48 protein-coding genes and 1 tRNA gene (2 of these 49 cut by a window edge) are annotated in these 55529 nt (G+C 70.8%); 21 read left to right on the plus strand and 28 right to left on the minus strand.

The genetic code is table 11. The annotated features are described in order from the left end of the window. The 6 genes from lgt to AB0R04_RS06010 all read left to right on the plus strand — a co-directional run. Positions 1-343: the 3' end of a prolipoprotein diacylglyceryl transferase gene (gene lgt / locus AB0R04_RS05985; RefSeq protein WP_363368548.1), read on the plus strand. It extends 749 nt beyond the left edge of the window; 343 of the gene's 1092 nt are visible here — the last part of the coding sequence; its start codon lies off the left edge, out of view; it ends in the stop codon at positions 341-343. Between the two features lie 160 nt (positions 344-503). Next, on the plus strand, positions 504-1226 hold the full coding sequence (locus tag AB0R04_RS05990; protein WP_363368765.1) for a VIT1/CCC1 transporter family protein: 723 nt from the start codon (positions 504-506) through the stop codon (positions 1224-1226). 439 nt (positions 1227-1665) lie between these two features. Further along, positions 1666-6267 (plus strand): glutamate synthase large subunit, encoded by a 4602-nt coding sequence (gltB, locus tag AB0R04_RS05995; protein WP_363368767.1) that lies wholly within the window; start codon positions 1666-1668, stop codon positions 6265-6267. Further along, on the plus strand, positions 6260-7720 hold the full coding sequence (locus tag AB0R04_RS06000) for a glutamate synthase subunit beta (protein WP_363368550.1): 1461 nt from the start codon (positions 6260-6262) through the stop codon (positions 7718-7720). Before gltB ends, AB0R04_RS06000 begins: the two co-directional genes overlap by 8 nt. 354 nt (positions 7721-8074) lie before the next feature. Then, positions 8075-8941, plus strand: a complete 867-nt coding sequence (locus AB0R04_RS06005) for a helix-turn-helix transcriptional regulator (RefSeq protein WP_363368552.1) — start codon at positions 8075-8077, stop codon at positions 8939-8941. Between the two features lie 84 nt (positions 8942-9025). Continuing rightward, complete coding sequence (locus tag AB0R04_RS06010; RefSeq protein ID WP_063347158.1) at positions 9026-10483, plus strand: aldehyde dehydrogenase family protein; 1458 nt, start codon at positions 9026-9028, stop codon at positions 10481-10483. 101 nt (positions 10484-10584) lie between these two features. Here AB0R04_RS06010 and AB0R04_RS06015 read toward each other — a convergent pair whose 3' ends face one another. From AB0R04_RS06015 to AB0R04_RS06035, 5 genes are all read right to left on the minus strand, one after another. After that, a complete protein-coding gene (locus AB0R04_RS06015) occupies positions 10585-13737 on the minus strand; it encodes a discoidin domain-containing protein (RefSeq protein ID WP_363368555.1) in 3153 nt (1050 codons plus the stop codon). Positions 13738-14048: 311 nt separating this feature from the next. Further along, on the minus strand, positions 14049-15881 hold the full coding sequence (locus AB0R04_RS06020) for a 5'-nucleotidase C-terminal domain-containing protein (RefSeq protein ID WP_363368557.1): 1833 nt from the start codon (positions 15879-15881) through the stop codon (positions 14049-14051). 272 nt (positions 15882-16153) lie between these two features. Then, entirely contained in the window at positions 16154-16690 is a 537-nt protein-coding gene (locus AB0R04_RS06025) for a hypothetical protein (RefSeq protein ID WP_363368559.1), read from the minus strand. Continuing rightward, positions 16677-18308: a VWA domain-containing protein gene (locus AB0R04_RS06030; protein WP_363368561.1), complete on the minus strand. Its 1632-nt coding sequence runs from the start codon at positions 18306-18308 to the stop codon at positions 16677-16679. Before AB0R04_RS06030 ends, AB0R04_RS06025 begins: the two co-directional genes overlap by 14 nt. Before the next feature lie 8 nt (positions 18309-18316). Further along, complete coding sequence (locus AB0R04_RS06035; RefSeq protein ID WP_363368563.1) at positions 18317-19393, minus strand: hypothetical protein; 1077 nt, start codon at positions 19391-19393, stop codon at positions 18317-18319. Positions 19394-19674: 281 nt separating this feature from the next. Here AB0R04_RS06035 and pyk point away from each other — a divergent pair, with 281 nt between their 5' ends. Both pyk and AB0R04_RS06045 read left to right on the plus strand, forming a co-directional pair. Beyond that, a complete protein-coding gene (gene pyk / locus AB0R04_RS06040) occupies positions 19675-21105 on the plus strand; it encodes a pyruvate kinase (RefSeq protein ID WP_063347153.1) in 1431 nt (476 codons plus the stop codon). 57 nt (positions 21106-21162) lie between these two features. Then, complete coding sequence (locus tag AB0R04_RS06045) at positions 21163-21297, plus strand: hypothetical protein (RefSeq protein ID WP_363368565.1); 135 nt, start codon at positions 21163-21165, stop codon at positions 21295-21297. Between the two features lie 15 nt (positions 21298-21312). Here AB0R04_RS06045 and AB0R04_RS06050 read toward each other — a convergent pair whose 3' ends face one another. From AB0R04_RS06050 to AB0R04_RS06060, 3 genes are all read right to left on the minus strand, one after another. Further along, a complete protein-coding gene (locus AB0R04_RS06050) occupies positions 21313-22086 on the minus strand; it encodes a transcriptional regulator (protein WP_363368567.1) in 774 nt (257 codons plus the stop codon). A gap of 7 nt (positions 22087-22093) precedes the next feature. Then, the gene (locus AB0R04_RS06055; protein ID WP_363368569.1) at positions 22094-22885 is read right to left on the minus strand and encodes a helix-turn-helix domain-containing protein; all 792 of its coding nucleotides are present in this window, start codon (positions 22883-22885) and stop codon (positions 22094-22096) included. Positions 22886-23007: 122 nt separating this feature from the next. Then, positions 23008-23080: transfer RNA gene (locus AB0R04_RS06060), tRNA-Leu, on the minus strand. Between the two features lie 98 nt (positions 23081-23178). Between AB0R04_RS06060 and AB0R04_RS06065 the strand changes: the two genes are divergently transcribed. Then, a complete protein-coding gene (locus tag AB0R04_RS06065; RefSeq protein WP_063347151.1) occupies positions 23179-23835 on the plus strand; it encodes a response regulator in 657 nt (218 codons plus the stop codon). 82 nt (positions 23836-23917) lie between these two features. Here the strand turns inward: AB0R04_RS06065 and AB0R04_RS06070 are convergent, their stop codons facing one another. The 6 genes from AB0R04_RS06070 to AB0R04_RS06095 all read right to left on the minus strand — a co-directional run bounded on the left by AB0R04_RS06070 (position 23918) and on the right by AB0R04_RS06095 (position 30807). Beyond that, positions 23918-24634: an ABC transporter ATP-binding protein gene (locus AB0R04_RS06070; protein WP_063347150.1), complete on the minus strand. Its 717-nt coding sequence runs from the start codon at positions 24632-24634 to the stop codon at positions 23918-23920. Beyond that, a complete protein-coding gene (locus AB0R04_RS06075) occupies positions 24631-25452 on the minus strand; it encodes an ABC transporter ATP-binding protein (RefSeq protein ID WP_063351037.1) in 822 nt (273 codons plus the stop codon). Before AB0R04_RS06075 ends, AB0R04_RS06070 begins: the two co-directional genes overlap by 4 nt. An 8-nt stretch (positions 25453-25460) precedes the next feature. Continuing rightward, positions 25461-27389, minus strand: a complete 1929-nt coding sequence (locus AB0R04_RS06080) for a branched-chain amino acid ABC transporter permease (RefSeq protein WP_363368769.1) — start codon at positions 27387-27389, stop codon at positions 25461-25463. 5 nt (positions 27390-27394) lie between these two features. Continuing rightward, on the minus strand, positions 27395-28324 hold the full coding sequence (locus AB0R04_RS06085) for a branched-chain amino acid ABC transporter permease (RefSeq protein ID WP_063347149.1): 930 nt from the start codon (positions 28322-28324) through the stop codon (positions 27395-27397). A gap of 188 nt (positions 28325-28512) precedes the next feature. Further along, a complete protein-coding gene (locus AB0R04_RS06090; protein ID WP_063347148.1) occupies positions 28513-29751 on the minus strand; it encodes a branched-chain amino acid ABC transporter substrate-binding protein in 1239 nt (412 codons plus the stop codon). Between the two features lie 591 nt (positions 29752-30342). Beyond that, on the minus strand, positions 30343-30807 hold the full coding sequence (locus AB0R04_RS06095; protein ID WP_363368771.1) for a hotdog fold thioesterase: 465 nt from the start codon (positions 30805-30807) through the stop codon (positions 30343-30345). Positions 30808-31121: 314 nt separating this feature from the next. Here AB0R04_RS06095 and polA point away from each other — a divergent pair, with 314 nt between their 5' ends. Both polA and AB0R04_RS06105 read left to right on the plus strand, forming a co-directional pair. Beyond that, the gene (gene polA, locus AB0R04_RS06100) at positions 31122-33809 is read left to right on the plus strand and encodes a DNA polymerase I (protein ID WP_363368773.1); all 2688 of its coding nucleotides are present in this window, start codon (positions 31122-31124) and stop codon (positions 33807-33809) included. A gap of 150 nt (positions 33810-33959) precedes the next feature. Beyond that, positions 33960-34505: a GNAT family N-acetyltransferase gene (locus AB0R04_RS06105; RefSeq protein WP_363368775.1), complete on the plus strand. Its 546-nt coding sequence runs from the start codon at positions 33960-33962 to the stop codon at positions 34503-34505. Between the two features lie 86 nt (positions 34506-34591). On the opposite strand, the gene AB0R04_RS06110 is transcribed toward AB0R04_RS06105, so the two are convergent. Further along, positions 34592-35236 carry a TetR/AcrR family transcriptional regulator gene (locus AB0R04_RS06110; protein WP_363368572.1) on the minus strand — a complete coding sequence of 215 codons (645 nt, stop codon included), beginning with the start codon at positions 35234-35236 and terminating at the stop codon, positions 34592-34594. A gap of 70 nt (positions 35237-35306) precedes the next feature. On the opposite strand from AB0R04_RS06110, the gene AB0R04_RS06115 reads away from it, so the two are divergent. Next, positions 35307-35969: a class I SAM-dependent methyltransferase gene (locus tag AB0R04_RS06115; protein WP_363368574.1), complete on the plus strand. Its 663-nt coding sequence runs from the start codon at positions 35307-35309 to the stop codon at positions 35967-35969. 18 nt (positions 35970-35987) lie between these two features. On the opposite strand, the gene AB0R04_RS06120 is transcribed toward AB0R04_RS06115, so the two are convergent. Together AB0R04_RS06120 and AB0R04_RS06125 are read right to left on the minus strand one after the other, a co-directional pair. Beyond that, positions 35988-36374 carry a hypothetical protein gene (locus tag AB0R04_RS06120; RefSeq protein ID WP_363368576.1) on the minus strand — a complete coding sequence of 129 codons (387 nt, stop codon included), beginning with the start codon at positions 36372-36374 and terminating at the stop codon, positions 35988-35990. Next, positions 36371-36862 carry a DUF6228 family protein gene (locus AB0R04_RS06125; protein WP_363368578.1) on the minus strand — a complete coding sequence of 164 codons (492 nt, stop codon included), beginning with the start codon at positions 36860-36862 and terminating at the stop codon, positions 36371-36373. The genes AB0R04_RS06120 and AB0R04_RS06125 overlap by 4 nt, the downstream gene beginning before the upstream one ends. 175 nt (positions 36863-37037) lie before the next feature. Here AB0R04_RS06125 and AB0R04_RS06130 point away from each other — a divergent pair, with 175 nt between their 5' ends. Beyond that, positions 37038-37439: a hypothetical protein gene (locus AB0R04_RS06130; RefSeq protein WP_363368580.1), complete on the plus strand. Its 402-nt coding sequence runs from the start codon at positions 37038-37040 to the stop codon at positions 37437-37439. 75 nt (positions 37440-37514) lie between these two features. Here the strand turns inward: AB0R04_RS06130 and AB0R04_RS06135 are convergent, their stop codons facing one another. Continuing rightward, on the minus strand, positions 37515-38366 hold the full coding sequence (locus tag AB0R04_RS06135) for an alpha/beta hydrolase (protein ID WP_363368582.1): 852 nt from the start codon (positions 38364-38366) through the stop codon (positions 37515-37517). 288 nt (positions 38367-38654) lie between these two features. Here AB0R04_RS06135 and AB0R04_RS06140 point away from each other — a divergent pair, with 288 nt between their 5' ends. Next, positions 38655-39068 (plus strand): GNAT family N-acetyltransferase, encoded by a 414-nt coding sequence (locus AB0R04_RS06140; protein WP_363368584.1) that lies wholly within the window; start codon positions 38655-38657, stop codon positions 39066-39068. Between the two features lie 139 nt (positions 39069-39207). On the opposite strand, the gene AB0R04_RS06145 is transcribed toward AB0R04_RS06140, so the two are convergent. The 5 genes from AB0R04_RS06145 to AB0R04_RS06165 all read right to left on the minus strand — a co-directional run bounded on the left by AB0R04_RS06145 (position 39208) and on the right by AB0R04_RS06165 (position 43162). Then, the gene (locus tag AB0R04_RS06145) at positions 39208-39759 is read right to left on the minus strand and encodes a GNAT family protein (RefSeq protein ID WP_363368586.1); all 552 of its coding nucleotides are present in this window, start codon (positions 39757-39759) and stop codon (positions 39208-39210) included. After that, positions 39759-40391, minus strand: coding sequence for a lasso peptide biosynthesis B2 protein (locus AB0R04_RS06150; protein ID WP_363368588.1), 633 nt, complete (start codon positions 40389-40391; stop codon positions 39759-39761). The genes AB0R04_RS06145 and AB0R04_RS06150 overlap by 1 nt, the downstream gene beginning before the upstream one ends. After that, complete coding sequence (locus AB0R04_RS06155) at positions 40388-42088, minus strand: albusnodin/ikarugamycin family macrolactam cyclase (RefSeq protein ID WP_363368591.1); 1701 nt, start codon at positions 42086-42088, stop codon at positions 40388-40390. The genes AB0R04_RS06150 and AB0R04_RS06155 overlap by 4 nt, the downstream gene beginning before the upstream one ends. A gap of 71 nt (positions 42089-42159) precedes the next feature. Continuing rightward, positions 42160-42291 carry an albusnodin family lasso peptide gene (locus tag AB0R04_RS06160; protein ID WP_363368594.1) on the minus strand — a complete coding sequence of 44 codons (132 nt, stop codon included), beginning with the start codon at positions 42289-42291 and terminating at the stop codon, positions 42160-42162. A gap of 178 nt (positions 42292-42469) precedes the next feature. Further along, complete coding sequence (locus AB0R04_RS06165; RefSeq protein WP_363368596.1) at positions 42470-43162, minus strand: haloacid dehalogenase-like hydrolase; 693 nt, start codon at positions 43160-43162, stop codon at positions 42470-42472. 96 nt (positions 43163-43258) lie between these two features. On the opposite strand from AB0R04_RS06165, the gene AB0R04_RS06170 reads away from it, so the two are divergent. Together AB0R04_RS06170 and AB0R04_RS06175 are read left to right on the plus strand one after the other, a co-directional pair. Further along, positions 43259-44029: an XRE family transcriptional regulator gene (locus AB0R04_RS06170; protein ID WP_363368598.1), complete on the plus strand. Its 771-nt coding sequence runs from the start codon at positions 43259-43261 to the stop codon at positions 44027-44029. Further along, the gene (locus tag AB0R04_RS06175) at positions 44016-44483 is read left to right on the plus strand and encodes an NUDIX domain-containing protein (RefSeq protein ID WP_363368600.1); all 468 of its coding nucleotides are present in this window, start codon (positions 44016-44018) and stop codon (positions 44481-44483) included. The genes AB0R04_RS06170 and AB0R04_RS06175 overlap by 14 nt, the downstream gene beginning before the upstream one ends. On the opposite strand, the gene AB0R04_RS06180 is transcribed toward AB0R04_RS06175, so the two are convergent. The 3 genes from AB0R04_RS06180 to AB0R04_RS06190 form a co-directional block, all read right to left on the minus strand. Beyond that, positions 44471-45034 (minus strand): HD domain-containing protein, encoded by a 564-nt coding sequence (locus AB0R04_RS06180; RefSeq protein WP_363368602.1) that lies wholly within the window; start codon positions 45032-45034, stop codon positions 44471-44473. The genes AB0R04_RS06175 and AB0R04_RS06180 overlap by 13 nt on opposite strands. Positions 45035-45259: 225 nt before the next feature. Then, positions 45260-45814, minus strand: coding sequence for a hypothetical protein (locus AB0R04_RS06185; protein ID WP_363368604.1), 555 nt, complete (start codon positions 45812-45814; stop codon positions 45260-45262). Positions 45815-45827: 13 nt separating this feature from the next. Further along, positions 45828-46280 carry an ATP-binding protein gene (locus AB0R04_RS06190; protein ID WP_363368606.1) on the minus strand — a complete coding sequence of 151 codons (453 nt, stop codon included), beginning with the start codon at positions 46278-46280 and terminating at the stop codon, positions 45828-45830. A gap of 111 nt (positions 46281-46391) precedes the next feature. On the opposite strand from AB0R04_RS06190, the gene AB0R04_RS06195 reads away from it, so the two are divergent. From AB0R04_RS06195 to AB0R04_RS06205, 3 genes are all read left to right on the plus strand, one after another. Continuing rightward, on the plus strand, positions 46392-47396 hold the full coding sequence (locus AB0R04_RS06195; RefSeq protein ID WP_363368608.1) for a Scr1 family TA system antitoxin-like transcriptional regulator: 1005 nt from the start codon (positions 46392-46394) through the stop codon (positions 47394-47396). Further along, positions 47356-47493: a DUF397 domain-containing protein gene (locus tag AB0R04_RS06200; RefSeq protein WP_363368609.1), complete on the plus strand. Its 138-nt coding sequence runs from the start codon at positions 47356-47358 to the stop codon at positions 47491-47493. The genes AB0R04_RS06195 and AB0R04_RS06200 overlap by 41 nt, the downstream gene beginning before the upstream one ends. A 131-nt stretch (positions 47494-47624) precedes the next feature. Next, positions 47625-47852 carry a hypothetical protein gene (locus AB0R04_RS06205; RefSeq protein ID WP_363368611.1) on the plus strand — a complete coding sequence of 76 codons (228 nt, stop codon included), beginning with the start codon at positions 47625-47627 and terminating at the stop codon, positions 47850-47852. A 110-nt stretch (positions 47853-47962) separates the two neighbouring features. Here the strand turns inward: AB0R04_RS06205 and hrpB are convergent, their stop codons facing one another. After that, positions 47963-50494 carry an ATP-dependent helicase HrpB gene (gene hrpB / locus AB0R04_RS06210; RefSeq protein ID WP_363368613.1) on the minus strand — a complete coding sequence of 844 codons (2532 nt, stop codon included), beginning with the start codon at positions 50492-50494 and terminating at the stop codon, positions 47963-47965. A gap of 40 nt (positions 50495-50534) precedes the next feature. Beyond that, complete coding sequence (locus AB0R04_RS06215) at positions 50535-51389, minus strand: class I SAM-dependent methyltransferase (protein WP_363368615.1); 855 nt, start codon at positions 51387-51389, stop codon at positions 50535-50537. 415 nt (positions 51390-51804) lie between these two features. Between AB0R04_RS06215 and rpsA the strand changes: the two genes are divergently transcribed. Both rpsA and AB0R04_RS06225 read left to right on the plus strand, forming a co-directional pair. Further along, complete coding sequence (gene rpsA / locus AB0R04_RS06220) at positions 51805-53295, plus strand: 30S ribosomal protein S1 (protein ID WP_063347134.1); 1491 nt, start codon at positions 51805-51807, stop codon at positions 53293-53295. Positions 53296-53542: 247 nt separating this feature from the next. Beyond that, a protein-coding gene (locus tag AB0R04_RS06225; RefSeq protein ID WP_363368617.1) for an MMPL family transporter crosses the window boundary here: on the plus strand, positions 53543-55529 show its 5' portion. 275 nt of this gene lie beyond the right edge of the window; only the first 1987 of its 2262 coding nucleotides appear in the window; it begins with the start codon at positions 53543-53545; its stop codon lies off the right edge, out of view.

Raw genomic sequence — 55529 nt, forward strand, 5'->3', positions numbered from 1 at the left:
CGGTGCCGTGGTCTACCTGGTGGTCGTCGGCAAGAAGCGGCCCGGCCGGGAGGACCCGGCGAGCATCGACCCGCTGGCCGACGAGGAGGGCGAGGCGCAGGGCCCGTCCGACAAGGCGGCGGCGTCCGAGAAGGCCGAGAAGGTGGGCAAGGCCGAGAAGGCCGAGAAGGCGGGCAAGGCCGCTTCGGCGGAGAAGGCCGCCGGGAAGCCCGCGCCGTCCGAGAAGGTCGCCGGGGCCGGTGAGACCGCCGAACTGTCCCAGTCCGCGGACGAAAAGGCGGACGCGGAGGCAGCCCCCGAAGCCGTCGAGAGCGCCGACAAGAATGCCAAGAACCTGACCTGACCTGGGAGTTCCCCCTGCTTCGGCCGCCCGCGCGATGCTCGCGCAGGGCGGCCGAAGCGCTGTTCGGACAGCCTTACTTTGCTGGAAATGCCCAGGTCAGACGGTCTACGGTCGGGGCAGACGAATCGAACGGAGGGGAACTGCCGTGAGCGCGACCACCCTGGAGCCCGAGGCCGGGCACCACCCCCGCATACCCGCTGCCGGGCACCACCGGGACGTGAACGGAGGCTGGCTGCGGCCCGCCGTGTTCGGGGCGATGGACGGCCTGGTCTCCAACTTCGCGTTGATGACCGGCGTGGTCGGCGGCTCGGCGTCCAGCGGCACGGTGGTGCTGACCGGGCTCGCCGGGCTGGTGGCCGGCGCCTGCTCGATGGCGGCGGGGGAGTACACCTCGGTGGCCTCGCAGGCCGAGCTGGTGCAGGCCGAGATCGAGGCCGAGCGGCTGGAGCTGAGCCGCAACCCGCACGGCGAGCTGGCCGAGCTGGCACAGCTGTACATCACCCGCGGGGTGGAGCCGGACCTCGCCCACGAGGTGGCCCGGCAGCTGTCCGCCAATCCGGACCAGGCCCTGGAGATCCACGCCCGGGAGGAGCTGGGCATCGACCCGAACGACCTGCCGTCACCGTGGGTGGCCGCCGGGTCGTCCTTCGTCTGCTTCGCGGTGGGCGCGCTGCTGCCGCTGCTGCCGTACCTGCTGGGGGCGACCTCGCTGGTGCCGGCGCTGCTGCTGTCGGTGGTGGGGCTGTTCCTGTGCGGTGCGGTGGTGGCCCGGGTGACGGCGCGCAGCTGGTGGTTCAGCGGGCTGCGGCAGCTGGTGCTGGGCGGGGCGGCGGCCGGGGTGACGTACCTGCTGGGGTGGCTGATCGGCGGGCACGTCGGCTAGTGCTCTCTTTCGGTCGGGGTGTGTGACGACCCGGAGGAGTGCATGACTATGCTGGCCAGTGCGTGACGTTCCACACACGGCTGCCGGGCGGTGCCTGGCCTAGTCTCACCATCCGGGCTTCGGGGCCGAGGATTCGCATCCGTGGGTGAGCCCCCGGGATCGATTCGCAGGCGTCCTTGATCGTCCCGTGTGGCGATCGGGTTTCGCCCCTGTTTCAGGCGGCCGACCGCCGGGCACAATCGAGGGGACGCGCATTGTGGCGCGTCCTCTCATTCCCCCCTTGACCTGCGGATCAGTCCGCCATGTGGACGAGATATTCCACTTCCCGGGATCTTGGGCATCATGTAACTTGCACGAAATCGCATCAGGGCCAACGTCGTCCCTCCTTGCACCACACAGCCGAAAGACGACGACGGGAGAGCCGATGCTGCCTGCATCCATGCACTCCGCCAACGAGCCCCAGGCCGGCGCCGCCCGCCAGCCGTACGCGCTCGTTCCGGATGCGCGACCTACCGCTCAGGGCCTGTACGACCCGCGAAACGAGCACGACGCCTGCGGCGTCGGTTTCGTCGCCACGCTGACCGGCATCGCCGACCACACCATCGTCGAACAGGCGCTGACCGTCCTGCGCAACCTGGAGCACCGCGGCGCCACCGGCGCCGAGCCGGACTCCGGTGACGGCGCCGGCATCCTCACCCAGATCCCGGACGCCTTCCTGCGCGGCAAGGTCGACTTCGAGCTCCCCGCCGCCGGCTCCTACGCGGTCGGCATCGCCTTCCTGCCCGACGAGGACGCCGCCGACGCGGACGCCGTCGCGCGGATCGAGGCCATCGCGGCCGAGGAGGACGTGACCGTCCTCGGCTGGCGCGACGTCCCCGTCACCCCGGATCTGCTCGGCGCCACCGCCCGCAGCGTCATGCCGCGCTTCCGCCAGCTCTTCCTCGCCAAGGAGGGCCTGGCCGGGATCGAGCTCGACCGGACCGCCTTCGTCGTCCGCAAGCGCTCCGAGCGCGAGGTCGGGGTCTACTTCCCGTCGCTGTCCGCGCGCACCGTCGTCTACAAGGGCATGCTGACCACCGGCCAGCTGGAGCCCTTCTTCCCCGACCTGTCGGACCGCTCCTACACCTCCGCCGTCGGCCTGGTGCACTCGCGCTTCTCCACCAACACCTTCCCGAGCTGGCCGCTCGCCCACCCGTACCGGTTCGTCGCCCACAACGGCGAGATCAACACGGTCAAGGGCAACCGCAACTGGATGAGCGCCCGCGAGTCCCAGCTCGCCACCGACCTCATCCCCGCCAACCGCAACGGCCGGGGCCTGGAGCGGATCTTCCCGGTCTGCACCCCGGACCACTCCGACTCCGCCTCCTTCGACGAGGTCCTGGAGCTGCTCCACCTCGGCGGCCGCTCGCTGCCGCACTCGGTGCTGATGATGATCCCGGAGGCGTGGGAGAACCACGCCACCATGGACCCGGCCCGCCGCGCCTTCTACCAGTACCACTCCAACCTGATGGAGCCCTGGGACGGCCCGGCCTGCGTCACCTTCACCGACGGCAACCAGATCGGCGCCGTGCTCGACCGCAACGGCCTGCGCCCGGCCCGCTACTGGATCACCGAGGACGGCCTCGTCGTCCTCTCCTCCGAGGTCGGCGTGCTCGACATCGAGCAGGAGAAGGTCGTCAAGAAGGGCCGCCTGCAGCCCGGCCGGATGTTCCTCGTCGACACCGCCGAGGGCCGCATCGTCGGGGACGAGGAGATCAAGTCCTCCCTCGCCGCCGAGCACCCCTACGCGGAGTGGGTCGGCGCCGGGCAGATCCAGCTCGCCAAGCTGCCCGAGCGCGAGCACATCTTCCACACCCACGCCTCGGTCACCCGCCGCCAGCAGACCTTCGGCTACACCGAGGAGGAGCTGCGGGTCATCCTCGCGCCGATGGCCAAGACCGGCGGCGAGGCGCTCGGCTCGATGGGCACCGACTCGCCGATCGCCGCGCTCAGCGAGAAGCCGCGCCTGCTGTTCGACTACTTCGTCCAGCTCTTCGCGCAGGTCACCAACCCGCCGCTGGACGCCATCCGCGAGGAGCTCGTCACCTCGCTGCTCAGCAACCTCGGCCCCGAGGGCAACCTGCTGGCCGCCGAGGCCGCCGCCTGCCGCTCGGTCGGCATCACCTTCCCGGTGATCGACAACGACGAGCTGGCCAAGCTCGTCCACATCAACCACGACGGCGACCAGCCCGGCCTCAAGGCCGTCACGCTCTCCGGCCTCTACAAGGTCGCCGCCGGCGGCGAGGGCCTGGCCGCCCGGCTGGCCGAGATCGCCGCCGAGGCCGACGCCGCGATCGCCGACGGCGCCCGGATCGTCGTGCTCTCCGACCGGCACTCCGACGCCGAGCACGCCCCGATCCCCTCGCTGCTGCTCACCTCCGCGATCCACCACCACCTCATCCGCACCAAGCAGCGCACCCAGGTGTCGCTGCTGGTCGAGGCCGGCGACGTCCGCGAGGTGCACCACGTCGCGCTGCTGATCGGCTACGGCGCCGGCGCGGTCAACCCGTACCTGGCCATGGAGTCCGTCGAGGACCTCGTCGCCCAGAAGGTCTTCATCCAGGGCGTCGAGGCCGAGAAGGCCATCAAGAACCTGATCAAGGCGCTCGGCAAGGGCGTGCTCAAGGTCATGTCCAAGATGGGCATCTCGACCGTCGCCTCCTACCGCGGTGCCCAGGTCTTCGAGGCCATCGGCCTCTCCCAGGAGCTGGTCGACGGCTACTTCGCCGGCACCACCACCAAGCTCGGCGGCATCGGCCTGGAGGAGATCGCCAAGGAGACCGCCGCCCGCCACGCCAAGGCCTACCCGGCCTCCGGCATCCCGGCCGCGCACCGCGCGCTGGAGATCGGCGGCGAGTACCAGTGGCGCCGCGAGGGCGAGCCGCACCTGTTCGACCCGGACACCGTCTTCCGGCTCCAGCACTCCACCCGCAACCGCCGGTACGACATCTTCAAGCAGTACACGGACCGGGTGAACGAGCAGTCCACCCGCCTGATGACGCTGCGCGGCCTGTTCCAGCTGGACGCCCTCGGCCGGACCCCGATCCCGGTCGAGGAGGTCGAGTCCGTCTCCGAGATCGTCAAGCGCTTCTCCACCGGCGCCATGTCGTACGGCTCCATCTCCCTGGAGGCGCACGAGACCCTCGCCATCGCGATGAACCGCCTCGGCGGCAAGTCCAACACCGGCGAGGGCGGCGAGGACCCGGACCGCCTGTACGACCCCGAGCGCCGCTCGGCCATCAAGCAGGTCGCCTCCGGCCGCTTCGGCGTCACCTCCGAGTACCTGGTCAACGCCGACGACATCCAGATCAAGATGGCCCAGGGCGCCAAGCCCGGCGAGGGCGGCCAGCTGCCCGGCCACAAGGTCTACCCGTGGGTCGCCAAGACCCGGCACTCCACCCCGGGTGTCGGCCTGATCTCGCCGCCGCCGCACCACGACATCTACTCGATCGAGGACCTGGCGCAGCTCATCCACGACCTCAAGAACGCCAACCCGGCCGCCCGCATCCACGTGAAGCTGGTGTCCGAGGTCGGCGTCGGCACGGTCGCCGCGGGCGTCTCCAAGGCGCACGCCGACGTGGTGCTGGTCTCCGGGCACGACGGCGGCACCGGCGCCTCCCCGCTGACCTCGCTGAAGCACGCGGGCGGCCCCTGGGAGCTCGGCCTCGCCGAGACCCAGCAGACCCTGCTGCTCAACGGCCTGCGCGACCGCATCGTCGTGCAGACCGACGGCCAGCTCAAGACCGGCCGCGACGTCGTCATCGCCGCGCTGCTCGGCGCCGAGGAGTTCGGCTTCGCCACCGCGCCGCTGGTCGTCTCCGGCTGCATCATGATGCGCGTCTGCCACCTGGACACCTGCCCGGTCGGCGTCGCCACCCAGAACCCGGTGCTGCGCGAGCGCTTCTCCGGCAAGCCCGAGTTCGTGGTCAACTTCTTCGAGTTCATCGCCGAGGAGGTCCGGGAGATCCTCGCCGAGCTGGGCTTCCGCACGATCGAGGAGGCCGTCGGCCACGCCGAGCACATCGACGCGGCCGCCGCCATCGACCACTGGAAGGCCGCCGGGCTCGACCTGGCCCCGCTCTTCCACGTCCCGCAGCTGCCCGAGGGCGCGGCCCGCCACCGCACCACCTCCCAGGACCACGCGCTCGACAAGGCCCTGGACAACCAGCTGATCACGCTCGCCGAGGACGCCCTGGAGCGCGGCGAGACCGTCCGCATCCAGCTGCCGATCCGCAACGTCAACCGCACCGTCGGCACCATGCTCGGCCACGAGGTGACCAAGCGCTACCGCGGCGAGGGCCTGCCCGAGGGCACCATCGACGTCACCTTCACCGGCTCCGCCGGGCAGTCCTTCGGCGCCTTCGTGCCGCGCGGCGTGACCCTGCGGCTGGAGGGCGACGCCAACGACTACGTCGGCAAGGGCCTCTCCGGCGGCGTCGTGATCGTCCGCCCGGCCCGCGACGCCGCGGCCATCGGCAACGACGCGCAGAACCACGTCATCGCCGGCAACACCATCGGCTACGGCGCCACCTCCGGCCGGATCCACCTGCGCGGCAAGGCCGGCGAGCGCTTCGCCGTCCGCAACTCCGGCGCCACCCTGGTCGTCGAGGGCGTGGGCGACCACGGCCTGGAGTACATGACCGGCGGCCGGGTCGTCATCCTCGGCGAGACCGGGCGCAACCTGGCGGCCGGCATGTCCGGCGGCATCGCCTACGTCCTGGACCTGCGCCCCGCGAACGTCAACGACGGCCTGGTGGGCATCGAGGCCCCCTCCGCCGCCGACCGCGACTGGCTGCGCGAGACCGTGCAGCAGCACTACGAGGAGACCGGCTCCACCGTCGCCGCCGAACTCCTGGCCGACTGGGGCAGCGGGGTCTCCCGCTTCTCCACGATCATGCCGACCGACTACAAGGCAGTGCTCGCCGCCAAGGACGCCGCTGAGCGCGACGGCCTCTCCGAGGCCGAGACCACTCGCAAGATGATGGAGGCGGCTAATGGCTGACCCCAAGGGCTTCCTGACCACGCCCAAGCAGCTGGCCGAGCGGCGCCCCGTCGACGTGCGCCTGCGGGACTGGAACGAGGTCTACGTCGAGCGCAGCCTCCTGCCGATCATCACCGAGCAGGCCGGCCGCTGCATGGACTGCGGCATCCCGTTCTGCCACAACGGCTGCCCGCTCGGGAACCTCATCCCCGAGTGGAACGACCTCGCCTACCGGGACGACTTCGTCGGCGCGATCGAGCGGCTGCACGCGACCAACAACTTTCCGGAGTTCACCGGCCGCCTCTGCCCGGCGCCCTGCGAGTCGGCCTGCGTGCTCGGCATCAACCAGGACGCGGTGACCATCAAGAACGTCGAGGTCACCATCATCGACAAGGCCTGGGACCGCGGCGGCGTCACGCCGCAGGTCCCGGAGCGGCTGTCCGGCAAGACCGTCGCCGTCGTCGGCTCCGGCCCGGCCGGCCTGGCCGTCGCCCAGCAGCTCACCCGGGCCGGGCACACCGTCGTCGTGTACGAGCGCGCCGACCGCGTCGGCGGCCTGCTGCGCTACGGCATCCCCGAGTTCAAGATGGAGAAGCGCCACATCAACCGCCGCGTCGAGCAGATGCGCGCGGAGGGCACCCGCTTCCGCACCGGCGTGCACGTCGGCGAGGACATCACCGGCCAGCAGCTGCGCGAGCGCTTCGACGCCGTCGTCGTCGCCGCCGGCGCCACCACCGCGCGCGACCTGGCGGTGCCCGGGCGCGAGCTCAAGGGCGTCCACCAGGCCATGGAGTACCTGCCGCTGGCCAACAAGGTGCAGGAGGGCGACTTCGTCGAGTCGCCGATCAGCGCCAAGGGCAAGCACGTCGTCGTCATCGGCGGCGGCGACACCGGCGCCGACTGCGTCGGCACCGCCCACCGCCAGGGCGCGGCCTCCGTCACCCAGCTGGAGATCATGCCGCGGCCCTCCGAGGAGCGCCCCGGCCACCAGCCCTGGCCGACCATGCCGATGACCTACAAGGTCACCTCCGCGCACGAGGAGGGCGGCGAGCGGATCTACTCCGTGAACACCACCCACTTCACCGGCGACGAGGACGGCAACGTCCAGGAGCTGCACCTCGTCGAGGTCGAGTTCAGGGACGGCCGCTTCGAGCCCGTCCCCGGCACCGAGCGGGCCGTCCCGGCGCAGCTCGTCACCCTGGCCATGGGCTTCACCGGCACCGACGTCCGCAACGGCCTGGTCGAGCAGCTCGGCGTGGACCTGGACGCGCGCGGTAACATTGGCCGCGACGGCCGGTTCGCCACCAATGTCGATGGCGTGTACGTCTGCGGAGACGCCGGCCGCGGTCAGTCGCTGATCGTCTGGGCCATCGCGGAAGGCCGCTCGGCCGCAGCCGCGGTGGACAAGTACCTCGGTGGCAAGACCCCACTGCCGGCCCCGATCCGTCCCACCGACCGCCCGCTGGTCGTCTGACGGGCCGACCGGCCCCCCCGAACCCCCGGTGCCGCATCGCCGGGAGCTCAACCCGCTGCCCCCGCCAGAGTCGCCGGGCCAACGCGGTCTCCTGGCGCCTGCCCTCTTCCCCGACCAGTTGGAGGGCGGGCGCCGTCGCGTTCCCCCGGGGGTCCGCCGCCCTACCTTGAAGATGGCAGGCCCGTCAAGAGTCGTGTCAACTCTCAGACATTTCCCAGGACTTGGGTCTACCGTAGGCCCGTTCCGGACGCCGCGCGGGAGGGCCTGACCGGACGGACTGTTGTTCGTCGGTGCCAGGTGGCAGACTGCCGCCGACGGCCGGGGGGCTGCTGCGCGAGTGCGGAGGTTGACGCGATGAGCACGACTCAGACAAGCGGAGGCGCCACGGTACGGCGCCTGCTGCTCGGCACCCAGCTGCGCAAGCTCCGTGAGGCCAGGGGGGTCAGCCGCGAGGAGGCCGGCTACTCGATCCGCGCCTCCGAATCCAAGATCAGCCGGATGGAACTCGGCCGGGTCGGCTTCAAGGAACGCGACGTCGCCGACCTGCTCACCCTCTACGGCGTCGAGGCCGAGCAGGAGCGCGCCACCGTCCTCGGACTCGTCCGGGACGCCAACGCCACCTCCTGGTGGCACGAGTACGGCGACGTGCTGCCCGCCTGGTTCCAGAACTACGTCGGCCTGGAAGAGGCCGTCGCCGAGATCCGCAGCTACGAGGTCCAGTTCGTCCACGGGCTGCTCCAGACCGCCGACTACGCCCGCGCCGTCATCGCCGCCGGCGGCCACGTCACCGACCCCGGCGAGATCGAACGCCGCGTCGAGGTCCGGCTCAAACGCCAGGCCCTGCTCACCGCCGAGAGCGGCCCCCGCCTGCTCGCGATCCTCGACGAGGCCGCGCTGCGCCGCCCCTGGGGCGGCCCCGAGCTGATGCGCAACCAGATCGACCGGCTGCTCGAACTCGGCGAACTGCCCAACGTCCGGCTCCGGGTGCTGCCGCTGGGCTGCGCCGGACTGAGCGCCGAGAGCGGCGCCTTCACCGTGCTCGGCTTCGCCGAACCCGAACTCGCCGACGTCGTCTACGTCGAACAGTTCACCACCGCGCTCTACCTCGACAAGCCGGCCGAGGTCGCCGAGTACCGCCACGCCATGGAAGGACTGCTCGCCGACAGCCTCGACCCCGAACAGACCCGGCAGCTCCTGTACTCCGTACGCCAAGAGCTGTAAGACGTCAGTACGATGATGCCCAATCAGACCGGGCCGTAGCGGCTCGCCCGCCGACGTTCCCCGAATCGGCACGAGAGGGATCAGATGTCGTACTTCTCCGAGTTGGCGCTGCAGTACATCGACGGCGAATGGTGCAGCGGCAGCGGCTCCTGGGACATCGTCGACGTCGACCCCTACACCGGCGACAAGCTCGCCACCATCACCGTCGCCACCATCGCCGAGGTCGACCGGGCCTACCGGGCCGCCGAACGGACCCAGAAGCAGTGGGCCGCCACCACCCCCTACGCCCGCCGGCTCGTCTTCGAACGCGTGCTGCGCCTGATCGAGGAGCGCGAGGAGGAGATCACCCGCGCCATCATGGCCGAACTCGGCGGCACCGCGCTCAAGGCCGCCTTCGAACTCTCCCTGGTCAAGGACATGCTGCGGGACTGCCTGCGGGTGGCCCTCGGCCTGGAGGGCCGGCTGCTGCCCTCGATCACGGAGGGCCAGGAGAACCGCCTCTACCGGCTGCCGGTCGGCGTCGTCGGCGTGATCAGCCCGTTCAACTTCCCGCTGTACCTCTCGATCAAGGCCGTCGCCCCCGCCCTCGCGCTCGGCAACGGCGTGGTGCTCAAGCCGCACCAGGAGACCCCGATCGTCGGCGGCACCCTGATCGCCCGGCTCTTCGAGGAGGCGGGCCTGCCGGCCGGGCTGTTCAACGTCGTGGTCACCGACATCGCCGAGATCGGCGACGCCTTCATCGAGCACCCCGTGCCCAAGGTCATCGCCTTCACCGGCTCCGACCGGATCGGCCGGCACGTCGCCACCGTCGCCGCCGCCAACTTCAAGCGGACCGTGCTCGAACTCGGCGGCAACAGCGCGCTGATCGTGCTCGACGACGCCGACCTCGACTACGCCGTGGACGCCGCCGTGTTCAGCCGCTTCGCCCACCAGGGCCAGGTCTGCATGGCCGCCAACCGCGTCCTCGTCGACCGCTCCGTCGAGGCCGAGTTCACCGCCAAGTTCGTCGCGAAGATCTCCTCGCTCACCGTCGGCGACCCCAAGGACCCGGCCACCCAGATCGGCCCGCTGATCAACCCCGTCCAGGCCGACACCATTACCGCCCAGGTCGACCAGGCCATCGCCGCCGGCGCCACCGCACTGCTGCGCGGCACCACCGTCGGCAGCCTGATGGAGCCCGTCGTCCTCACCGGCCTGGCCGAGGACGCGCCGATCCTCCAGCGCGAACTCTTCGGTCCGGTCGTGCTCGTGGTGCCCTTCGACGGCGAGGACGAGGCCGTCCGGCTCGCCAACGACAGCCCCTTCGGGCTCAGCGGCGCGGTGCACACCGGCGACGTCGAGCGCGGCGTCCGGGTCGCGCACCGGATCGAGACCGGCATGATCCACGTCAACGGCGGGACCATCGCCGACGAGCCGGCGGTGCCGTTCGGCGGGGAGAAGAACTCCGGCATCGGGCGGCTCAACGGGGAGTCCACGGTGGACGCGTTCACCACCGTGAAGTGGATCTCCGTCCAGCACGGGCGCACGGCCTTCCCGTTCTGAGCGTTCTTGCTCTGCTTTGGCGCTGCCGTTTTTGGCGGTGCCGCTTTTGACAGCGCGAGGCCCCCGGCGGATGCCGCCGGGGGCCCGAGAGCGGTCCGGGGTCAGCTCACGCCGAGTTCACCGAGCTGAAGGTAGTAGTCGCCGAACTGGTCGGCGCTCAGCCGGGTGCCGGTGACCTTCACGTACCGGGCCGTGGTCGGAGCGAAGGTGAGGACCTGCGGCGCCGCGCCGGGGCGCGGCGTGCCCGTCCGGGTGGCGACGGTCGACCAGGTGGAGCCGTCCGCCGAGACCTGGACGGTGTAGTCCACCGGGAAGCCCAGGCCGGTGTTGGCGCCGTCATTGCGCGGGGTCAGGCTCACCCGGCTGATCAGGCTGGGGCCCTGGAGGTCCACGGTGACCCACTCGTTCGCACCGGGCCCGGTGGAACGGGCGCTGCTCCAGCCCATCGAGTAGTCGAGGGTGGAGTTCGCGACGCCGTCGTTGACCGCGGCCGGCCGCCAGCTGTAGGGGCCCGCCGAACTCGACGCCAGGACCGGCCGGTTGACCGCCAGCTCGCCGCCCGCCGCCTCGACCTCGGCGAACTGCATCCGGTACTGGCCGTTCGGGTCGGTGCCGAGCCTGGTCCCCGTCACCCGGACGTAGCGCACGTCGGCGGGCTGGAACGGGAAGGTCTGGACGGAGGCGTCCGACGGCTTCGGGTAGTTCTTGCGGTCGGCGACGGTCGACCAGGTGGCGCCGTCCGCGGAGACCTGGATGGTGAAGTCCACCGGGAAGCCCTTGCCGGCGGCCGCACCGTCGGCGCGCGGGTGGAGGTCCACCCGGCTGATCCGCCTGGTCGAGCCGAGGTCCAGCTGCGCCCACTCGCTGTGGTCCGCGTTCACGCCGGCGTTGCTGCTCCAGCCGTTGGTGCCGGTGGCCAGGCCCCGGCGCCCGTCGGTCAGCGCGGCCGTGCTCCAGCCGTCGCCCTCGTACGTGCTGGAGGTGACGACGGCGGCGTTCTCCGCCGGGTCGGTGCCCGGGTTGAGCCGCACGTGCTCGAAGCGGGCGGACGCCCCGCCGGTGGCGAGGCCGAAGCCTCCGACCGGGTAGCCCTGGTCGGTCACGGTGAGCAGTTGGACGACCCCGGCGTACACCTTGATCGTGCCGCCCTGGGCGGACACCCGCAGGCTGACCGTCTGGCCCGGGGTGTAGCCCGGCACCTTGGCCGACGCCAGCGGGACGCCGCTGCGGTTGACGAACACCTCGCCGGTGTTGCGCAGCGCGACCAGGTACCCGGTCTGCGACTCGGTCGGGTTCTGGTTGCGGACCACCATGCCCGCCCAGTTGGTGTCGCCGCCGTCGGGCCTGACACCGGTGATCCGGACGTCGACGGAGGCCGAGACGTCCTGGTACGCGCGCCCGGTCAGCCCCGCGACCACGTCCCAGCCGGAGTTGGCGTCACTCTGCACGTACCCGCCGTCCCCGGCCGCCGACCAGGAGCCGCGGGCGGTGCGCCAGGAGGCGTCCTTGTCCGCGCCGAAGTCGTCGCCGAACGGGAAGGCCGCGTCCGGGGCGGGGGAGGCGAGCGCGTCGAGGATCTGCCGGTGCCGCTGGTCGGCCGCCGCGCCGGAGGTGGAGAAGTTGGTGGTGCCACTGATCAGCGAGCCGATGAGCGCGCGGGCCAGCACCGGCTTGGTGGCGGAGAGCTGGTGCAGCAGCTCGTAGTCCTGGATGCCGGCGAGCAGGGCCTCGCTGCGGACGCTGTCGTAGACGCCGTAGGTGGCCTTGTTCGGACGGACGAGGTAGAAGTCGCCGTCCATCCCGCCGTTGAAGGTGTCGAGGGGGGCGTAGTTGTTGTTCGGGTCGGTCCAGATGTTCCAGCCCCAGTGCAGGAAGCCGTTGCCGCCGGCGGACGCCACCATCCACGGCGTCAGCCGGGAGTCGGACAGCGGGTAGCTGATGTAGCGGTTGAGGTGCTTGTCGGTGGGGTTGTTGCAGTAGTAGAGCCAGAAGTCCTTCCCGGAGAGGCGGAGGTTCTGGTAGTACGCCATGTTCTCGTCGTACTGCGGCCCGCCGATGGAGGTCACCGTGCTGAGCGAGCCGTCGATGCCGGGGACCGGGCTCTGGCGGGACTCGTTGCTCAGCCCGGCCGGGAACGCGCGCTTGTAGTGGTCGTAGAGCCACACCGCGCTCCGGGTCTGCACGTCGTCGGCGGGGTTGGGCTCGTCGACGGCGCTCATGTAGAAGACGTCGCTCCAGCGCCGCCCCGGGGCACAGGTCGGCCCCGCGTCCAGGCACTTGGTGTCGAGGTGGTCCTTCAACGCCTTGAACACCGTGTCCAGGTACGTGCCGGCCGCGTCCGAACCGGCCTGCTGGAACACCTTCTGGACACCGCCCCGGCCGTCCGGGACGAGGGTCTCCAGGTTGCTGCTGCCCTCCAGCAGGGTGGGGGTGTAGATGTACTGCAGGGCGCCGGCGTCCTGGAAGGTCTGCAGGAAGCGGTCGAAGTTCTTCCAGCTGAAGGTCAGCTTGCCGTTGGCGTCCGACGTGGTGTCCGGGATGGACAGGGCCTGGAAGTCGGCGTAGACCACGTTGTTGCGGTGCTTGGCGTGGTCGGCGGCGAAGTTGGTGATGACCTTCCACCAGTCCTCGTCGAAGGCCTTGACCGGCGCGCCCGAGCCGTCGCTCTTGGTGTACTGCGCGGGGATCGAGGCCTCGGTCCAGTTGTAGTCCCAGCCGACCGAGGTGAACCAGTTGTTCATCCGGAACGTCGACCGGTTGGCCGGCGGCACCGCCGCGTCGTACACCGTCACCGAGACCGGGACGTCCACCGCGCCGGCCGAACTCTGTACGGTGGCCCGCCCGGTGTAGACGCCGGGGGCCTGCCCGGTCGGCACCGCGACGCTGTAGTAGTACGGCTGGGTGGTGTTGGCGGCGAGGCTGTACGGGGTGTTCTCGACCAGCGCGTCGTAGTAGCTCGTCCCGCCGTCCGGGGGCTCCTGGTGGTCGTTGCCCGCCCAGCCGGTCTTCTTGTCGACGTTCGGGTGGTTGTACTCCCGGTTCACGGTGATCCGCGAGGCCGGGATGGTGGCCCCGCCCGGACCGGCCAGGTCGCCGGGGACCAGCTGGAGGCCGGTCAGCTGGGCGCCGGAGCGCACCGCGATCTGGGCCGCCTGGGTCTCGTTGCGGGCGGCGAACAGGTCGACCCGCGGGGTGGCGCGGCCGGGGACGGCCGAGGACGAGAAGACGTGGTCGTAGCCGCTCTCCACCCACACGGACGGTGCCGTGGCCGCGGATGCCGACCCTGGTGACAGGGGAGCCAGCAGGGCGCCGAGCAGGGAGGGTATGAGAACCCTTGCAGTTTTTTTGCCCACCATGTCCCTTTCCGAATGTTATGCAATCGACATGTCGTGAAACTTCGTTGAAGGATAGTCAGGTCACGGAGCGACTGAGTAGACCCGGTGTGACGGCGGAGTGACGGGCCCGGACGCGACGAAAGGGGCCCGGACATGACGAAGGAGCCCCGGCCGCGGCTGCGGCGCGGGGCTCCTCGGTTCGGTCGGGTGTGGCTGAGGGGCCGGGCGGGCTAGAACACCGGCTGGCCGGCGCGCACCAGGCGCCAGGAGTCGGTGAAGAAGTCGGCCGGGTCGATGACGCCCTTGGCCTTCACCCAGGCGATCATCGTGTTGCGGATCTCGTCCGAGTTCGACCAGACCAGCTTGGCCTGCGCCACGTGCGGGAAGTTGCCGCCGCCGTTGGCACGGTAGTTGTTGACCGCCAGGACGAACTGCGCGGCCGGGTCGATCGGCTTGCCCTGGAACGACAGGTTGACGATCCGCCGGCCCTTCGGCTGCGCGATGTCGATGTCGTAGCTCAGCCCGTACAGCGAGTCGTAGTTGTAGTCCGGCGTGGTCTCCGCACCGGTCAGCGCGTCCTTGTCGACCGGCGCGCCCGGGGCCAGCTGGTTGTAGTACTTGGCCGAGAACTCCAGGTAGTCCTTCAGCTGCGCACCCGTCAGGACGCGCGCCTCCAGGGTGTTCTCGTAGATGTACAGGCCCGCCGCGTCGCGCAGCTTCACCTGGCCCGCCGGGATCAGCGCCGTCCGGTTGAACGGCGCCGCCTGCGCCAGCACCGGCAGGTTGGCGTACTGCCCGCCCGCCAGCGCCGCCTTCACCGCGTCCGCCTGCACCCGGCCGATCAGGTCGATGATCGGGGTCGCCCGGAACCGCGCCTCGGCGATCGACAGATCCGTCTTGCAGGTGCCGATCTGCTGGTTGACGTACGCCACGACCTTCTTGTGCTGCTCGGTCAGCGCGTCCACGATCTCCGGGTTCTCCGGCACGGTGTTGGAGTTCAGCACCCGCGAGGACGCCGAGAGGACCTTCCACGCGCCGTCGGCGAACTCGACGTCGAAGTCGAAGCAGCTCAGGCGCTGGCCCCAGCACAGCGGCTCGGAGAGCACCACGGTCTTACCGGTCTTCTTGTTGACGATCAGCCGCTGCGCCACCTCCTTGTGGGTGTGGCCCACCAGCACCGCGTCGATGCCCGGAACGGTCTCGGCCATCTCACCGGAGGCGTCCTCGGGCCAGGGCAGCTGGTCGCCGTAGGTGGTCGGCTCGTCGATGCCGGAGTGGGCGGAGACGACGATGACGTCCGCGCCCGCGGCCTTCATCCGGGGCACGTACTTGGCGGCCGTCTCGACGATGCCCGGGAAGACCATCTTGCCGGTGACGTTGGCCTTGTCCCAGATCGCGATGCCCGGGTTGGTGAGGCCGAGGATGCCGACCTTCAGCGGGGTGTCCTCGTCCAGCCACACCTCCTTGATCACGTACGGCTTGAAGGCCGGCTTCTCGTTCTTCGCGTGCAGCGCGTTGGCGCCCAGCAGCGGGAACTCCAGCTGGTCCTCGAAGGCCTTCAGGGTGGGGATGCCGTAGTTGAACTCGTGGTTGCCGAGCGCGGCGGCGTCGTAGCCCATGAGGTTCATGGCGACGGCCATCGGGTGGTCGGGCACGTTGTCGCCGTCGGTGGCGATCGGCTCGATCCGGGCGTAGTAGTAGGTCAGCTGGGTGCCCTGGATGATGTCGCCGGAGTCGATCAGCAGGCAGCGGTCCCAGCCCTTCTCCTCGCGGACCTGGTTGGCCAGGGTGGAGATCTTGGCGAGGCCGACGTCGTTGTGCGCCTTGTCGGCGTACACGGCGTCGGTGAAGTAGTCCCAGTTGAGCACCCGGCCGTGCAGGTCGGTGGTGCCCATGACGGTGAAGGCCTGCTTGCGGCCCTTGCGCTTGCCCTTGGCGGCCGCCGGAGCCGGCTCGGCGGCCACGGCGGCGGGGGCGGCGGCGACGACTGCTCCGCCGGTCAGGGCGGCGCCGGCGGCGGTGGCGGCGGACCGGGTGACGAAGTCACGGCGGTTCAGGGGCATGGACGACTCTCCCGGGTGGGGACTGACGGGCCGATGGGCCGTCAACTGGTGTTCGGGTGGCGTGCCGACGCGCATCGACGCGCGTAGAAGGACGCGCGTAGAAGTGTGCCGTGCGGGCCTGGCCGGTGAATAGCCCTCCGACGTTTCCAGCAGGTGAGATCTTGGCGACTCGTTCGTGACGGGGGTGCGCGGAGGGTGGGGTGGTAAGGGGCCCCGGGGCAGGACCCTCGGGGTCCTGCCGGGTCCTGCCTGGGCTTCCTCAGGCAGGACCGTCAGGTCAGGTCGGCGACCAGTCGGCGCACCTCGCGGCCGAGCTCCGCCTCCGGGTCCGGCGCGTCCGGCCCCGCCCACGGCCGCCAGGTCAGCGCCCGCAGGTAGCCGGCCACCGCCACCGGCAGCCGGTGCCGCACGATCTCCTCGGGCACCGGCCCCGGCTCCGTCGCGCGCAGCGCCGTCAACAGGCCCGCCACACCGGCCGAATCCGGCAGCGGCACCGTGGCCAGGTAGTCGGACAGCGCCGCGAGCTCGGGATCGGGCTCCGGAGTGGGCTCCGGTTCCGGCCTGGGCGTCGCCGGCAGCGGCGGCACCAGCGGATCGACGGGCAGGACGACGGGCGGCTCCGTCCGCGGGCCCGGCGTCAGCAGCGCGCCCGCCCCGTACAGCCCCGCCACCACCGCCGGCCACCACGCCCCGCCCAGCCCGGCGAAGTGCAGCCCCAGCCCCACCGCGCCGCCCCCGCAGCCGACCAGGTTCCGGGCCGACTCCAGGTACCGCAGCACCCGCCGGCCGGCCCCGTCACTGGTAGCCACGAATCTCCTCGAACACCCCGTCCAGCGAACCCGACCCGTCGAACAGCTTGCCGCCGCTCACGTCCGCGATCCCCTGCAACTGGCCCACCGCCGCCTCCCCGAACTTGATCGGGAACACCGGGATCGACTTCTGCCCGGACGGCAGCCCGTCGTGGAAATGCTTGAAGTCCCCGTCCGAAGCCCCCTCGTTGCTCTCCCCGTCGGTCATCAGCACGATCGACGTGAACCGGTCGTCCCCCGCCGCCGACTGCTGCCGGTCGATCACCCGGTACGCCTCCTCCAGTGAGTCGTACAGCGCCGTACCCCCCGACGCCGCCAGCGACTGCACGTCCGCGTTGATCGACGCCAGCTCCGCCTCCGGGCCCGGCTTGCTCCCCGAGGCCGGCACCGCGTGCGTCCTCGCCCACTTCACCTTCGACGCGAAGGAGATCAGCGTCACCTCCTCGCGGTCCCGGAACCGGCGCACCGCCCGGGTGTCGTCCGCCCCCGTCAACCGGCCCAGCGCCGACTTCAGCGCCGAGATCCGCGAACCCTCCATCGACCCCGAGGTGTCCAGCACGTACACCGTCCGCGACGGCCGCCGCAGCTCGTTCTGGTACGAGGCCAGCAGCCCGTCCGCCACCGCCCGGCTCCCCGGGAACGGCAGCTCCCGCCGCCGGTCCGCCGGCAGCCCGGCCGCCGGCGACACCCCCGGCGCCACCGGGCGGCGCAGCGTCGCCTCGGAGATCCGTTTCTGCACGTCCTCCTTCAACAGGTACGCCGTCAACCGCTGGAAGGAGTCCCGCTCCCGCTGCGCGGACGAGGACAGCAACGACAGCGGATAGTCCGCCGACACCACCCCGTCCACCGGGCGGATCACCGTCAACTGCTGGTCCGCCGCCAGCGACTTGTTCATCGACAGCAGCACCGACTCGTAGTTCACCAGCGCCCCGACCTTGCCCGGCTCCGCCCGGGTGTACGCCTGCGCCAGCCATCCCGAGGAACCCGACGTCAGCTTCTGGCCGGTGAAGAACTGCTTCAACTGCGGCGCCGCCTTCTGCACGTCCCCCTCGGTCAGCGCCGCCCCCGCACCCGAGAACGCCGACGCCACCGCCACCAGCGTCGAGAAGCCCGAGTTCGACCGGGACGGGTCCGCCATCCCGTACGCCAGCTTCCCGGCCGACGCCGCATCCCCGATCTGCGCCCAGGAGACCTTCGAACCGTCCCCCCAGCCGAGCTCGTTGAGGACCGAGGAGCGCACCCCCACCGCCACCGGAGACACCATCACCGGCGTCTCCGACAGCACCTTCGACTTCCCCGCGTCGTCCAGCCGCAGGTACTGGTTGGACGGGAACCACACCGCGTCGTACTTGCCGTCCGCCCGGCCCGAGGACACCGCGTCCGCGCCGTCCAGCGAGCCCGTCCAGGAGAACTGCACCGTCACCCCGGTCGCCTTCCTGGCGTCCTCCAGGATCGGCGCCAGGTCCTGCAGCTCGCTGCCGGCCAGCACCCGCAGCACCCCCGGCTGCGCCGTCGTGGCCGGCGGGTCGGACGGCTTCGGGCCCGGCGGGGTGGAGGTGCAGGCGGCGGCCGCCAGCAGGGTCGCCAGCGCGGCGACCGTCCAACTGTGCTTCTTCATCCGGGAGTTCACTGAGCCTTCCCCTTGGCGGCCTTGATCAGCCTGGTCAGGATGTCGGGCACGGGAATCTGCGGCTGGTTGACCTTCGCCGCCGCGAGATTGGGTGCCAGGACCGGGGTCTTGCCCTTCACCAGCGCGGCGAAGGCGTCCGGGTCGTCCTGCGGACGGAAGCCGAACTTCGCCTCCAGCCGGCGCAGTTCGGCGTTGTCGTGCAGCTGGGCGGCCAGCCGCCGGCCGTTCGGCGTGCGGCCGACGATGGTGTGGTCGGTGTAGATGGTGGTGTCCGGGTACAGCACCACCATGTCGCCGGTCGACTCGCCCTTCAGCACCATCGCGGCGGCCTGCGACTCGTACGCGAGCACCAGCGGATTGCCGACCCCGGCCAGGAAGGCCTTGAACGGCTCGTCGCTGCTGCTCTTCTGGCCGCCCTGGATCGCCGTCGCCGTGCGCAGCACGTCCTTGGTGGCGTCGATCCCGGCCTGGTCGTAGACCACCTGGCGGTTGTTCAACAGGTACGACAGCAGGGCGATGTGCAGCGCCCCCGAGGAGGACGTCTCCGGGTCGGTGGTGGTGAGGAACACCGGGCCCTTCAACTCCGCGTGCTCGGTCGCGCCCGCGAGGTCGGGCCAGGTGCGGCCGGCCTTCAGCGCGGCCAGGTAGGCGTCCATCCGGAACGTCCACAGCCCGGTGGAATGGTCCAGGGTGGCCAGGCCGTTGCCCATCAGGACGTCCGCCACCGGGCGGTGCGCGAGGATCACCAGCGGCGAGTAGAACGGCTGGACCGGGACCTCCTTGATGTTCCAGTCCGCGCGCAGCTTCTCGGCCGGCGGCTGACTGGCCGGGAACGCGAAGTCCTTCGCGTCGCCGTCCATCAGCCAGGAGCCGATGCTCTCCGCGTTCACCTTCATGCCCTGCTTGGCCAACTCGGCGACGACCTGCGGATCCTGGAAGAAGTCGCGCTTCTCCGAACCGATCAGGCCGGAGACGGTGACGATGTCGCCGCCCGGGTCGTCCTGCGGGATCAGTGCGTACGTCACCCCGCCCAGCAGGGCCAACGCCGCCAACACCCCCAGAGTGCGTCTCATGCCGAACGCCTCCCCCTCGTCCGCTACGTCGTCCGGGTGGTCACCCGGGGGTGACGAGCGTCCCGCCGGGCGGGGAGCGGCGGCCGAACCGGCGGTGAACCAAGGGTGAACACCCCTTCACGGGTTCGCATCGGAAGGCCGGACGGCGACGGCACCCGGGCAGCTGCTCGCACACCGGTCCGAGGATGTGTCAGATTGTTCAACTCGCCTTACGGCAAAGGTCATCCCGCCGTCCGGACCCGCGTCGTGGTTACGCGCCGGTAATGCCTACCCTCAGCAGTATGCGCCGAGCAAAAATCGTCTGCACCCTCGGGCCGGCCACCGACTCGTACGACCAGATCAAATCCCTGGTCGACGCCGGAATGGACATCGCCCGCTTCAACCTCAGCCACGGATCCCACGACGAGCACGAGGAACGCTACCGCCGCGTCCGCAAGGCCGCCGACGAGAGCGGCCGCAGCGTCGGCATCCTCGTCGACCTTCAAGGCCCGAAGATCCGGCTCGACACCTTCGCCCACGGCCCCGTACTTCTCGAACGCGGCGACGAGTTCACCATCTCCACCGACAACGGCGTCGTCGGAGACAAGGACATCTGCGGCACCACCTACCCCGGCCTCGCCGCGGACGTCACCCGCGGCGAGCGCATCCTCGTCGACGACGGCCGGGTCACCCTGGAGGTCGTCGAGGTCGACGGGCCGCGCGTGCGCTGCCTCGTCATCGAAGGCGGCCTCGTCTCCGACCACAAGGGCCTCAACCTCCCCGGCGTCGCCGTCTCCGTCCCCGCACTCAGCGACAAGGACGTCGCCGACCTGCGGTGGGGCCTGCGCACCGGCGCCGACCTGATCGCGCTCTCCTTCGTCCGCAGCGGCCGCGACATCGAGGACGTCCACCGGATCATGGCCGAGGAGGGGCGCCTCGTCCCCGTCATCGCCAAGATCGAGAAGCCGCAGGCGGTCGACAACCTGGAATCCATCGTCGACGCCTTCGACGGAATCATGGTGGCCCGCGGCGACCTGGGCGTGGAGATGCCCCTCGAACAGGTCCCGCTCGTCCAGAAGCGCGCCGTCAAGCTCGCCAAGCGCAACGCCAAGCCGGTCATCGTCGCCACCCAGATGCTCGACTCGATGATCAACGCCTCCCGGCCCACCCGGGCCGAGGCCTCCGACGTCGCCAACGCCGTCCTCGACGGGACCGACGCCGTGATGCTCTCCGGCGAGACCTCCGTCGGCAAGTACCCCGTCGAGACCGTCAAGACCATGAGCCGCATCATCGAGGCCGCCGAAACCGACATCCTCGCCGCCGGACTGCCGCCCCTGACCACCGGCAACAAGCCGCGCACCCAGGGCGGCGCCGTCGCCCGCGCGGCCGCCGAGATCGGCGACTTCCTGGACGCCAAGTACCTCATCGCCTTCACCCAGTCCGGCGACACCGCGCGCCGGCTGACCCGCTACCGCTCACCCATCCCCGTCCTCGCCTTCACCTACGAACCCGCCGTCCGCAGCCAACTCGCCCTCACCTGGGGCGTCGAGACCTTCCTCGGCCCCTTCGCCCCCACCACCGACCAGATGGTCGAACAGGTCGACGCGGCCCTCCTGTCACTCGGCCGCTGCCAGAAGGGCGACATCGTCGTCATCACCGCCGGCTCCCCGCCCGGCCTCGCCGGCTCCACCAACCTCGTCCGCGTCCACCACGTCGGGACCCTGGACAACTGACGGCCCCTGGGCGGCATCCCTCGTGTGAGGGATGCCGCCCAGGACGGAATGAGCGCGATGAACGAGCACACCCCCTGGCGCGAGCTCCGCGAGGAGATCCTCAACCACCCCGGCGCGGGCGCAGCCTACGAGGCCGCCAGAGCCCGATTCGAACAGGACGAACAGGTGGAGCCGGAGCCCGAGGGTGACTGAACCGCGCCGCCACTGTCAGTACTTGGGGCCGATGTGGGCGTCCATGAGGGCGACGGAGTCCTTGCGGGCGACGGAGATGTTGGTGGCCCCGGTCGGCCGGGCCGCGGCCTTCCACCGGACGCCGACGGCGTCGAGGGTGGCGGTGAACAGGCCGATGATGTCGGTCGAGGTGTTGGTGAAGAAGTAACGCGGGTACTCGTAGCGCTTCTTGACGCCGCCGACCGTTCGCGTCGTCCAGTTGGTGATGCGGCAGCCGTCGGAGTGGATCAGGCCGCGCAGGAACTCCCACGGATGGGCGTCGACGATCTCCTGCTGCCAGGGCGCGAGGGAGATCGACCGTCGGTGCTTCGGGCCGGGGCCGTGCTGGGGGAAGAGGCAGGGCCAGTGCTTGCTGGTGCTCACGACACTGGTGCAGCCCGGTGCGCGGACGCGCTGAACCCCGTTGAGCGGCATGACGGCGGAGACGGCTCGCTCGCATTCGTCGATCAGGCCGGGCCAGGCGTCGCAGCACGCGATGCGGAGGGCGTAGACCTTGCGGCGGCCCTCGCTGACACAGCCGTCGCCGAGGTAGAGGCCGAGGAGGTAGGCGTAGTCGGCGCGCGGGCGTGAGGGGTCGAGCCGGCCGCTGCGGACCGGGCACTCGGCGGTCATCCGCGGACTGGGCACGGCACCGGAGGCCCACGCGCGGATCGCGAACCGGGATATTCCGGTCGCGCGGCTGACCTGGCTGAAGGTCAGCCCGGCCGCGTGGAGGTCGAGCGCCCGCTGCCGCGTGGCCGTGTCGTACATGCCGCTGTCAGTGCTTGGGGCCGATGTGGGCGTCCATGAGGGCGACGGAGTCCTTGCGGGCGACGGAGATGTTGACCTGGCCGGTGGGGCGGGGGATCGAGGCCTTCCACTGGACGCCGACGGTGTCGAGGGTGGCGGTGAAGAGGCCGATGATGTCGGTGGAGGTGTTGGTGAAGAAGTAGCGCGGATATTCGTGGCGGTGGACGACGCCGTTCACGGTGCGGGTTGCCCAGTTGGTGATGCGGCAGCCGTCGGAGTGGATCAGGCCGCGCAGGAATTCCCAGGGGTGGGCGTCGACGATCTCCTGCTGCCAGGACTCCAGGGCTATGGTGCGCTCGTGTTTCCTGCCGGGCCCGTGCTGGGGGAAGTGGCAGATCAGATGGTTCGAGTAGAGCTTGATGTCATGACAGCCGGTCCGTCGGACTCGGCAGGCACTGTTCCTCGGAAAGACCAGGTGCATGGTCTGTTCGACGGGGTCCATGACCCCGGGCCACTTGTCGTCGCAGGTGATCTGGAGGGTCATCGTGCGCCGGTATTCATTTGGCAGGAGGATATGGCCGTCGCCGAGGTAGAGGCCGAGGAGGTGGGCGTACGCCGGGCGGTTCAGGTCGTCGCCGTAGCAGTGGGTGCAGGTGGATCGGTGCCGACCGGGGAGCTCTTGGCCGTGCTTGATGCGGTCCTGCTGCTTCCACCAACCGATCGTGCCCCGCGGGACATCCAGTCGGCGAGCGACCTCGGTGTTGCGAACGCCCTGACGCAGCAGCAGGACGGCTTCTTCGCGAATGGATCGAACGACCATGCGGGTGATCCTGCAGCCCGTGAATCACTTGTGCGGGCGAACGGGATTGTTTTCACTCGAACTAGTGAAGATCGCCAAGCGTTAGGTTGCTGCCCTAAGTGGCTTTGAAATCGAAGGAAAAGTGCCCCGGGTGGGATTCGAACCCACGCTGTATGGTGTTTGAGACCATCGCCTCTTCCGCTGGGCTACCGGGGCATCCACAGTTTCGAAGGCTGACCCCGACCCTGCGAAACCAAACATACCGTGTCTAGGTACCCTCGTGCATGCAGTACCCCGCCGGAACTAGGAGCCCCGTGAGCACCGCCGACGAGCAGGCACAGCCGCTTGAGACCGATTCGCCCCAGATCACCCGGATTGTGATCGCCGAGGATGAGGCGCTGATCCGCCTTGACCTCAAGGAGATGCTCGAAGAGGAGGGGTACACCGTCGTCGGTGAGGCCGGGGACGGGGCTACGGCGGTGAAGCTGGTGGAGGAGCTTCGGCCGGACCTCGCGATCTTCGATGTGAAGATGCCGGTGCTGGACGGGCTCTCCGCCGCCGAGCAGATCCACGAGAAGCACCTGGCGCCGGTTCTGATGCTGACGGCGTTCTCGCAGCGGGAGCTGGTGGACCGGGCGCGGGACGCCGGGGCGATGGCGTACATCGTGAAGCCGTTCAGCAAGGCGGATCTGGTGCCGGCGATCGAGATGGCGGTGTCGCGGTACACCGAGATGCGGACGCTGGAGGAGGAGATCGCGGATCTCACCCAGCGGCTGGAGACCCGGAAGCTGGTGGACCGGGCGAAGGGCGTGCTGCAGACGAAGTTCGGGCTGAACGAGCCGGCGGCGTTCCGGTGGATCCAGAAGACGTCGATGGACCGTCGGATGACGATGGCCGCGGTGGCCGAGGCGGTCATCGAGGAGGGCGCGGCCCAGGACCGCAAGAAGGCGGACGAGGACGCGTCCGAGTAGACGGATGCGAGGAGGGCCCGGCAGATCTCATCTGCCGGGCCCTTCGTGCGTGGAGGCGTGGAGGCGTGGATACGTGGAGGCGTCAGTCCTCGCCGAGGTAGGCCTTGCGGACGGATTCGTCGTGCAGGAGGTCGGCGCCCGTCCCGGAGAGGACGATGCGGCCGGTTTCCATGACGTAGCCGCGGTCGGAGAGGGAGAGGGCGGCCTGGGCGTTCTGTTCGACGAGCAGGATGGTCGTGCCGGAGGCCTTGAGTTCGATGATGGTCGCCATGATCTTCTGCATCATCAGCGGTGACAGGCCCATGGACGGCTCGTCGAGCATGAGCAGTTTGGGCTGGGACATCAGGGCCCGCCCCATGGCGAGCATCTGCTGTTCGCCGCCGGAGAGGGTGCCGGCGGCCTGGCGGCGGCGTTCGCCGAGGATGGGGAAGAGGTCGTAGGCGCGGTCGACGTCGGCGGTGATGCCGGCGGTGTCGGTGCGCAGGAAGGCGCCGAGGAGGAGGTTCTCCTCGATGGTCATGCGGGGGAAGATGTGCCGGCCTTCGGGGGAGTGGGCGAGGCCGAGGGCGACGATCTTGTGGGCGGGGACGGTGCTGAGGTCCTGGCCGTCGAAGGCGATGCGTCCGGCGGTGGGTTTGAGGAGCCCGGAGAGGGTGCGCAGGGTGGTGGTCTTGCCGGCGCCGTTGGTGCCGATGAGGGTGGTGACCTCGCCCTGGTTGACGGTGAAGCTGATGCCCTTGACGGCTTCGATCTTGCCGTAGGCGACGCGGAGGTCCTCGACCTCGAGGAGTGCGGTCACTGGTCGGTCTCCGTAACGGTCTCCGCGACTGCGGGGGTGGTGCCTTCGAGCGGGGCGCCGAGGTAGGCGGTGATGACGCGTTCGTCGTTCTGGACGGTTTCGCGGTCGCCTTCGACGATCTTCTGGCCCTGGACGAGGACGGCGGTGCGGTCGCAGAGGTTGAAGATGAAGCGCATGTCGTGCTCGATGACGAGGATCGAGACGCCCTGGTCGCGGATGGCGAAGACGAGTTCCTCGGCGGCGCGGGTCTCCTGGGGGTTCATGCCGGCGGTGGGTTCGTCGAGCAGCAGGAGGCCGGGGTCGGAGGCGAGGGCGCGGGCGATCTCCAGCTTGCGCTGTTCGCCGTAGGGGAGGTTGCGGGCGAGGTGGTCGGCCTTGTCGGCGAGGCCGGTGAAGGCGAGGAGTTCCATGGCCTTCTCGCGGCTCTCGGCTTCGGCGCGGTGGTAGCCGGGGCCGCGGAGGATGGCGGAGAAGATGCCTTCCTTGGTGCGGGTGTGGCGGCCGACGAGGACGTTCTCCAGGACGGTCATGTTGGCGAAGAGCCGGATGTTCTGGAAGGTGCGGGCGACGCCGGCCTGGGTGACGAGGTGGGGCTTGGGCGGCAGGAGGGTGCCGCGGTAGCGGACGGCGCCCTCGGTGGGGACGTAGAGGCCGGTGAGGCAGTTGAAGAAGGTGGTCTTGCCGGCGCCGTTGGGGCCGATGAGGCCGATGATCTCGCCTTCGCCGACGGTGAGGCTGACGTCGTTGACGGCGGTGAGGCCGCCGAAGCGCATGGTGACGCCGGTGACTTCGAGCAGGGGTGTGGCGGTGGTGGTCATCTGGGTGGTCACGCCCCTGCCTTGGTGAGTGCGGCGCCGTCGCCGGCGGGCTGGGCCGGGATGGCGGCCTCGTGGAACTCCAGTTGGCGGCGCCGGTTGGGGATGAGGCCTTCGGGGCGGACGCGCATCAGGATGATCAGGGCGGCGCCGAAGGCGAGCAGCTGGTAGTCGGAGAGGAATTCGAGCTTCTTGGGGATGAGGAAGAGGAGGGTGGCGCCGGCGAGGGGCCCGCTGATGGTGCCCATGCCGCCGAGGATGACGGCGGCGAGCAGGAACGCGGAGTTGGGCGGGAGGGCCTCGGCGAAGGTGTACTGGTCGGGGGTGACGGTGTAGCTGACGTGGGCCTGGACGGTGCCGGCGAGGCCGGCGAGGCAGGCGCCGAGGGCGAAGGCGAGGAGTTTGAGGCGGAAGCCGTTGATGCCCATGGCTTCGGCGGCGGTCTCGTCCTCGCGGATGGCGACCCAGGCGCGGCCGATGCGGGAGTTGCCGACCCGGGCGAAGACGAGCACGACCAGGGCGGTGACGAGGAGCATCAGCAGGTAGTAGTTGGAGAAGCGGCCGAGTTCGATGCCGGCGACGGTGTGCGGCTTGCCGAGGTCGAAGCCGAGGATCTCCAGGTCGGGGATCCGGGGGATGCCGTTGGAGCCGTTGGTGACCTTGGGGCCGGTGGTGCCGTTGAGGTTGAGCATGGTGATGCGGAAGATCTCGCCGAAGCCGAGGGTGACGATGGCGAGGTAGTCGCCGCGCAGGCGCAGCGTGGGGGCGCCGATGAGGACGCCGAAGACCATGGAGACGGCGGCGCCGGTGAGCATCGCGGCCCAGAACGGGAACTGGACGTGGATGGGGGAGGCGGGGGAGCCGGAGACCAGGGCGGCGGCGTAGGCGCCGACGCCGAGGAAGGCGACGTAGCCGAGGTCGAGCAGGCCGGCGAGGCCGACGACGATGTTGAGGCCGAGGGCGACGGTGGCGAAGATCAGGATGTTGGTGGCGACGGAGGTGTACTGGTCGCTGGTCTGGGTGAAGGGGAAGCTGGCGGCGGCGGCGAAGGCGGCGCCGGTGGTGACGGGGCGGTGCTTGACGGTCAGGGCGCGCAGCCGGGCGAGCAGGCCGGACCGGGTGAGGGCGGGGACGACGAGGGCGGCGAGCAGCAGGTAGCCGATGAAGAGTTCGCCGTACTCGGTGTCGATGCCGAAGGTGATCGTGAACAGTCCGAGGCCGAAGGCCAGGACGATGGTCAGGACTTCGGCCCAGGAGGGGAGTTGGCGCGGCGCGGGCAGCGGCCGGTCGACGGTGCCCAGGCGCAGCCAGGTGTGGGCGAGGTGGCCGAGCTGGAGGAGCAGGACGACGCCGGCGGCGATGGCGAGGGCGCCCGCGAGGGCGGTCATCACGGGGGCGACGGGCTGGTCGCCGGGGATGGCGTGGGCGGCGAACCAGCCGGCGGGGGCGACGGGGACGAGCAGGAAGAGGCGCCTGTCGAGGATGCGCAGCGGGACGCGGGTGCGGCGGTCGAGGGGCAGGCCGAGGGCGCCGATGACGGTGAGGAGGCCGCCGACGGCGAGGATCCAGCCGCCGGCTTCGAGGTTGGCGAGGCCGCCGAGTTCGGTGGCGATGGCGGCGACGGAGAAGACGCTGACGGCGAGGGCGCCGGTGGCGGCGTAGAGGACGGCGTTGTGGCTGCGGCTGGGGGCGGCCCAGCGCAGGCCGGGGGTGCCGTGGGTGGCGAGGAGCAGGAGGAGGGCGAGGAGTCCGGCGGCGAGGGCGAGCCATTGGAGGCCGGCGGGGGAGCCGGTGTAGGTGAGGTCGCCGGGGAAGTCGGAGGTCCAGGTCCAGGGGAGGGCGGCGGAGGCGGCGGTGGTGAGGGCGCCGAGGCCGGTGAGGGCGGTGGCGGCGCGGGCCGGCAGGGGGATGACCGGGGTGGTTTCGGTGGTGGTGGTCATGGTGGTCACGCCCTGTCCGCGACGCGCTCGCCGAGCAGGCCCTGGGGCCGGACGAGGAGCACGAGGATGAGGAGTACGAAGGCCCAGACGTCCTTCCAGGCGCCGCCTCCGAAGAGGTGCATGCCGGGCAGGTGCTGGATGTAGCCGGTGGCGAGGCTTTCGGCGAGGCCGAGGGCGATGCCGCCGAGCATGGCTCCGTAGATGTTGCCGATGCCGCCGAGGACGGCGGCGGTGAAGGCCTTGAGGCCGAGGATGAAGCCCATGCGGAAGTCGACCTGGCCGCTGCGCAGTCCGTAGGCGACGGCGGCGACGGCGGCGAACGCGGCGCCGATGGCGAAGGCCATGACGATGATGCGGTCGGTGTCGATGCCCATGAGCTTGGCGGTGTCGGGGTCCTGGCTGGTGGCCTGCATGGCGCGGCCGGAGCGGGTGCGGGTGACGAACCAGCCGAGGGCGAGCATGCACAGCGGGGCGGCGATGAGCAGGAAGAGGTCGCTGCGCTGGATGGTGACGGAGCCGAGGCTGAAGGGGTCGCCGGGGATCTTGGGGAAGACCCGGGCCTTCTTGGCGTCGGGGTAGAAGGAGAAGACGAGTTGCTGGAGGAAGATGGACAGCCCGATCGCGGTGATGAGGGGGGCGAGTCGGGGGGCGTTGCGCAGGGGCCGGTAGGCGAAGCGCTCGGCGGCGACGGCGGTGAGGGTGGAGACCAGGATGCCGGCGATCAGCATGAGCGGCAGGGCCAGCCACAGGGTGGTGCCGCCGGGGAGGGCGAGGTAGGCGGTCAGGGCGCCGAAGCCGCCGACCATGACGATCTCGCCGTGGGCGAAGTTGATGAGCTGGACGATGCCGTAGACCATCGTGTAGCCGATCGCGACGAGTCCGTAGAGGGCGCCGAGGATCAGGCCGTTGGCCAGCTGCTGCGGTAGGTCGTGCACCGCTGGGCCTCCGTAGTGCGTTCGGGGTGTCCGTGTGGGTGGTGGATGTGGGGGCGCGCGGGGGCACTCGTGGCGCCCCCGCGCGCTGTGCTGCTGGATGGTGGTGCGGGCCGGCTCAGTGGTTGAGGTTCAGACGCTGAAGGTTCAGTCGTCGAGGGCTCGGCCGCTGAGGTTCAGCCGTTGGAGGTTCAGCCGCTGAAGGTGCCGGTCTTCTCCACGGTCCACTTGCCGTCCTTGACGGTGTAGACGGTGAGTTGCTTGTTGGTGGTGTCGCCGAACTCGTCGAAGGAGACCTTGCCGGTGACGCCGTCGAAGGAGACCTTCTGGACGGCGTCGACGACGGCGGCGCGCGGGTTGGCGGGCAGCTTGCCGTTGTTGGCGGCGGCGACGGCCTTGACGGCCTGGATGATGGCCCAGCCGCTGTCGTAGGAGTAGCCGCCGTAGGTCTCGTAGGGGTCCTTGTAGCCGGCGGCCTTGTAGTCGGCGATGAACTTGGCGGCGGTGGGGAGTTGTTCGACGGCGCCGCCGACGGCGGTGGCGTAGTCGCCGGCGCTCTTGGGGTTGAGCTTGATGAAGTCGGCGCTCTGCATGCCGTCGCCGCCCATCAGCGGGATGTTGACGCCGGCGTCCTTGAGCTGGAGGGAGAGCGGGCCGGCGGCGGGGTACTCGCCGCCGTAGTAGACGGCTTCGGCGCCGGAGGTCTTGACCTTGGTGACGATGGCGGAGAAGTCGCGGTCGTCGGGGTTGACGTGCTCCTCGCCGACGATGTTGCCGCCCTGCTTGGTGAATTCGGCCTTGAAGGTGGCGGCGAGGCCGGCGCCGTAGGTCTTCTGGTCGTCGATGAGGAAGACCTTGGACTTCTTGGCGTCCTTGGCGAGGAACTGGGCGGCGAAGGGGCCCTGGACGGCGTCGGTGGTGGCGGTGCGGAAGTAGGTCTTGAAGGGGCGCTTCTTCTCGCCGGTGACCCACTTCTCGCCCTGGCTGAGGGCGACGCCGGTGTTGGCGGGGGAGATCTCGACGAGGTTGGCGTCGTTGAAGATCTGCTGCATCGACTGGGCGACGCTGGAGTTGAGCGGGCCGACGACGCCGAGGACGCTGTTGTCGGCGACGAGCTGGGTGGCGTTCTGCTGGCCGGGGCCGGGCTTGGCGGTGTCGTCCAGGGCCTTGACCTGGAACTTGACGCCGGGGACCTCGTTCTGTTCGTTGGCCTTCTTGACCGCGAGGTCGACGGAGTTGCGGATGCCGATGCCGATGGCGGAGAGGTCGCCGGTGAGCGGGGCGTCGATGCCGATGGTGACGGTGGTGGTGGAGCCGCTGTTGCCGCTGCCTCCGTCGGCGGACTTCTTGTCGTCGCGGGAGCCGCACGCGCTGAGGCTCAGGGCGCCGATCACGGCAATGCTCACGACAATTGCGGAACGGTGACGCACGAGGGTCCCCTTCGGTTCGGGAGGCGCCGCGCCTGAGTTGGCGGGAGCCGGGATGCGCGGAGGGCCGGGCCCAATCCGTTGGCGCGGTGACTGGCCGTGACTCTAGATGCCTCTGGGCGACTCGGGCAGTGGTGTGGCGAGGCTGTGATTCTCTTGTTATGAGCACACAGAGCAGTTGTCTCAGCATGTGGTCGTTTTGGCGCGACCGATCCGCCGATGTAGGGCGTTTAGGGGCTGTTGGGGCGATGTAAGGGCCAGAAATGGGGGTTGCAGCTGGCCTGGTCGATAGTCGGACACCTGTGTCCGATTCACTTGTTCCGGTCATGCTCATCCGGATTTCGGACAACGAGGGCATGGCGAAGGAGCCCCGGGCTGCCTGCGGGCCTCGGAGCGGGCCATTGCTCGGATTTTCTGCCTGTTACGCAGAGTCACCTGCGCGGATTCCGGGCATGCTGCCGCGTCGGCCGCGCCCGGACATGCCGCCGCCCCCTTGTCCAGACCAACGCCTGCCCAGGGTGGCGGAAGGTCAAACAAGGGGGCGGCCAAGGGATTTGATGATCCGTCGGCACCGGGAAGAGTCCCGGCGCGGGGTCAGAGGTCGCGCAGCATGCAGGTCAGCCGGCAGCTGGTGACCCGCTTGCCGGTGTCGTCGGTGATCGCGATCTCGTACGTGGCGGCGGTGCGGCCCTTGAACACCGCCGTCGCCACCCCGGTGACCAGCCCGGAGGTGGCCGAGCGGTGGTGGGTGGCGTTGAGGTCCACCCCGACCGCGTACCGGCCGGGGCCCGCGTGCAGCATCGCGCCGATCGAGCCCAGCGTCTCGGCCAGCGCCGCCGACGCGCCGCCGTGCAGCAGCCCGTACGGCTGCTGGTTGCCCTCCACCGGCATGGTGCCGACCACCCGGTCGCCGGAGGCCTCGACGATCCGGATGCCGAGCTTCTCGCCGAGGGCGCCGCCGGAGAAGGTCTGCGGGTCGACGCCGAGCTTGGCGAAGTGGTCCAGCACGTCCTGCGGGACCTTCAGGACGGGGGCCGCGTCGGGGGCCGCGTCGGTCATGGGGAACTCCTGCCGCTCGGGGATCGTCATCGTGCTGCCTGTGATCGTACGACCGTCCTACTCGGCGGTAGCGGCCGTGTCCGGGGTCGGGGTGCGTCAACGGGCGCCCCGGGCGCCCCGGGCGCCGCGGCCCCCGGCGCGCCCCCGTCGCCCGCGCCCCGCGTCCGACCGGCACGGCGCCCCTTTTGTCGGTGCCGGGCCATAGGATCGGTGGCCGGTAGTGGAATCGGCAGGAACGGGACGTTGACGTGGCTACGCAGAGTACGGACAAGGGCGCGACGGGTGGCGGCGGGGCCGGCCCGCGGCCCCGGCTGATGCTGCTCGACGGGCACTCGATGGCCTACCGGGCCTTCTACGCCCTGCCCGTGGAGAACTTCAACACCTCCACCGGCCAGCCCACCAACGCGGTCTACGGCTTCGCCTCGATGCTCGCCAACACCGTCCGGGACGAGCAGCCCACCCACCTCGCCGTCGCCTTCGACCTCTCCCGGCAGACCTTCCGCTCCGTCGAGTTCCCCGACTACAAGGCCAACCGCGCCAAGACGCCGGACGAGTTCCGCAGCCAGGTCCCCCTGATCGGCGAACTGCTCGACGCGATGAACGTCCCCCGGCTGACGGCCGAGGGCTTCGAGGCCGACGACATCATCGCCACCCTGGCCACCGCCGCCGAGGCGGCCGGCTACGACGTCGACATCGTCACCGGCGACCGCGACTCCCTCCAGCTGGTCACCGACCACATCACCGTCCTCTACCCGACCAAGGGCGTCTCCGAGCTCACCCGCTACACCCCGGAGAAGGTCGCCGAGAAGTACGGCGTCACCCCGCGCCAGTACCCGGACCTCGCCGCCCTGCGCGGCGACCCGTCCGACAACCTGCCCGGCATCCCCGGCGTCGGCGAGAAGACCGCCGCCAAGTGGGTCAACCAGTTCGGCTCCTTCGACGAACTCGTCTCCCGCGCCGACGAGGTGAAGGGCAAGATCGGCGAGAAGCTGCGCGAACACCTCGACTCGGTCAAGCGCAACCGCGTCCTCACCGAGCTCGTCCGCGACGTCGAACTCCCGCTCGGCGTCGGCGACCTGGCCCGCGCACCGTTCGACAAGGCCGCCGTCGACACGCTGATGGAGTCGCTGGAGTTCCGCAACGCCAACTTCCGCGACCGCGTCCACGGCATCGACCCGGCCGCCGGCGAGGAGGAGGCCGTGGCCGAACTCGCCCCCGGCATCGAGGTCGACGGCGAACTGCTCACCGACCCGGGCACGCTGGCCGGCTGGCTGCGCGAGCACGCCGCCGACACCAAGGCCCCCGTCGCCCTCGCCGCCGTCTACCAGTGGGCGCTCGGCACCGGCGAGGTCGCCGAAGTCGCCCTGGCCGCAGGAGAAGCCGCCGCCTGGTTCGACCCGGCGCAGCTCGCCGAGGAGGACGAGCGGGCCTTCGCCGCCTGGCTCGCCGACCCGGCCGCCCCCAAGGCCCTGCACATCGCCAAGCAGGTCATGCGGGCCTTCGCCGAGCGCGGCTGGGCCATCGAGGGCGTCGTCGCCGACACCGCCCTCGCCGCCTACCTGGAGAAGCCCGGCCGCCGCACCTTCACCCTGGAGGTGCTCGCCGAGGAGTACCTGGCCCGCTCGCTCACCCCCGCCCCCGCCACCGAGGACGGCCAACTCGCCTTCGACGCCCCGGAGGAGGACCCGGCGGCCGGCGCCCAGGCGCTCATGCTCCAGGCCCGCGCCGTCCTCGACCTCGCCGCGCTCTTCGACACCCGCCTCGCCGAGGTCGGCGCCACCGGGCTGCTGCGCGACATGGAGCTGCCGATCGCCGCCCTGCTGGCCCGGATGGAGCGCACCGGCATCGCCGCCGACCGCCCCTGGCTCACCAGCCTGGAGGCGCAGTTCGCCACCGAGATCCAGCGCGTGGTCGAGGAGGCGCACGCCGCCGCCGGGCGCGAGTTCAACCTCGGCTCGCCCAAGCAGCTCCAGGAGATCCTCTTCGGCGAGCTCGCCCTCCCCAAGACCAAGAAGATCAAGACCGGCTACACCACCGACGCCGACGCGCTCACCTGGCTCGCCACCCAGACCGACAACGAACTGCCGGTCATCCTGCTGCGCCACCGCGACCAGGCCAAGCTGCGCACCACCGTCGAGGGCCTGCTCAAGACGGTCTCGCCCAAGGGCCGCATCCACACCACCTTCAACCAGATGGTCGCCGCCACCGGCCGGCTCTCCTCGCAGGACCCGAACCTGCAGAACATCCCCGTCCGCACCGAGGAGGGCCGCGCCATCCGCCGCGCCTTCGTCGTCGGCGAGGACTACGAGTCGCTGCTCACCGCCGACTACTCGCAGATCGAACTGCGCATCATGGCCCACCTCTCCGAGGACGAGGCCCTGTTGGAGGCCTTCGCCACCGGCGAGGACCTGCACACCACCGTCGCCTCCCAGGTCTTCGAGGTCCCGGGCGCCGCGGTGGACGCCGAGATGCGCCGCAAGATCAAGGCGATGTCCTACGGCCTCGCCTACGGGCTGTCCGCGTACGGGCTCTCGCAGCAGCTCGGCATCAAGCCCGGCGAGGCCCAGGGCCTGATGGACACCTACTTCGAGCGCTTCGGCGGCGTCCGCGACTACCTGCGCCGGGTCGTCGACGAGGCCCGCGCCACCGGCTACACCGAGACGCTGCTCGGCCGCCGCCGCTACCTGCCGGACCTCAACAGCGACAACCGCCAGCGCCGCGAGATGGCGGAGCGGATGGCCCTCAACGCCCCGATCCAGGGCTCGGCCGCCGACATCGTCAAGATCGCCATGCTGCGGGTGGACGAGGCGCTGCGCGCCGCCGGCCTCACCTCCCGGATGCTGCTCCAGGTGCACGACGAAATCGTGCTGGAGCTGACCCCGGGCGAGCGCGAGCAGGTCGAGGCGATCGTCCGCGAGCAGATGGCCGGCGCCTACCCGCTGCGCGCCCCGCTGGACGTCTCGGTGGGCGTCGGCGCCAACTGGGAGGCCGCCGCGCACTGATACGGCGGCGCGGTACTCGGGGGTGCGGTTCTCGGCGGGCCCGGACACGGCTGGTGTCCGGGCCCGCCGCTACGATCTGCCGGTCCGTTGCGCAGTGGGCACGACGATCGGCGGATGGCGGAGAGCCCCTTGGTGATCCAGAATGGTTCGATGGTCACGCTTGAGACTCCGCGTCTGATCCTGCGTCGCTGGCGCGAGGAGGACGTTGCGCCCATGGCCGCCGTCAATGCCGACCCCGAGGTCATGCGGTGGATCCGTGACGGCAGCGTCCGTGACGAACAGCAGACCCGCGGCGGGATCCAGGCCTGGGAGAGCGAGTGGGAGTCGCGGGGCTTCGGCCTGTTCGCCGTGGAGATCCGGTCCACTGGCGAGCTGGCCGGGTTCACCGGCCTTTCCGTCCCCGGCTTCCTGCCGGAGGTGCTGCCGGCGGTCGAGGTCGGCTGGCGGCTGGGACGTTCCCACTGGGGGCGGGGCTTGGCCACCGAGGCCGCTGCGGCCGCCGTGCGGTTCGGGTTCGAGGAGCGAGGGCTGGAGCGGATCGTCAGCATCACCCAGGTGGGCAACGACGCCTCCGAACGGATCATGACCAAACTGGGGATGCGGCTGGCCCGTGAGACCGTCAGTCCAGCCGGCGGTCGGCGAGTGCGGGTGTTCGCGTTGTCGTCGGACCAGTACGCCGCAACCACTCGGCACTGAGCGGGGCCACCTGCTCGGCGGTCCCGCCGGTGCCCGGGAGTCGGCTGCTCACCGTCTCCCCTGCGTCGGCTACTCCGCTGTGTCCGCTACTCACCTGCGTCCGCTACGCCCGCGCGGTGCAGGAACGCCTCGACGAGGCGGTCGGTGAAAGCCTCGTCCACGGGTTCCGCCGTCACCAGGACGCGGTGGTAGAGCGGTCCCACGAGTTGGTCGATCTCCGCCGCCATGTCGAGTCCGGCGGCGAGCTGGCCGCGTTCCACCGCGCGTTCCAGCGGGAGCCGGTCGCGTCGGCGCTGTTCGTCGAGGTACCCGGACCGCAGGGCGGCGGCGAACGCGGGATCGTGCTGGGCGTGCCCGATGAGGGCCTTGAAGACGGCGCCCGCGTCGGACCGGGTGAGGAACAGGGCCAGTTGGCGCAGGTGGGCGCGTAGGCCCGGGGCCAGGTCGCCGTGGTCCGGCGGGGTCAGGGCTTCGGCCGCGTCCTGGAGGAAGGCGTCCAGGAGGATGTCGGTCTTGGTCTTCCACCAGCGGTAGACGGTCTGCTTGGCGACGCCCGCCCGGGCGGCGATGCCCTCGATGGTGACGCCGGTGAAGCCCTTCTCGACCAGAAGGTCGTCGGCCGCCTCCAGTACTGCCTGCCGGGCCTGTTCGCTGCGGCCGTGCCGGTTGCCGTGATGGCGTGCCGCCGGTTGCGGCCCGGCCGCCGCGGCGGCCGTACTTCCTCGTTCCATGTCTGCCTCCTGGGGCCAGGGTAGGCCAGAATCGCTAGACGCAACGCAACGGTGCGTCTAGTCTGGGCCCATGACACCCACCAACACCCTCGAAGACCCCCGCGTCGCCACCGCCCTCGACCGGATGTTCCGGCATGCCGAACAGGACGAGGAGACCAGCAAGCGGATCCGGGCGGCGTGGCCCCAGGGCTCCGCGCCCCTCGGCCCGCAGGAGCAGGCCGATGCCAACGCCGAGGTGTACATGCCGATCTCGGCCCAGGGCGGCCGCCTCCTCTACAACCTGATCCGGGCCACCCGCCCCGCCACCGTCGTCGAGTTCGGCACGTCCTTCGGCATCTCCACGCTCCATCTCGCCGCCGCGGTGCGCGACAACGGGACGGGCCGGGTGATCAGTACGGAACTGAGCGCCGCCAAGGCCGCGGCCGCCCGCCGGACGTTCGCCGAGACGGGACTGGACGACCTGATCACCGTCCTCGAAGGAGACGCCCGCGACACTCTCGCCGCAGTCGACGGCTCCGCGGACTTCGTCCTCCTCGACGGCTGGAAGGACCTGTGCCTGCCCGTCCTGCGACTCCTCGAACCCCGCCTCGCGCCCGGCACCCTCGTCGTCGCCGACGACGTCGACCTGGAGGCCCTCGCGCCCTACCTCGACTACGTCCGCGACCCCCGCAACGGCTACCAGAGCGTCACGTTCCCCGTGGAGGACGGAATGGAGATCAGCTGCCGCCTCTAGACCCGTGTGGCGTCGTGATCAGGCGTGGGTATCGCCTTCTTCGTGGGGGTGGAACCCGGCAGGACACTGGTCGTGACGCGTGGGCAACTCACGAATGCCCAGGGGAAGTTCATCGGGCTGCCCCTGCCGATCGGCAGGCACGGCCCGCACCCCGAACGGTTGCGGGAGCAGAGCGGCTCCGGCCGGGCCGGTGGCGGGGGGAGCGCAGGAAGTCGGCGGGGCCGACTTCTGGTGCAGGAGGCTGGGCGGCGGCGCGGTGATGCGGCCGGTGGCGGCCCAGGACCGGACGGCCGGTCGGGCGGAGGAGCCGAAGGCTTCGGCGAGCAGGACGTGGAGCAGCAGTCCGGCGGCCGTGGCGAACAGGAGGGGGGAGGAGTCCCGGTCGTAGCCGGCCCGGTCGATCAAGCGGTGCCTCCGGACGGACGGGACTCCGTCAGGTCGCCGGGGGCGAGGAACCGGCGGACGTCCGAGGCGAGACCGGCCAGCTGTTCCCCGGCCTCCAGCCACGTGGTGACCGAGGCCTCCCAGGAGGCGTCCCGACCGATCCGCGGGCGGACGGCCCAGGTGAGGCCGACGTGGCCCCCCGGGCGGAAGACGGCCCGGAGGGCGAGGCGGTGGGTGTGCCAGGTGCGCTCCGCCTCCCAGCCCCGGTAGTCGGCGGCCAACTCGTCGAGGAAGTCGGCCGGATGGTCCGGGCCCCAGGCCCAGGCGATGACCGAGTCGAGCCGGGCCCGGAGGCCTTCGGCGTGCAGTTCCACGGCGAAGCCGGTGCCGTGCTCGTCGGGGAAGTGGCGGTCGGTGAGCCTGACCCGCGTGGCCGGGTCGTTCCGGCAGCGGACGTCGACGGCCGGCGCGTCGGTGGGGTCGGTGGGGTCGGCGCCCTGGTCGTTCATCCGCCGGACGATAGGCGGCGCGGTGCCGGAAGTCATCGTGATTTCGGCCTGGCCTGGCCCGGTGCGATCGTGCGGGCGGAGCCGGTCGCCGTCGGCCGACGGCGCGGAGGGCCGGAGGGGCGACCCCGGGAAAAGGGCGCGCGCCGCTGCGCCCGGCCAGGCGATCATGGCTGCCATGACGGATGCAACCGGAGCGGAGCCGCTGGGCGTGTGCCTCGTGGCCAATGTCGCTCAGGAGACCGGTCACGGCGAAGGTGGGTCGGAGGTCCGCGAGGGGCTGCGGCACTTCGCGCCGGGGGCGAAGGTGTGGATCGCGCCGCCGGCCTGGGGCGACGGCGGTGACTGCGTCATCGTGGCCGGACGTCATCGGGGCAACAGCCGTCGCTACGTGCGGATCGTGATCAAGAGTCGGTTCCTGGTGAACTTCCGGGTCCATGCCGTCTACAGTCCGGCGCTGGTGCGTGCGTTGACGGAGGCGGGACCCGGCGAGGAGAAGGATTTCGGAGCCCGCTTCCTGTGGGACCCGGAGCAGGCGGAGAGCTGGGCGCGATCCCGGAACACACCGAGGACGGGCTGAGACCGGGCTGAGGGCGGCCTGAGGGCGGCGAAGCCGGCGCGCCGGTGGCGCGGCGCGCCGGGGAACACCTCCGGGTCAGCCCGCGAGGTGCTCCAGGAGCAGCGGCACGATCCGTTCGGCGTCGGCCTCCGGCAGCCAGTGGGTGGCGCCCTCCAGCGCAACGAACCGGTACGGGGCGCGGACGTGCTTGGCCGTCAGGTCGGCGGCGTCGCGGCCCAGGGCGCGGTCCTCGGTGCCCCAGACGAAGAGCGTGCGGACGGTGATCTCACCGGCCGGCACCCGGAGTTCCTCGTTGATCGCCCGGTACCAGTTGAGCCCGGCCGTCAGCACGCCCGGCTCGGTCAGCCGTCGGACGTTGGACTCGGCCTGGTCCGTCGGCAGCGTGCCCTGGTAGATCGCGCGCAGCCTGGCCGCGTCGTCGGCCAGCATGGCCTGCTCGGCCACGTGCTCCGGCAGGCGGAACTCCCTGATGTACTGGGAGCGTTCGCGCTGGTCGCTGTCGTTGTTGAGGGCCTCGTAGAGCGCCTCGGGGTGCGGGGTGGAGAGCACGGTCAGGCTGTGCAGCCGCTCCGGGTGGGTGGAGGCCAGCGCCCAGGCGACGAGGCCGCCCCAGTCGTGGGCGACCAGGTGGAAGCGGGGCGCGTCCAGGGCGTCGGCGAAGCCCAGCGCGTCCGCGACCAGCAGCTCGACGGAGTAGTCCGCGATGTCCGCGGGGCGGGCGTCGGGGGAGTAGCCGCGCTGGTCCACCGCCACCGCGCGGTAGCCGGCCGCGGCCAGCGCGGTCAGCTCGGCGCCCCAGCAGTCGGCGAACTCGGGGAACCCGTGCAGCAGCAGGACGAGCTCCCCGTCGGCGGGCCCGGCGGCCAGCCCGTCGAAGGTGTGCCGGCCGACGGTCAGACGGACGGGGCTGGGCAGGGGTGAGGACATGGTCAGCTCCTGTTGGTAGTGCGTCAACAGAACGATCACATCACAGGGTTGGGCGGCCGGCCGCGGCGGGCCGAAGCGGCGGGCGGTGCAGCAGGCGGTGCGGTGGCCGACGCCGGTGCTCGCCCTTGGCGCGAGGGCCCAGGCGCAGGAAGTCGGCGGGGCCGACTTCCTGCGTCCAGCTCGGCCCGTCGCTGCCGACGACCACGCGCGCTGGGTCACCGCCTTCGAGGTCCCGGGCGAGGAGTGGAGCGGCGATCACGGCCGTGGAGGCATGGCAGGCTGCCCTGCATGGTGACCAGTGATGCGTCGTGGGCCGATGACGGGATGTTGGCAGTGTGTCCCGAGCTGACGGATGCCGAACTCAACGAGCTGTTCAGCGCGTCGTGGCCGGATCACAAGCCGACCTCCTTCGCGCCGATACTGGCCCGCAGTCTCGCTTGGATCGCGGCGCGCCGGGGGAACCGGCTGGTCGGATTCGTCAACGTCGTCGGCGACGGCGGTGTGCACGCCTTCGTCCTGGACACCATCGTGCACCCGGATGAGCGCGGGCAGGGGCTCGGGACCCGGCTGGTGAGGGCGGTTGCCGATGAGGCGAGGGCGCGCGGCGCCGAGTGGCTGCACGTCGACTACAAACCGCACCTGGAGTCCTTCTACGGTCAGTGCGGATTCCGGCCGACCACAGCCGGGCTCATGCGGCTCTGAGCGGGCCGCCTCTGTAGGTCCAACAGGTGCCGTCGTCCGTGGCTGCTGGTGTGGGCAGGGGCCGCCACGGGCGGACTCGGCGGTCCCGGATACGCCCCGGTGCGGTACGGCAAGGTCCGTAAGCACGGCTCAGTCCCGGTCAGGCAGGTTCCCCGGCGAACAGGAAGTCGTCGGCGGTGGCATCCATCAGAAGTTCGTCGCAGGGACGGCCGAGCCAGTAGCCGGACTGCCGTAGGCGTCCGGCGGGCTGGAAGCCTGCCTTCTGGTAGGCCGCGACGCCCGCCGCGTTCGGCTCCAGTACCTTCAGCCAGACCATCCTCAGTGCGGAGTACTGGAAGGCCCAGCGAAGGGTCAGGGCGGTGGCCTCGGTGGCGAGGCCCTTGCCGCGGGCCTCGGGCGCGATGAGGATGACGAACTCGGCGGTGCGCACGGCGGGGTCGATGGAGAGCGTCGTGAGGCCGACCGGGGTGTGGTCGTCGGCCGTGATCACCTCGAACTGCGGGTAGTCGCGGTTGCGGCCCTGGCCCTCCCAGCCGCCGGCACGGACCTCCCAGGACTGGGCGACCTGGGTGCCGTAGCCGAGGATCGTGCCGGGGTCGTTCTCCCAGCGGTGGTAGTCGGGCAGGTGGTCGCGGTCGGTCATGGCCAGGCTGACGCGCTCGCCGGTCAGCAGGATGTGGGGTGTGCTCATCAGGTCCTCGTTCCAGTGGGGTTGGGCACGTTGATCGGGGTGTAGCGCTTGGTGCGCTCAGGCTCTTCGACGGGCTGCTCCTGAGCGTCGCAGATCCAGGCATGCAGGCGGATGGGATCGGCGGCGATGCCGTGCCGCCAGGCTCCGCCGCGTCGGCCGACGGCGAGCAGGAGGGACGCTGCGGTGGACTCCTCGAGACAAGCGACCCGGGCGGGGATCGCGCGTGCGGCCCACCGTATGGAGAGCACCGCCGCGCGAGCGTGCGCCGTACGAGCCCTGGGTAGTCGATGGCCTGTCTCGGCCAGCCGGGCCATCCGTCCGAACTTCGACGCGGGAGAGCCGGCGTGGCGGACGGCGAGGGTGATCAGCAGGCAGGCTGTTGCCGAGATCCGCCAGGCCCAGGGCGGGGTAGGCAGGTGGTCGAGCCGGGCAGTGTTTTCGTCGGTGCCCCAGGACGGGGCCGACTCGGCGATGGTGACCGGGGGCGGCGCGGGGCTGTTCTGGACGGCGGTGAGCCATCTCGACAGGGCGTCGCCCGTCAGGAGGACGGTGGCACCGGTCCGGTAGTTGACGATGATCCCGGCCCTGCTGGTCAGGGCGGTGCGGGTGTCCCCACTGGGTGTCGGTGTCACGCGGCGTGCACCTCCCACCGGACCTGTGACGTGGCCGTGTCGGCGGCCCGCAGCCAGAGCTCGGTTCCCAGCAACGGCTCGATCCTTCCCCAGGGGATGTCCACGCCGAGGAGAGCCTGCCGCAGCAGGGATCGGACCGTGCCGGGGCGGATCAGGCCGAGGCTGGCGAGGTGGCCGTCCACGAGGTCCAGGACGCGCGCCTCGTTGGCCCGCAGACCGTGATGGTGGTCGACGGCGAAGGTTCCCTTGGCGCCCCGATCCACGACCTGCGGGGGAAGGAGCCCGGTGACCGCGTCGGACAGCAGCGGCTTGTACCGGCGGGCGGACCAGCGTCTGGCAGAGTCGGCGGCCAGCACGGTCTCCACCACACGGGGGTCGGTGAACGGGCTGTGCATGGCGATGCCGTGCTCGGCGGCGACCTGGTTCTCGGTTGCCGCCGTCCGGGCGACGTAGCGGGCCTCGGTCAGGAGGCGGGTGTCGGCGTGGCCCAAGGTGAGGACATCGCGGTAGGGCTGCGTGGCTTCGGCTGTGAGAGCCGCGGCGCGATCGGTCAGCCACGGAGGGCGGCTGGCGCAGCCGGCCAGGGTCTGGGGGCTGGTCCATGCGGCTTCGAGCGCAGGCCAGGGACTGGTGCGGTAGAGGCGGGCCCATGTCTGGGCATCGCGGGCCATTCGCAGGAGGTGGCCGGATCGGGCGAGGTCGGCCAGGTGTACCGGTGGCTGCATGAACAGGGTGTCCCCGCCGTCTCCCGTCAGGTGGACTCTGGCCCGGTGGCCTGCCAACATGCGCATCTGGTAGGTGAGTTGGGCGATGGTGATGGCCGAGGGCGCGGGCTCGTCGGTCAGCGGCAGCGTGTCCAGGGCGCTGAACGGAAGGTGCTCGGTGCCAAGCGCCATGAACTCGTGCCGGATGGAGGGGAAGGCCCTGGCGACGGTGCGAGCGTGGTCGATGTCTCCGCCTGCGGCGGTCCCCTTCGGGTGGTAGGTGACCGCGATGACCGGGCCGTGGCCGGCGGCGAGCGCCGCGAACGTGCTGGAGTCCAGACCGCCGGACAGGTCGGAGGAGACCGCCTGGCCATTGATCCGCGAGCTCACGGCCCCGGCCAGATCCTCGCGCAGACGGTGGACAGCCTCGTGCCAGGCCAGTACGGGCCTACGCCAGTACGGGGTGGCATCGGAAGCGACGCCCGGCCGCGCGAGCAGCCGATGCCCCGGTGGGATCTGCTCGACATCCGTCCAGGCCGAGTGGCCCGGCGTCCACCCGGCCGGGTCCACGAGGTGCGCGGCCAGCCAGGTCGTGTCGGGTCGTGCTCCTCGTAGGCGGGCGAGGGCCAGAGAGCTGGAAGCCCAGACTGCCGCGCCGCTGATACGGGTGGAGTACAGGGGGCATGCGCCGATCGGGTCGGACCAGATCAGCTGGGCACCGTGCCCGTCGTCGAGAACCAGGGTGTAGGCCCCGGGCCACGCCGTTGCTGCTGTGTCCAGCGTTGAGAGATCGGTCGTGTCCACCAGCCGGGCCAGTTCGGCGTCGGCCGCCCCGCAGGGACCGAACACGGCGAGTCGTCGCCCGCCGCGGCCCTTGACCAGCCTCACCGGGGTGCCGATGGACCAGAGGAGCGGCTTCCGCCACAGCAGACGTGCACCGAGGGGGACGTGCGCTGTGCTGGGGCGTGTGAGATGGCCGCCGAACCAGCCCATGTGATCGCCTCCGAGGTGTCGAGCCTGTGAGTGATGCGGCGGCACCCCGACGTGGTGCCGCCGCCGTGCTGTCAGGCCGCGTCGTAGGGCGAACGCTTGCCCTCGATGCTGTTGCTGTTGCTGCCGTTCGTCAGAGCGGCCGCGTCGCCCAGGATCACGACCTCGTCGTCCTGCGCCGGGTCGAAGGTGCCGGTGTTCTCCATGCTGGCTCTCCTCGTGCTGGTTGCGGATCGCAGCGGGGCCCGCTGCGGGGCTCGCTGCGGGGGTTGTGCAGCCTTCCGCGCGGCGACGTCTTGCGTGGCTGGTGACCTGATGGTGGCGGAGACTGTCGGGACTGCGGCACCGCGTACCGGGACGTTTTTTGGACGTCCTGGGACGTCCTCAGTGCGACGCGAACGACCGCAGGAGTCCCAGAAGACCTGAGGTGTCCGACAGGTCCGGCAGCACGGTGCTCGCGCCGGCGGCAACGAGGTCGGCCTGGCTGTCGACTCCCGTGGCCACCGCGATGATCTCGGCGTTCGAGGCGAGCGCCGCCTCCACATCGCGAGGGGTGTCCCCCACCAGGACGACCGGCACATCGACGGGCAGGCCACGGTGTCGATGAACGCGTTCACGGGCGACGGCAACCAGCTCCGGACGCCGGACCGCATCGGCCCCATAGGCCCCGACGGTCATATCCAGCAGCTCGTCGAGATCGAAGGCCGTGAGCTTCACTCGCGCGTTGGCCGCGACGTTGCCGGTCAGCACCGAGGAGACCCAGCCGGGCTGGTCTGCTGCCGCTGCGAGGGCTGCCCGGACGCCCGGCAGAGTCCTGCCGCGTCGGCGCAGTTCGCCCAGCCGCTCAGCTCCCGCAGCCTCAAGGGCTGCCTGGACGGTCGTCCAGTTGGGCTCCGGCCGGTGGTTGCGGAGGAACATCTCGCGCATGATCAGACGGTCGGTGCGGCCTCCGGTCCGAGCCGCCTGCATCGGAGGATGTCCCGCCAGGGAGGTGAAGGCGGCGGCGTAGATCTCCTTGCTCACCCCCGCGTTCTCGATGAGCGTGTGGTCGATGTCCCAGAGGATGATCAGCGGCATGTCGCCAGCGTAGGGACCCTGTCGACCAGTCAGCTCGTTGAAAACGTCCCGCAACGTCCTTGCGAGCCCACGCCCGCCTCAGCTTGTATGGGCTCCGTGAACGAGCGACTTCGCTCCGTACTCGCCCGGCGCGGTGTCTCCCCCGAGTCGCTCGCCGCCGCGTGCGAGGTGGACCCCAAGACCGTGGGCCGTTGGCTGAGCGGGCGCGTGCCGCACCCGCGACACCGCTTCGCGGCCGCCCAGCACTTGAGAGTCGAGGAGGCCTTGCTCTGGCCCGTGCCTCGGCCCAGGACAGGTCGACCGCCGACGGTCGGTATCGAGCTGGTCGGCACCTACGCCAACCGGGCGAGCGTACCCAGGGAGATGTGGCTGTCCCTGCTGCAGGAGGCCAAGACGCAGATCGACGTACTCGTGTTCTCCGGGACGTTCTTCGCCCAGACCAACCCTCACGTCGCTGGGATGCTCGCGGAGCGGGCCGCGGCCGGCGTTCGCGTGCGCCTCTGCTTCGGAGACCCGACGGGCAAGGCCGCCGCTGTCCGGGGCCGCGAGGAGGGTATCGGCGACACCCTCGCCGCGAAGATCCGCGCCTCGCTCACCTACTACCGGAGCCTGCCTGCCAAGGCCGGCTGCGAAGTGCGCCTCCACGACACCACGCTCTACAACTCGCTGTTCCGCTACGACGGCGACCTCCTGCTCAACCCGCACGTGTGGGGCCAGCCCGCGAGCGCCAACCCCCTGCTCCACCTCAGGAGAGTCGACTCCACGGGCTGGTTCGACAACTACGCTCAGAGCTTCGAAGCCGTCTGGGGCAGCGCAAAGCCCTGGACACCCGAACCGGAGGGGAACACCCCGCATGGGCAGGACTGAGTACCTCAACGACCCCGACGCCCCCAAGGCCAACACCCTCATCCCCGCCAGCAACCTGCTCGTGGTCGACGACAGCGGTGCCATCCTGTTGCAGCGCCGCCGCGACACCGGCCAGTGGGCACTGCCCGGCGGAGCGCAGGACATCGGGGAGACCGCCGCCCAGTGCGCGGTTCGCGAATGCCTGGAGGAGACCGGCGTCATCGCCGAGGTGACCGGCTTCCTGGGCGTCTACACCAACCCCCACCACATCGTCGCCTACACCGACGGCGAGATCCGCCAGCAGTACGAGAACGCCTACATCGGCCGCCCCGTCGGCGGCGAGCCCACGATCAACGACGAGGCCGACGGCGTCCGCTGGATCCAGCCCGCCGACCTCGACCAGTACGACATCCACCCCAGCATGCGCCAGCAGATCGGCGACTACCTCGCGGGCACCTACCCCTACCTCGGCTGAGCAGCCGGCGCGGCCTCCACTCGCGCCACCGCCGCGAAGACCTCCGGCGCCGCCCGACGGATGAACCGCCCCACCACGCTGTCCGCCCCGTAGCGGCTGACGATCTCCGCCACCCGCTCCTCGGCGGTCGTCCGCACCCCGTCGGGCGTCGTCGTCATGTCGCAGCACACCAGTGCGTCCACCAGGCGTCGGTCCTCCAGCAGTGGGAACTCCGCCTCCAACACGTCACGAAGCCCGCGCTCCTCCGCCTCCAGCAACGCGAACGAGTGGTTCGCCACCAACCGCGTCAGCCGGTCGTCCGCGCCATGAACGTCACGAAGGAACCTGGCACCGTCCAACGGGTGAAACCCGGTGGCTGCGAGCCGCGGCGCGTACCCAACGTCATGCAAGATCGCCGCCGAGACCAGAAGCTCGGCATCGCCTCCGAGTACGTGTGCGAGGCCGGCAGCACGCTGAGCAACACCGAGCGAGTGCTGCCATCGGCGCCGGAGCGGCTCGGCGAGCTCCTTCTCGGCCAATGACTGTGCCCACGCAAGGAGTTCGTGCTTCATGGATGGATCATGCCCAGTGGTGAGAGCCCAAGACCCACCACCAGCGGGGACCTTTTCCTTCAGGGGCAATGTCAGTGACTTGACGGTGATTGCGAGCTGCCGACCTGCGGCCAGAGGACCGTGGAAGGCCGCAAAGCCAGTGGCATTGCGTCTAACGCGCCGCTTGCGGGCGGGGGTTCGTGTTTTTGGTGTGCGCAGGAAGTCGGGTGGGTCGACTTCCTGCGCTCAGGGGCGGGTGGCTTGGGCTTGGGTGCGGCAGTGGGTGAGGGCGGGTTTGATGCGGGGGTCGGGGGTGGTGGTGGTGAGGAGTTCGCCGGCGGTGGTGAGGGTGGTCCAGTAGTGGGTGGGGTTGCCGGTGGTGGGGTGGGGTTGGGTGGTGGTGAGGGAGAGGTAGGCGGTGGTGAGGTTGCCGGTGGTGAACCAGCGGGTGAGGCCGTGTTGGTGGCCGGCGCGGATGTTGCCGTGGGCGTCGATGGCGGTGGTGAGGAGGTTGATGATGGCGAGGTCGCGGTTGTCGGGGGTTTTGGGGATGTCGAAGACGCCGAGGGCTTCGAGGAGTTCGCCGGTGTCGTTCTCGGTGCCGGGGCGGGGGGTGGCGAGGAGGGCGTCGTAGCAGTCGTTGAGGCGGCGTTGGGTTTCGGCGGCGGGGATGCCGAGGGCGGTGCAGACGGCGCGGGCGGATCGGAGGGGTTCGCGGGTGTGGCGGGCGAGGGTGGCGTAGGTGTCGGCGGGGGTGGAGCCGGTGTCGAACAGGTGGCGGGCGGTCAAGGGGAGTCGCATGGTGGGCACCTGTTCAGACGGTGAGGAGGGTGGCGGGCGTGGGTGCGGGGGCGATGAGGGCCCAGACGAATTTGCCGACGCCTCCGGCGCGGGGGCAGCAGCCCCATTTCTCGGCCAGCTCGTTGACGAGGAGGACGCCGCGTCCGTGTTCGTCGTCGGGTGTGGGGGTGTGGAGGGAGGGGCGGCCGGTGCCGGCGTCGTGGACTTCGAGGCGGAGCCGGTGGTCGCCGGTGAGGGCGAAGCGGACTTCGATGAGGCGGTCGGTGGGGGCGTCGGCGGTGTGTTGGACGGCGTTGGCGAAGAGTTCGCCGAGGAGGAGTTCGGCGGTGTCGGAGTAGCGGTCGCCGGTGGGGAGCGCGGCGAGGTAGGCGCGCAGCAACTGCCGTGCGATGGGGGTGGATTCGGTGCGGGAGTCCAGGCGGGCCGCGAACGGGCGGGGGCGGGGAGCGGTACGGATTTTGAGCATGGCGGGGCACCTCAAGGGGGCGGATGGGGGGCGTGCGAAGGGAGCGCGATGTGACGCTGTGCACGCGAAAGATCGCTCTCAGGTGTCAATCATCGGGGTGCTGGAGTTACGGTGGCGACCAAATCGGCGTGTGGGGAACTGCGGCACCTGAGGGGGATTGCGATGGCACATCGGCGACTGGAGAGCGGGCTCACGTCGAGCCCGGCGGTGATGTTCGGCGAAGCGCTCCGTTTCGCACGGGAGCAGGCCGGCTACACGCAGGAAGACTTGGGTAGGCTCTTGCACTGCCACCGGACGGTGATCACTCGGTGGGAGGGCGGCAAGAGGCCGATGGATCGGGATACGGTGCAGAGAGCTGACGCCGCACTTGCCATGGGGGGCCTGCTGGTTCGACTGTGGGAGCGGGTGGACTGGCACGCGGACATCGAGCACCCGGACTGGTTCCAGAAGTATGTGGAGCTGGAAGAGGAGGCTGTGGCGATTCGCGTGTTTCAGTACTACCGAATCAACGGCCTGTTGCAGTGCGAGGAGTACGCGTATGCGGTCTTCTCGAGCGGAGGTGTCCGAGACAACCCGGAGCTGGTGGCTGAGCGAGTCGCGGCTCGGCTGAGCAGGCAGGACCGATTCCTGGCCTCTGATGGGCCGATGTTGCTCGTGGTTCTCCACGAGAGCGCCATCCGTAGTGTCTATGGCGGCCCCGGTGTGATGCGGAAGCAGATGGAGCATCTTCTCGCTCTGGGTGAGCGGCCGAACATCAGCATTCAGGTGGCGCCGTTCGATCTCCCGAGCACGCGGCTTCCTGCTACGTCTGTGTTTCTACTGCAGATGCCGGATGGGAAGGAGTGGGTCTACTCGGAGAGCCTGTATCGAGGACACTTCACTGATGCGCCGTCAATCGTCGTTGAGCATCGTGGTGATCTTGACTTTCTGCGTGGCGATGTACTCTCGGTGGGCGACTCTCGTGCACTGATCGCCGACGCGATGGAGAGGTATCGATATGACGAGCAGCGAGCCCAGCGTGACCGGGTGGCGGAAGAGCAGCTACAGCGCGGATCACGGGGGCGAGTGCGTCGAGGTGGCCCTCGGATCTCTTCCAGCCGGCATCCCGGTGCGTGACTCCAAGGACCCGGACGGGTCGGTCCTCGTTTTCCCCGCCTCGGCCTGGACGTCCTTCCTCTCCTCCGTTCAGGCCGGTGACTTCCCGGAGCGGTGATTCATTGACGGGGGCGCGTCGCCTGCCGCGTGCGCCTGCCGCCACCCGAAACGCGCCTTCTGACCAGGCGAGAGACGTGGATCGGTCCCTACGCTGGGTGTCGGCCCGCCAGCCCCGTCGAAGGACCGCGTATGCGCCGCTCCCGTCTTTTGCTGTCCCTGGCCCTGTCCGCCGTGACCGCCTCCGCCCTCGTCGCCGCCGATGCCGCGCCGGACGGGCAGGACGGGCCGGTCCCGTCGGTCAGCCTGCCAGTGCTCCGCGACCCGCAGGCCCAGCAGAAGCTCCATCGCATGACGGACCCGGTGCAGGACTGGGTGGAGTCCGGCGACCGGGTGGCGGACGGCTACGCCGGACCGTGATCGACGCGTCGAATCGGCACGCCGACATCTACTGGAAGGGCGGAGTCGAAGCGTGGTGACCGACGGGCGATCGGCGCGAAGGGTGACAGCGGCGGCCCCGATGAGGAGTGTCAATTCCGCGGGTTGAGGCGGCGGGTGGGCTCTGCCGTTGACGGGTCCTCGGGCCAGGGGTGGCGGGGGTAGCGGCCTCTCAGCTCTGCGCGGACGGCGCGGTAGCCGTTGTGCCAGAAGGACGCGAGGTCTCCGGTGACGGCGGCGGGGCGACCGGCGGGGGAGAGTAGGTGGATGGTGAGGGGGACGCGGCCGGCGGCCAGAGTGGGGGTCGCCGTCCAGCCGAAGAGTTCCTGCAACTTGACGGCCAGCACCGGGCGTTCGGTGCTGTAGTCGACTCGTATCTTCGAGCCGGACGGCACGGTGATGCGTTCGGGGGCCAGCTCGTCCAGGCGGCCCGCCTCGCCGGTGGCCCAGGGGAGCAGGCGCTGCAACGCCGTCGTGGTGTCGATGCGGGCGAGGTCGGCGCGGCGACGGGCGCGGGAGAGTTCGGGCTCCAGCCACTCCTCGGCGCGTTCCAGCAGCGCGGCGTCGGAGACGTCCGGCCAGGGGGCGCCGATGGCGGAGTAGAGGAAGGCGAGGCGTTCGCGCAGGCCGGGGGAGGGCCAGGTGAGGAGGGCGGAAACGCCCTCGCGGGCCAGGCCTTCGAGGATGGCCGTCCGGACGAGGGCCCGGTCGGGGCGGTTGAGCGGCTTCTCGGCGAGTTCGATCGCGCCCAGCGACTCGACCCGGCGGGAGACGACCTCGTCGCGGCGGGTGTCCCAGTGGACTTCCTCGCGGGATTCGAGCAGCGAGGCACCGGCGAGCCGGGCGGTGTCCTCGTCCAGTGCCGCAGCGTGCAGGATGCGGGCGGAGTGCGAGCCGGCCGGGCGGTCGGCGGCTGCGATGGCGAGCCACGGCAGTGCGCCGAGGGCGGTACCGGGCGCGAGTTCGGCGGCCGTCCCGGAGGCCATCAGGTACGGGCTGCGCTCGCCGGGGGCGGGGCGTTCGACTCGGGCGCGGGCGATGCGTTCGGGGAAGGCGAGGGCGACGACGAGGCCGGCGGCGGTGGTGTCGGGTAGTTGAGTGGCGGGTTCGGAGCCGGCGGCGCGCAGGAGGCGGCGGACTTCCTCGCGCCAGCGTCCGGCGTAGGGGTCGCTGGCGGAGCGGACCGTCCGCCAGACCGCGCCGAGGTCGTCGCCGAGGGCGCGCGGCGGTTCCTCGGAGAGCAGCGCGACCACCTCGGCCGCTCGACGGGCGCCGACGGCAGGGGCCCCGTCGACGAGCGCGCGGCCCAGCCGGGGGTGCAGCCCGGTGCGGGCCAGGCGGACGCCGCGCGGGGTGGCCCGGCCGTCGGTGTCGACGGCGCCGAGGGCCTGGAGGGTCTGCCGGGCGGCGGCCATCGCCCCGGCGGGCGGGGCGTCGGGCAGGGCGAGGCCGGTGGCGTCCGGGTCGCCCCAGCAGGCGGCCTGGAGAGCGAACGTGGTGAGATCGGCGAGGGCGATCTCGGGGGTGGGGAAGCGGGCGGCGAGGGCGTCCTCGGCCTCGTTCCAGCAGCGGTAGACGGTGCCGGGGGCTTCGCGCCCGGCCCGGCCGGCGCGCTGGCGGGCGGCGGCGAGGGAGGCGCGGACGGTGACCAGGCCGGCGAGGCCCCGGGCGTGGTCGGTGCGCGGTTCGCGGGCGAGCCCGGCGTCGACGACGATCCGCACGCCGGGCACGGTGAGCGAGGATTCGGCGACGGCGGTGGCGAGCACGACGCGGCGGCCGTCCGAGGGGGTGAGGGCGGCGTCCTGGACGGCCTGCGGGGCGCGGCCGTGGAGTTGCAGGACGTCCGCCGCCACGGTGGACAGCTGTCCGGCGACGCGGGCGATCTCGCCGACGCCGGGCAGGAAGCAGAGCACGTCGCCCTCCTGTTCGGCGAGGGCCCGCCGGACGGTGGCGGCGACGTGGTCGAGCAGCGCCGCGTCGACCCGGGTGCCGTGGGCGGGCCGGACGGCGCGCGGCGGCGGCGCCCACACCGTCTCGACCGGGTGGGAGATTCCGTGCGCCTCCACCACCGGCGCGCCGCCGAGGAGTTCGGCCCAGGCCTCGGTGTCGGAGGTGGCCGAGGCGCAGACCAGCCGCAGTTCGGGCCGCAGTGCCGCCCGGACGTCGAGGAGGAAGGCGAGCGCGGTGTCGGCGTCCAGGTGCCGTTCGTGGCACTCGTCGAGGACGACCACGTCGACGCCGGGCAACTCCTGGTCGCGCTGGAGCCGTTGCAGCAGCACGCCGGTGGTGACCACCTCGACCACCGTCTCCGGGCCGACGCGACGGTCCCCGCGCACGGTGTAGCCGACCCGCCCGCCGACCGCCTCGCCGAGCAGCCAGGCCATCCGCCGGGCGGCGGCCCGGACGGCGAGCCGGCGCGGTTCGGCGACCAGCACGCGGAGCGTCGGACGCCCGGGATCGAGCAGCCCGGCGAGCGCGAGCGGCACCAGGGTCGTCTTGCCGGTGCCGGGCGGGGCGGCGAGGACGGCGGTGCCGGGCCCGTCCAGCGCGTCGTGCAGGGCGGGCAGGGCGCTGCGGACGGGCAGTTCGCGCCAGGCGGGGTTCAGCGAGCCGGGGTTCGGCAAGGCGTCAGCCCCATTCGGCAAGGCGGGGTTCGGCAAGGCGTCAGCCCCGTTCGGCGACGAAGATCGCGGTGCCGGGGATCAGCCGCCCGCGCAGCGGGGACCAGCCGCCCCACTCCTGCTCCAGGCCGGCCGGCCACTCGGGCTCGACCAGGTCGGTCAACCGGAAGCCGGCGCCGACGAGTTCGCGGACCCGGTCGCCGATGGTGCGGTGGTGTTCGACGTAGCTGGCGCGCCCCTGCTCGTCCTCCTCGACGTAGGGGGTGCGGTCGAAGTAGGAGGAGGCGGCGGTGAGGCCCTCGACGCCGGGCTCGTCGGGGAAGGCCCAGCGGATCGGGTGGGTGACGGAGAACACCCAGCGGCCGCCGGGGCGCAGCACCCGGTGCACCTCGCGCATCAGGGCGGAGGTGTCGGCGCTGAACGGGACGGCGCCGTAGGCGGAGCAGGCGAGGTCGAAGGAGGCGTCGGCGAAGGGCAGGACGGCGGCGTCGGCCTGGACGACGGCGACGGGGGTGGCGCCGCGGCCGAGGTCGATCCGGCGGGAGTGCTGGAGTTGGCGGTGGGAGATGTCCAGGGCGACGGGGCGGGCGCCGCGGCCGGCCAGCCAGCGCGAGCACTGGGCGGCGCCGGCGCCGATCTCCAGCACGTCCTTGTCCGCGACCTCGCCGAGCAGGTGGGCGTCGGCCTCGTCGAGGCCTTCGGGGCACCAGGTGAAGCGGTCGTCGCCGAGGAACTCCCCGTGCTCGTCCTGGTACTCGTCGGCGTTGCGGTCCCACCAGTGCCGGCTGGCCAGGCTGCTCTCCCCGGTGCCGGCCGCGCGCCGTACCGCGTCGTCGCCGTCGCCGTCAAGATCATGCAGGTCGGACTGGGGGGTGGTGGCCACGGTGATAATGCCCATCGCGTAGGGTGTGGAGTGCGGAAGCGCCGCTGCCGAGACCGAGCCCGTCAAGGACCCGATCCTGGTGGTGGCATCCGGGGAAGGGCCCCCTTCGGGCGCCACCGCAAGGTGCGCAATCGGAGGATATGGCCTGATCCATACCGGGCTCCACCGTCTTGCCGCTCTTGGCGTTGACCGTGCCTGGCCGTCCCCGTATGCTACAAGTTGCGCTGCGGGCCTGCGCGCCTCAGACGGAGCAGGTCGCGCTCGCATCTGTCGAAGACCCCACGGTCGCAAGACGGACGCCGGATTTCTCGCTGTGCGGGAATGCCGGTGCGCCGTGTTCTTGGCTGTCCGGCTTTCGGTGGGAGCGATAACGGGCCCTCCGCGTGGCATTACCTACGACTTTCATGTCCGTACCGGAGCCCTTTTCCTAATGACGAGCCCCACCGACTCCTCCCTCAGCACCACCCCGCAGGTCGCGGTCAACGACATCGGCGACGCCGAGGCGTTCCTCGCCGCCATCGACGAGACCATCAAGTACTTCAACGATGGCGACATCGTCGAGGGCGTCATCGTGAAGGTCGACCGTGACGAGGTCCTCCTCGACATCGGTTACAAGACCGAGGGCGTCATCCCGTCCCGCGAGCTCTCGATCAAGCACGACGTCGACCCGCACGAGGTCGTCGCCGTCGGTGACAACATCGAGGCCCTTGTTCTCCAGAAGGAGGACAAGGAGGGTCGTCTCATCCTGTCCAAGAAGCGCGCTCAGTACGAGCGTGCCTGGGGCACGATCGAGAAGATCAAGGAAGAGGACGGCATCGTCACCGGTACCGTCATCGAGGTTGTCAAGGGTGGTCTCATCCTCGACATCGGCCTCCGTGGCTTCCTGCCGGCCTCGCTCGTCGAGATGCGCCGCGTCCGCGACCTCCAGCCCTACGTGGGCAAGGAGCTCGAGGCCAAGATCATCGAGCTGGACAAGAACCGCAACAACGTGGTCCTGTCCCGCCGTGCCTGGCTGGAGCAGACCCAGAGCGAGGTCCGCCAGACCTTCCTCACCACCCTCCAGAAGGGCCAGGTGCGCTCCGGCGTCGTCTCCTCGATCGTCAACTTCGGTGCCTTCGTGGACCTGGGTGGCGTCGACGGCCTGGTGCACGTCTCCGAGCTGTCCTGGAAGCACATCGACCACCCGTCCGAGGTTGTCGAGGTCGGCCAGGAGGTCACCGTCGAGGTTCTCGACGTTGACATGGACCGCGAGCGCGTCTCCCTGTCGCTGAAGGCGACCCAGGAGGACCCGTGGCAGCAGTTCGCCCGTACCCACCAGATCGGCCAGGTCGTTCCGGGTAAGGTCACCAAGCTGGTTCCGTTCGGTGCGTTCGTCCGCGTGGACGAGGGCATCGAGGGTCTGGTCCACATCTCCGAGCTGGCCGAGCGCCACGTGGAGATCCCGGAGCAGGTCGTCCAGGTCGGCGACGAGATCTTCGTCAAGGTCATCGACATCGACCTCGAGCGTCGTCGCATCAGCCTGTCGCTCAAGCAGGCCAACGAGGCGCTGGGTGCCAACCCGGCCGAGGTCGAGTTCGACCCGACCCTGTACGGCATGGCTGCCTCGTACGACGACCAGGGCAACTACATCTACCCGGAGGGCTTCGACCCCGAGGCGAACGACTGGCTGGCCGGCTTCGAGAAGCAGCGTGAGGAGTGGGAGCGCCAGTACGCCGAGGCGCAGTCCCGCTTCGAGCAGCACCAGGCCCAGGTCATCAAGAGCCGTGAGGCCGACGCCGAGGCCGCTGCCGAGGGTGGCGACGCTGTCGCCGCCGCTGCCGGTGGCTCCTACTCGTCCAGCAGCGACGAGGGCTCCGGCGCTCTCGCCTCGGACGAGGCCCTGGCGGCCCTGCGCGAGAAGCTGGCGGGCGGCCAGAGCTGAAGCTCTGACCCGCTGCCAGTACCTGGCGCATAGCTGAACGGTGGGCCCCACCCGGAGAAATCCGGGTGGGGCCCATTTCGTTTTCCGCCTTTGGCCGGGGCCTTTTGCTTCACGTTCTTTCGTTTTTCGCCTTCACTTATTTGTGGTTTATGTGAAGTAATTATGTGAGATGTGGCTCATTGTCCGTCTATAGGTCGAACACCGGGTTGCACCTACATTGAGGGGAGCTGCCCGAAAGGCCTCCTTCATGCGCAACGCTCCCACCGCTGCCGGCGACCCCGCGGTCCCCGGGCGGCTCGCCGCCCTCGGCCGGTTCTGCTTCCGCCACCGCCGCTGGGTGCTCGGCCTCTGGGCCGTCGTCCTGGTCGTGGGCGTCCTGATCGGCGGCCGGGTCTTCGAAGGAACGGTGGCCGGCGCCTCCTCCGCCACTGCCGAAGCCGACCGGGGCAGCGCGGTGGTCGCCGCGACCGACCCGGCCCGCGGCACCGTCACCGCCGTCGTGGACGGGAAACCGGTCGACGACCCGGCCGTACGGGCCGCCGTCACCAAGGCCACCGCCGACCTCACCGCCCTCCCCGGCGTCTCCTCCGCGCTCGACGCCTACGGCACCGGCCCGGCACCCGCCGCACTGCGCTCCGCCGACGGCACCGCGAGCCTGGTCACCGTACGGATGGCCGACACCAGCACCTCCGCCCAGACCGACGCCGTCACCCAGCGCCTCGCCGCCCTGAACGGCGAGGCCGGTGCCCACGTCACCGTCGGCGGGGACCTGGTGCTCCAGGACGAGGTCAAGAAGCAGACCGAACAGGACACCCGCTTCGGCGAGATGGTGACCCTGCCGCTCACCCTGGTCGTCATGGTGCTGGTCTTCGGCGGCCTCGCCGCGGCCAGCCTGCCGGTGATCGGCGCGGTCGCCTCGGTGGGCGGCGCCCTGCTGGCCATGTTCGGTTTCAGCCGGATCATGGACATCGACACCAGCGTGCTGCCGATCGCCACCGTGCTCGGGCTCGGACTCTCGATCGACTACGCGCTGCTCATGGTGAACCGCTTCCGGGAGGAACGCGGGCACGGCGCGGGCATCGCCGCCGCCGTCGAACGCACCGCCGCGACCGCCGGGCGCACCGTAGCCTTCTCCGGCCTCACCGTCGCCGTCGCGCTCTCCGGCCTGTTCGTCTTCACCAGCCCGGTGCTCGGCGCGGTCGCCGCCGCCGGGGTGAGCGTGGTCGTGATCGCGGTCGCCGCCGCGCTGACCCTGATCCCCGCGCTGCTCGGCTTCGCCGGCTCCCGGATCAAGGCGCCCGCCGCGCCCGTCCCCGACGAGGGCTTCTTCAGCCGGACCGTCCGCCGGGTCGGCAAGCGGGCGGTGCCGGTCGCGCTCGCCTGCGTCGCCCTGCTGATGGCCGCCGGCGCGCCCTTCCTGCACGCCGACATGCGCAACTCCGGCGCCGCCGTGCTGCCCGCCTCCTCGGCCGGGCGGCAGGTCGCCGACGCCGTCGACCAGCGCTTCCCGCAGGCCGCGGCCGCGCCGATCACCGTCGTCGTCGAGGGCGGCGCGCCCGTCGCTCAGGCGTACGCGGACGACGTCGTCGCCAAGCTGCCCGGGGTCGCCGGGGTGCGGGCGGTGAACCCGGTGAGCGACTCGGTGTCCACCGTCGACGTGCTCGTCCACGGCGACCCGCAGGGCCACCAGGCCAAGCAGGTCGTCCAGGAACTGCGGGCCGACCGCGGCGGGCTGAAGACCTACGTCACCGGCGGCGCGGCCTCGGTCGTCGACTTCAAGGACGAGCTGATGTCGCGGGGCCCCTGGGCGCTCGGACTGGTCGCGGTCGGCACGCTGGTGCTGCTCTTCCTGATGACCGGCTCGGTGGTCATGCCGGTCAAGGCGCTGCTGATGAACCTGCTGTCGCTGGGCGCCTCGCTCGGCGCGCTCACCCTGGTGTTCCAGGAGGGGTACTTCAGCGGGCTGCTCGGCTTCAGCCCCACCGGCGGGCTGGAGACCTTCATCCCGGTGCTGGTCTTCGCCTTCGCGTTCGGGCTGTCCATGGACTACGAGGTGTTCCTGCTCGCCCGGATCAAGGAACTGCGGGACAAGGGGCACAGCTGCACCCGGGCGGTGGAGCTCGGGGTCCAGCGCAGTGGCCGGATCATCACCTCGGCGGCGCTGCTGATGGTGATCGTGTTCGCCGGGTTCGCCCTCGGGGACATGCTCATGGTCAAGCAGATGGGCATCGCGC

The organism is Kitasatospora sp. NPDC056731, from assembly GCF_040687675.1.
Taxonomy (GTDB): Bacteria; Actinomycetota; Actinomycetes; order Streptomycetales; family Streptomycetaceae; genus Kitasatospora.

What these genes read in the sequence shown, in the direction of transcription:
- gltB (WP_363368767.1), top strand. Translation starts at nt 1,666, where the DNA reads ATGCACTCCGCCAACGAGCCCCAGGCCGGCGCCGCCCGCCAGCCGTAC.
- AB0R04_RS06000 (WP_363368550.1), top strand. Translation starts at nt 6,260, where the DNA reads ATGGCTGACCCCAAGGGCTTCCTGACCACGCCCAAGCAGCTGGCCGAG.
- AB0R04_RS06005 (WP_363368552.1), top strand. Translation starts at nt 8,075, where the DNA reads ATGAGCACGACTCAGACAAGCGGAGGCGCCACGGTACGGCGCCTGCTG.
- AB0R04_RS06010 (WP_063347158.1), top strand. Translation starts at nt 9,026, where the DNA reads ATGTCGTACTTCTCCGAGTTGGCGCTGCAGTACATCGACGGCGAATGG.
- AB0R04_RS06020 (WP_363368557.1), bottom strand. Translation starts at nt 15,881, where the DNA reads ATGCCCCTGAACCGCCGTGACTTCGTCACCCGGTCCGCCGCCACCGCC.
- AB0R04_RS06030 (WP_363368561.1), bottom strand. Translation starts at nt 18,308, where the DNA reads ATGAAGAAGCACAGTTGGACGGTCGCCGCGCTGGCGACCCTGCTGGCG.
- AB0R04_RS06035 (WP_363368563.1), bottom strand. Translation starts at nt 19,393, where the DNA reads ATGAGACGCACTCTGGGGGTGTTGGCGGCGTTGGCCCTGCTGGGCGGG.
- pyk (WP_063347153.1), top strand. Translation starts at nt 19,675, where the DNA reads ATGCGCCGAGCAAAAATCGTCTGCACCCTCGGGCCGGCCACCGACTCG.
- AB0R04_RS06045 (WP_363368565.1), top strand. Translation starts at nt 21,163, where the DNA reads ATGAACGAGCACACCCCCTGGCGCGAGCTCCGCGAGGAGATCCTCAAC.
- AB0R04_RS06050 (WP_363368567.1), bottom strand. Translation starts at nt 22,086, where the DNA reads ATGTACGACACGGCCACGCGGCAGCGGGCGCTCGACCTCCACGCGGCC.
- AB0R04_RS06055 (WP_363368569.1), bottom strand. Translation starts at nt 22,885, where the DNA reads ATGGTCGTTCGATCCATTCGCGAAGAAGCCGTCCTGCTGCTGCGTCAG.
- AB0R04_RS06075 (WP_063351037.1), bottom strand. Translation starts at nt 25,452, where the DNA reads ATGACCACCACCGCCACACCCCTGCTCGAAGTCACCGGCGTCACCATG.
- AB0R04_RS06080 (WP_363368769.1), bottom strand. Translation starts at nt 27,389, where the DNA reads ATGACCACCACCACCGAAACCACCCCGGTCATCCCCCTGCCGGCCCGC.
- AB0R04_RS06095 (WP_363368771.1), bottom strand. Translation starts at nt 30,807, where the DNA reads ATGACCGACGCGGCCCCCGACGCGGCCCCCGTCCTGAAGGTCCCGCAG.
- polA (WP_363368773.1), top strand. Translation starts at nt 31,122, where the DNA reads ATGCTGCTCGACGGGCACTCGATGGCCTACCGGGCCTTCTACGCCCTG.
- AB0R04_RS06105 (WP_363368775.1), top strand. Translation starts at nt 33,960, where the DNA reads ATGGTCACGCTTGAGACTCCGCGTCTGATCCTGCGTCGCTGGCGCGAG.
- AB0R04_RS06110 (WP_363368572.1), bottom strand. Translation starts at nt 35,236, where the DNA reads ATGGAACGAGGAAGTACGGCCGCCGCGGCGGCCGGGCCGCAACCGGCG.
- AB0R04_RS06115 (WP_363368574.1), top strand. Translation starts at nt 35,307, where the DNA reads ATGACACCCACCAACACCCTCGAAGACCCCCGCGTCGCCACCGCCCTC.
- AB0R04_RS06125 (WP_363368578.1), bottom strand. Translation starts at nt 36,862, where the DNA reads ATGAACGACCAGGGCGCCGACCCCACCGACCCCACCGACGCGCCGGCC.
- AB0R04_RS06130 (WP_363368580.1), top strand. Translation starts at nt 37,038, where the DNA reads ATGACGGATGCAACCGGAGCGGAGCCGCTGGGCGTGTGCCTCGTGGCC.
- AB0R04_RS06135 (WP_363368582.1), bottom strand. Translation starts at nt 38,366, where the DNA reads ATGTCCTCACCCCTGCCCAGCCCCGTCCGTCTGACCGTCGGCCGGCAC.
- AB0R04_RS06140 (WP_363368584.1), top strand. Translation starts at nt 38,655, where the DNA reads ATGGTGACCAGTGATGCGTCGTGGGCCGATGACGGGATGTTGGCAGTG.
- AB0R04_RS06145 (WP_363368586.1), bottom strand. Translation starts at nt 39,759, where the DNA reads ATGAGCACACCCCACATCCTGCTGACCGGCGAGCGCGTCAGCCTGGCC.
- AB0R04_RS06155 (WP_363368591.1), bottom strand. Translation starts at nt 42,088, where the DNA reads ATGGGCTGGTTCGGCGGCCATCTCACACGCCCCAGCACAGCGCACGTC.
- AB0R04_RS06160 (WP_363368594.1), bottom strand. Translation starts at nt 42,291, where the DNA reads ATGGAGAACACCGGCACCTTCGACCCGGCGCAGGACGACGAGGTCGTG.
- AB0R04_RS06165 (WP_363368596.1), bottom strand. Translation starts at nt 43,162, where the DNA reads ATGCCGCTGATCATCCTCTGGGACATCGACCACACGCTCATCGAGAAC.
- AB0R04_RS06175 (WP_363368600.1), top strand. Translation starts at nt 44,016, where the DNA reads ATGGGCAGGACTGAGTACCTCAACGACCCCGACGCCCCCAAGGCCAAC.
- AB0R04_RS06180 (WP_363368602.1), bottom strand. Translation starts at nt 45,034, where the DNA reads ATGAAGCACGAACTCCTTGCGTGGGCACAGTCATTGGCCGAGAAGGAG.
- AB0R04_RS06185 (WP_363368604.1), bottom strand. Translation starts at nt 45,814, where the DNA reads ATGCGACTCCCCTTGACCGCCCGCCACCTGTTCGACACCGGCTCCACC.
- AB0R04_RS06190 (WP_363368606.1), bottom strand. Translation starts at nt 46,280, where the DNA reads ATGCTCAAAATCCGTACCGCTCCCCGCCCCCGCCCGTTCGCGGCCCGC.
- AB0R04_RS06205 (WP_363368611.1), top strand. Translation starts at nt 47,625, where the DNA reads ATGCGCCGCTCCCGTCTTTTGCTGTCCCTGGCCCTGTCCGCCGTGACC.
- AB0R04_RS06215 (WP_363368615.1), bottom strand. Translation starts at nt 51,389, where the DNA reads ATGGGCATTATCACCGTGGCCACCACCCCCCAGTCCGACCTGCATGAT.
- rpsA (WP_063347134.1), top strand. Translation starts at nt 51,805, where the DNA reads ATGACGAGCCCCACCGACTCCTCCCTCAGCACCACCCCGCAGGTCGCG.